At 59.6% G+C, this 57,061-nt stretch carries 54 protein-coding genes and 1 tRNA gene (2 of these 55 cut by a window edge); 34 read left to right on the top strand and 21 right to left on the bottom strand.

Annotation, left to right across the window (positions count from 1 at the left end; translation table 11 throughout):
• Positions 1–98, bottom strand: the 5' end (the start) of a protein-coding gene (locus J8G15_RS21215) for an HNH endonuclease (protein WP_210545000.1). The gene continues 460 nt to the left of window position 1, outside the view; only the first 98 of its 558 coding nucleotides appear in the window; it begins with the start codon at positions 96–98; its stop codon lies beyond the left edge, outside the window.
• 227 nt (positions 99–325) lie between these two features.
• Here J8G15_RS21215 and J8G15_RS21210 point away from each other — a divergent pair, with 227 nt between their 5' ends.
• The 4 genes from J8G15_RS21210 (at position 326) to J8G15_RS21195 (ending at position 6,499) form a co-directional block, all read left to right on the top strand.
• Positions 326–1,336, top strand: coding sequence for a bifunctional riboflavin kinase/FAD synthetase (locus tag J8G15_RS21210; RefSeq protein ID WP_210544999.1), 1,011 nt, complete (start codon positions 326–328; stop codon positions 1,334–1,336).
• Between the two features lie 81 nt (positions 1,337–1,417).
• Positions 1,418–4,297: an isoleucine--tRNA ligase gene (gene ileS / locus J8G15_RS21205; RefSeq protein WP_210544997.1), complete on the top strand. Its 2,880-nt coding sequence runs from the start codon at positions 1,418–1,420 to the stop codon at positions 4,295–4,297.
• The gene (lspA, locus tag J8G15_RS21200; protein ID WP_210544995.1) at positions 4,297–4,794 is read left to right on the top strand and encodes a signal peptidase II; all 498 of its coding nucleotides are present in this window, start codon (positions 4,297–4,299) and stop codon (positions 4,792–4,794) included. The genes ileS and lspA overlap by 1 nt, the downstream gene beginning before the upstream one ends.
• A 28-nt stretch (positions 4,795–4,822) precedes the next feature.
• On the top strand, positions 4,823–6,499 hold the full coding sequence (locus J8G15_RS21195) for a Na/Pi cotransporter family protein (RefSeq protein ID WP_210544993.1): 1,677 nt from the start codon (positions 4,823–4,825) through the stop codon (positions 6,497–6,499).
• Here the strand turns inward: J8G15_RS21195 and J8G15_RS21190 are convergent.
• The gene (locus J8G15_RS21190) at positions 6,483–7,478 is read right to left on the bottom strand and encodes a quinone oxidoreductase (protein ID WP_210544991.1); all 996 of its coding nucleotides are present in this window, start codon (positions 7,476–7,478) and stop codon (positions 6,483–6,485) included. The genes J8G15_RS21195 and J8G15_RS21190 overlap by 17 nt on opposite strands.
• A gap of 129 nt (positions 7,479–7,607) precedes the next feature.
• Between J8G15_RS21190 and J8G15_RS21185 the strand changes: the two genes are divergently transcribed.
• From J8G15_RS21185 to J8G15_RS21175, 3 genes are read left to right on the top strand one after another with little or no spacing between them, the layout of a single operon-like run.
• A complete protein-coding gene (locus J8G15_RS21185; RefSeq protein WP_210544990.1) occupies positions 7,608–8,705 on the top strand; it encodes a TRAP transporter substrate-binding protein in 1,098 nt (365 codons plus the stop codon).
• Complete coding sequence (locus tag J8G15_RS21180; protein ID WP_210544988.1) at positions 8,702–11,005, top strand: bifunctional diguanylate cyclase/phosphodiesterase; 2,304 nt, start codon at positions 8,702–8,704, stop codon at positions 11,003–11,005. Before J8G15_RS21185 ends, J8G15_RS21180 begins: the two co-directional genes overlap by 4 nt.
• The gene (locus J8G15_RS21175) at positions 10,990–11,892 is read left to right on the top strand and encodes a DMT family transporter (protein ID WP_210544986.1); all 903 of its coding nucleotides are present in this window, start codon (positions 10,990–10,992) and stop codon (positions 11,890–11,892) included. The genes J8G15_RS21180 and J8G15_RS21175 overlap by 16 nt, the downstream gene beginning before the upstream one ends.
• A 6-nt stretch (positions 11,893–11,898) precedes the next feature.
• On the opposite strand, the gene J8G15_RS21170 is transcribed toward J8G15_RS21175, so the two are convergent.
• The 7 genes from J8G15_RS21170 to J8G15_RS21140 all read right to left on the bottom strand — a co-directional run bounded on the left by J8G15_RS21170 (position 11,899) and on the right by J8G15_RS21140 (position 17,845).
• Positions 11,899–12,693, bottom strand: coding sequence for an SDR family oxidoreductase (locus tag J8G15_RS21170; protein WP_210544984.1), 795 nt, complete (start codon positions 12,691–12,693; stop codon positions 11,899–11,901).
• Positions 12,694–12,763: 70 nt separating this feature from the next.
• Positions 12,764–13,696, bottom strand: coding sequence for a DMT family transporter (locus tag J8G15_RS21165; protein WP_210544982.1), 933 nt, complete (start codon positions 13,694–13,696; stop codon positions 12,764–12,766).
• 72 nt (positions 13,697–13,768) lie between these two features.
• Positions 13,769–15,559 carry a GspE/PulE family protein gene (locus tag J8G15_RS21160; protein ID WP_210544980.1) on the bottom strand — a complete coding sequence of 597 codons (1,791 nt, stop codon included), beginning with the start codon at positions 15,557–15,559 and terminating at the stop codon, positions 13,769–13,771.
• On the bottom strand, positions 15,556–16,311 hold the full coding sequence (locus J8G15_RS21155) for a spermidine synthase (protein WP_370627452.1): 756 nt from the start codon (positions 16,309–16,311) through the stop codon (positions 15,556–15,558). Before J8G15_RS21155 ends, J8G15_RS21160 begins: the two co-directional genes overlap by 4 nt.
• Before the next feature lie 39 nt (positions 16,312–16,350).
• On the bottom strand, positions 16,351–16,893 hold the full coding sequence (locus tag J8G15_RS21150) for a DNA-deoxyinosine glycosylase (RefSeq protein WP_210544978.1): 543 nt from the start codon (positions 16,891–16,893) through the stop codon (positions 16,351–16,353).
• A complete protein-coding gene (locus tag J8G15_RS21145) occupies positions 16,880–17,311 on the bottom strand; it encodes a VOC family protein (protein WP_210544976.1) in 432 nt (143 codons plus the stop codon). Before J8G15_RS21145 ends, J8G15_RS21150 begins: the two co-directional genes overlap by 14 nt.
• Positions 17,312–17,329: 18 nt before the next feature.
• Complete coding sequence (locus J8G15_RS21140; protein ID WP_210544974.1) at positions 17,330–17,845, bottom strand: anti-sigma factor; 516 nt, start codon at positions 17,843–17,845, stop codon at positions 17,330–17,332.
• Between J8G15_RS21140 and J8G15_RS21135 the strand changes: the two genes are divergently transcribed.
• Together J8G15_RS21135 and J8G15_RS21130 are read left to right on the top strand one after the other, a co-directional pair.
• Positions 17,845–18,168: a hypothetical protein gene (locus J8G15_RS21135; RefSeq protein ID WP_210544972.1), complete on the top strand. Its 324-nt coding sequence runs from the start codon at positions 17,845–17,847 to the stop codon at positions 18,166–18,168. The genes J8G15_RS21140 and J8G15_RS21135 overlap by 1 nt on opposite strands.
• A gap of 334 nt (positions 18,169–18,502) precedes the next feature.
• Entirely contained in the window at positions 18,503–19,129 is a 627-nt protein-coding gene (locus J8G15_RS21130) for a histidine phosphatase family protein (RefSeq protein WP_210544970.1), read from the top strand.
• 40 nt (positions 19,130–19,169) lie between these two features.
• Here the strand turns inward: J8G15_RS21130 and J8G15_RS21125 are convergent, their stop codons facing one another.
• The 3 genes from J8G15_RS21125 to J8G15_RS21115 all read right to left on the bottom strand — a co-directional run bounded on the left by J8G15_RS21125 (position 19,170) and on the right by J8G15_RS21115 (position 22,484).
• Complete coding sequence (locus J8G15_RS21125) at positions 19,170–20,516, bottom strand: dicarboxylate/amino acid:cation symporter (protein ID WP_210544968.1); 1,347 nt, start codon at positions 20,514–20,516, stop codon at positions 19,170–19,172.
• A gap of 72 nt (positions 20,517–20,588) precedes the next feature.
• Positions 20,589–21,440, bottom strand: coding sequence for a TatD family hydrolase (locus J8G15_RS21120; RefSeq protein ID WP_210544966.1), 852 nt, complete (start codon positions 21,438–21,440; stop codon positions 20,589–20,591).
• 39 nt (positions 21,441–21,479) lie between these two features.
• Positions 21,480–22,484, bottom strand: coding sequence for a helix-turn-helix domain-containing protein (locus tag J8G15_RS21115; protein ID WP_210544964.1), 1,005 nt, complete (start codon positions 22,482–22,484; stop codon positions 21,480–21,482).
• 185 nt (positions 22,485–22,669) lie between these two features.
• On the opposite strand from J8G15_RS21115, the gene J8G15_RS21110 reads away from it, so the two are divergent.
• The 8 genes from J8G15_RS21110 (at position 22,670) to J8G15_RS21075 (ending at position 32,308) form a co-directional block, all read left to right on the top strand.
• Positions 22,670–24,169 carry an amino acid permease gene (locus J8G15_RS21110; RefSeq protein ID WP_210544962.1) on the top strand — a complete coding sequence of 500 codons (1,500 nt, stop codon included), beginning with the start codon at positions 22,670–22,672 and terminating at the stop codon, positions 24,167–24,169.
• 19 nt (positions 24,170–24,188) lie between these two features.
• A complete protein-coding gene (locus tag J8G15_RS21105; RefSeq protein WP_210544961.1) occupies positions 24,189–25,577 on the top strand; it encodes a glutamine synthetase family protein in 1,389 nt (462 codons plus the stop codon).
• Positions 25,578–25,583: 6 nt separating this feature from the next.
• Positions 25,584–26,717 carry an iron-containing alcohol dehydrogenase gene (locus tag J8G15_RS21100; RefSeq protein WP_210544959.1) on the top strand — a complete coding sequence of 378 codons (1,134 nt, stop codon included), beginning with the start codon at positions 25,584–25,586 and terminating at the stop codon, positions 26,715–26,717.
• Positions 26,718–26,734: 17 nt separating this feature from the next.
• Positions 26,735–28,108: an aldehyde dehydrogenase family protein gene (locus J8G15_RS21095; RefSeq protein ID WP_210544957.1), complete on the top strand. Its 1,374-nt coding sequence runs from the start codon at positions 26,735–26,737 to the stop codon at positions 28,106–28,108.
• A gap of 218 nt (positions 28,109–28,326) precedes the next feature.
• Positions 28,327–29,394: an extracellular solute-binding protein gene (locus tag J8G15_RS21090; protein WP_210544955.1), complete on the top strand. Its 1,068-nt coding sequence runs from the start codon at positions 28,327–28,329 to the stop codon at positions 29,392–29,394.
• 11 nt (positions 29,395–29,405) lie between these two features.
• Positions 29,406–30,551, top strand: a complete 1,146-nt coding sequence (locus tag J8G15_RS21085) for an ABC transporter ATP-binding protein (RefSeq protein WP_210544953.1) — start codon at positions 29,406–29,408, stop codon at positions 30,549–30,551.
• Between the two features lie 3 nt (positions 30,552–30,554).
• Complete coding sequence (locus J8G15_RS21080; protein WP_210544951.1) at positions 30,555–31,442, top strand: ABC transporter permease; 888 nt, start codon at positions 30,555–30,557, stop codon at positions 31,440–31,442.
• Positions 31,439–32,308 carry an ABC transporter permease gene (locus J8G15_RS21075; protein WP_210544949.1) on the top strand — a complete coding sequence of 290 codons (870 nt, stop codon included), beginning with the start codon at positions 31,439–31,441 and terminating at the stop codon, positions 32,306–32,308. The genes J8G15_RS21080 and J8G15_RS21075 overlap by 4 nt, the downstream gene beginning before the upstream one ends.
• A 5-nt stretch (positions 32,309–32,313) precedes the next feature.
• On the opposite strand, the gene J8G15_RS21070 is transcribed toward J8G15_RS21075, so the two are convergent.
• From J8G15_RS21070 to J8G15_RS21055, 4 genes are all read right to left on the bottom strand, one after another.
• Positions 32,314–33,516 carry an ABC transporter substrate-binding protein gene (locus J8G15_RS21070; RefSeq protein ID WP_210544947.1) on the bottom strand — a complete coding sequence of 401 codons (1,203 nt, stop codon included), beginning with the start codon at positions 33,514–33,516 and terminating at the stop codon, positions 32,314–32,316.
• A 129-nt stretch (positions 33,517–33,645) separates the two neighbouring features.
• Complete coding sequence (locus tag J8G15_RS21065; RefSeq protein ID WP_210544946.1) at positions 33,646–34,881, bottom strand: cystathionine gamma-synthase family protein; 1,236 nt, start codon at positions 34,879–34,881, stop codon at positions 33,646–33,648.
• Between the two features lie 31 nt (positions 34,882–34,912).
• Entirely contained in the window at positions 34,913–35,653 is a 741-nt protein-coding gene (gene lolD / locus J8G15_RS21060) for a lipoprotein-releasing ABC transporter ATP-binding protein LolD (protein WP_210544943.1), read from the bottom strand.
• A complete protein-coding gene (locus J8G15_RS21055; RefSeq protein WP_210544941.1) occupies positions 35,646–36,902 on the bottom strand; it encodes a lipoprotein-releasing ABC transporter permease subunit in 1,257 nt (418 codons plus the stop codon). The genes lolD and J8G15_RS21055 overlap by 8 nt, the downstream gene beginning before the upstream one ends.
• Positions 36,903–37,068: 166 nt before the next feature.
• On the opposite strand from J8G15_RS21055, the gene J8G15_RS21050 reads away from it, so the two are divergent.
• A complete protein-coding gene (locus J8G15_RS21050) occupies positions 37,069–38,757 on the top strand; it encodes an isovaleryl-CoA dehydrogenase (RefSeq protein WP_210544939.1) in 1,689 nt (562 codons plus the stop codon).
• A 256-nt stretch (positions 38,758–39,013) separates the two neighbouring features.
• Here J8G15_RS21050 and J8G15_RS21045 read toward each other — a convergent pair whose 3' ends face one another.
• Complete coding sequence (locus J8G15_RS21045) at positions 39,014–39,826, bottom strand: sulfite exporter TauE/SafE family protein (protein ID WP_210544937.1); 813 nt, start codon at positions 39,824–39,826, stop codon at positions 39,014–39,016.
• A 201-nt stretch (positions 39,827–40,027) separates the two neighbouring features.
• Here J8G15_RS21045 and J8G15_RS21040 point away from each other — a divergent pair, with 201 nt between their 5' ends.
• From J8G15_RS21040 to J8G15_RS21005, 8 genes are all read left to right on the top strand, one after another.
• Complete coding sequence (locus J8G15_RS21040) at positions 40,028–40,951, top strand: phosphoglycerate mutase (RefSeq protein WP_210544935.1); 924 nt, start codon at positions 40,028–40,030, stop codon at positions 40,949–40,951.
• Positions 40,948–42,672, top strand: a complete 1,725-nt coding sequence (gene recJ, locus J8G15_RS21035; protein WP_210544933.1) for a single-stranded-DNA-specific exonuclease RecJ — start codon at positions 40,948–40,950, stop codon at positions 42,670–42,672. Before J8G15_RS21040 ends, recJ begins: the two co-directional genes overlap by 4 nt.
• 55 nt (positions 42,673–42,727) lie before the next feature.
• Positions 42,728–43,600 (top strand): 3',5'-nucleoside bisphosphate phosphatase, encoded by an 873-nt coding sequence (locus J8G15_RS21030; protein WP_210544931.1) that lies wholly within the window; start codon positions 42,728–42,730, stop codon positions 43,598–43,600.
• On the top strand, positions 43,597–44,523 hold the full coding sequence (locus J8G15_RS21025) for a DMT family transporter (protein WP_240538396.1): 927 nt from the start codon (positions 43,597–43,599) through the stop codon (positions 44,521–44,523). Before J8G15_RS21030 ends, J8G15_RS21025 begins: the two co-directional genes overlap by 4 nt.
• A 15-nt stretch (positions 44,524–44,538) precedes the next feature.
• Complete coding sequence (locus tag J8G15_RS21020) at positions 44,539–45,162, top strand: L-threonylcarbamoyladenylate synthase (RefSeq protein ID WP_210544929.1); 624 nt, start codon at positions 44,539–44,541, stop codon at positions 45,160–45,162.
• Positions 45,163–45,188: 26 nt separating this feature from the next.
• Positions 45,189–45,857: a site-2 protease family protein gene (locus J8G15_RS21015; protein ID WP_210544927.1), complete on the top strand. Its 669-nt coding sequence runs from the start codon at positions 45,189–45,191 to the stop codon at positions 45,855–45,857.
• Between the two features lie 61 nt (positions 45,858–45,918).
• Positions 45,919–47,214 carry a tryptophan--tRNA ligase gene (locus tag J8G15_RS21010; protein ID WP_210544926.1) on the top strand — a complete coding sequence of 432 codons (1,296 nt, stop codon included), beginning with the start codon at positions 45,919–45,921 and terminating at the stop codon, positions 47,212–47,214.
• A 62-nt stretch (positions 47,215–47,276) separates the two neighbouring features.
• Positions 47,277–47,364: transfer RNA gene (locus tag J8G15_RS21005), tRNA-Ser, on the top strand.
• 129 nt (positions 47,365–47,493) lie between these two features.
• Here J8G15_RS21005 and J8G15_RS21000 read toward each other — a convergent pair.
• From J8G15_RS21000 to J8G15_RS20990, 3 genes are all read right to left on the bottom strand, one after another.
• Entirely contained in the window at positions 47,494–47,787 is a 294-nt protein-coding gene (locus J8G15_RS21000) for a hypothetical protein (protein ID WP_210544924.1), read from the bottom strand.
• Positions 47,788–47,899: 112 nt separating this feature from the next.
• On the bottom strand, positions 47,900–48,343 hold the full coding sequence (locus J8G15_RS20995) for an Hsp20/alpha crystallin family protein (RefSeq protein ID WP_210544922.1): 444 nt from the start codon (positions 48,341–48,343) through the stop codon (positions 47,900–47,902).
• Positions 48,344–48,551: 208 nt separating this feature from the next.
• Positions 48,552–49,391: a Crp/Fnr family transcriptional regulator gene (locus J8G15_RS20990; RefSeq protein ID WP_210544920.1), complete on the bottom strand. Its 840-nt coding sequence runs from the start codon at positions 49,389–49,391 to the stop codon at positions 48,552–48,554.
• Positions 49,392–49,702: 311 nt separating this feature from the next.
• On the opposite strand from J8G15_RS20990, the gene J8G15_RS20985 reads away from it, so the two are divergent.
• The 7 genes from J8G15_RS20985 to J8G15_RS20955 are packed head-to-tail and all read left to right on the top strand — an operon-like array spanning position 49,703 to position 56,149.
• Positions 49,703–50,155 (top strand): CBS domain-containing protein, encoded by a 453-nt coding sequence (locus tag J8G15_RS20985; protein ID WP_210544918.1) that lies wholly within the window; start codon positions 49,703–49,705, stop codon positions 50,153–50,155.
• Between the two features lie 39 nt (positions 50,156–50,194).
• Positions 50,195–51,973 (top strand): acetate--CoA ligase, encoded by a 1,779-nt coding sequence (acsA, locus tag J8G15_RS20980; protein ID WP_210544916.1) that lies wholly within the window; start codon positions 50,195–50,197, stop codon positions 51,971–51,973.
• A complete protein-coding gene (gene pdhA / locus J8G15_RS20975; RefSeq protein WP_210544914.1) occupies positions 51,970–52,983 on the top strand; it encodes a pyruvate dehydrogenase (acetyl-transferring) E1 component subunit alpha in 1,014 nt (337 codons plus the stop codon). Before acsA ends, pdhA begins: the two co-directional genes overlap by 4 nt.
• Positions 52,983–53,975: an alpha-ketoacid dehydrogenase subunit beta gene (locus J8G15_RS20970; protein WP_210544912.1), complete on the top strand. Its 993-nt coding sequence runs from the start codon at positions 52,983–52,985 to the stop codon at positions 53,973–53,975. Before pdhA ends, J8G15_RS20970 begins: the two co-directional genes overlap by 1 nt.
• Positions 53,972–55,246, top strand: a complete 1,275-nt coding sequence (locus J8G15_RS20965; RefSeq protein ID WP_210544910.1) for a dihydrolipoamide acetyltransferase family protein — start codon at positions 53,972–53,974, stop codon at positions 55,244–55,246. The genes J8G15_RS20970 and J8G15_RS20965 overlap by 4 nt, the downstream gene beginning before the upstream one ends.
• The gene (locus J8G15_RS20960) at positions 55,243–55,494 is read left to right on the top strand and encodes an acyl carrier protein (protein WP_210544907.1); all 252 of its coding nucleotides are present in this window, start codon (positions 55,243–55,245) and stop codon (positions 55,492–55,494) included. The genes J8G15_RS20965 and J8G15_RS20960 overlap by 4 nt, the downstream gene beginning before the upstream one ends.
• A gap of 43 nt (positions 55,495–55,537) precedes the next feature.
• Entirely contained in the window at positions 55,538–56,149 is a 612-nt protein-coding gene (locus J8G15_RS20955; protein WP_210544905.1) for a hypothetical protein, read from the top strand.
• 3 nt (positions 56,150–56,152) lie between these two features.
• On the opposite strand, the gene J8G15_RS20950 is transcribed toward J8G15_RS20955, so the two are convergent.
• Positions 56,153–56,392, bottom strand: coding sequence for a BON domain-containing protein (locus J8G15_RS20950; protein ID WP_210544903.1), 240 nt, complete (start codon positions 56,390–56,392; stop codon positions 56,153–56,155).
• 358 nt (positions 56,393–56,750) lie between these two features.
• On the opposite strand from J8G15_RS20950, the gene J8G15_RS20945 reads away from it, so the two are divergent.
• Positions 56,751–57,061, top strand: partial view of a host attachment protein gene (locus J8G15_RS20945; protein ID WP_210544901.1) — the 5' portion only. 151 nt of this gene lie beyond the right edge of the window; 311 of the gene's 462 nt are visible here — the first part of the coding sequence; the start codon lies at positions 56,751–56,753; the stop codon falls past the right edge of the window.

Genomic DNA, 57,061 nt, shown 5'->3' with positions numbered 1-57,061 from the left:
TCCCAGCGGACTTCCTCCGCTGCGTAGTGGATCACCGCTTGCTCCAGTGAAATCCATGACTGGGGCAACCCTTGGGCTGACAATTTCAAGACCTTCAAAACACGCCTCCTGCTACTTCTGACGCTTCAAAGACGTGGACGGCTGGCTCAACCACCGACCTCATCTTTGCACTTCAAACACGCACTGACACGAAATGCTATTCCCGGCACAGCCCGCTCAAACAGATTGAAAGGCTGCTAGGACACAATATACGCTCTTTCCATGACAAATTGGCTTCAATCGCTTGAATGAAAAGCGCAGCCTGCTATCAAAAAGATACCAACGAATGAAGGTTTTCCGAGGATTTCATCACCCGGGCATCGCCCAAGCCTGCGCGTTGACCATTGGCAACTTTGACGGTGTTCACCGGGGCCACCAAGCCATGCTTGCCTTGCTGCGCAGCGAGGCCCAGCAGCGGGGTGTGCCAAGTTGCGTCATGACCTTTGAGCCGCACCCCCGGGATTACTTTGCAGCGGCCCTGCAAAAGCCCGAGCTGGCCCCGGCTCGGGTAGGCACACTGCGCGACAAACTCACGGATCTGGCGCAGGCCGGCGTGGACCAATCCATTGTGTTGCCCTTTGACGCCAAATTGGCGTCACAAGCGGCGCAATCCTTCATTGACGAGGTGTTGGTCAAGGGCTTGGGCACGCAGTACATATTGGTCGGAGACGATTTTCGCTTTGGCGCCAAACGCGCGGGCGACTACGCCATGCTCGATGCCGCCGGCCTGACGCAAGGCTTTGACGTGGCCCGCATGAACAGCTACGAGGTCCATGGGCTTCGGGTGTCCAGTTCAGCAGTGCGCGAGGCCTTGGGCGAGGGTCGCATGGAAGACGCCGCAGCGCTACTGGGGCGCCCCTACCGAATTTCAGGGCACGTTGTGCATGGCCGCAAACTGGGCCGCGAGCTGGGATTTAGAACCCTGAACCTGCGCTTTTCTCATTGGAATCCGGCGGCCAGCGGCATTTTTGTGGTGCTGGTGCACGGTTTGGGCGACAACCCGCTGCCAGGCGTCGCCAACCTGGGCATTCGACCCTCGCTGGACCCGAGCGACGTGAACGGCGGGCGTGTTCTGCTGGAGACGCATTGCCTAGAGTGGCCCGCCAGCCTGGCTGGCCAAGAGGCGTACGGTAAAATCATCCGCGTGGAACTGCTACACAAACTGCACGGCGAACTCAAATACGACGGCCTGGATGCCCTGACAAAGGGCATTGCAAAAGACTGCGATGACGCACGTGCCTACCTGGCGTCACTGCACGGGCAAACGCAACGCCAAACCACGCGCGACCGAATTTAGCGCCGCCCAGCTTCTGCCCTCCCTACGGGTCCTCAGACTCCAACCTGCGCTGCACTGCGGCGCCCCAGTTCCCTCAGAATCATGACCGACGACACCAACAGCGCCCCCAAAACCGATTACCGCAGCACGTTGAATCTGCCGGACACGCCCTTTCCCATGCGCGGCGACTTGCCCAAGCGTGAGCCGGGCTGGGTCAAGGCCTGGGAAGACCTAGGCATCTACAAAAAACTGCGTGCGTCCCGCGCTGGTGCGCCCAAATTTGTGCTGCATGACGGTCCACCGTATGCCAATGGCCAGATCCACATGGGTCACGCCGTCAACAAAATCCTGAAGGACATGATCGTCAAGGCCCGCCAGCTGAAGGGCATGGACGCCGCCTACATTCCGGGTTGGGATTGCCACGGTCTGCCGATCGAGAACGCGATTGAAAAGAAATTTGGCCGCAAGCTGCCGCGCGACGAGATGCAGGCCAAGAGCCGCTCCTTTGCCACCGAGCAGATTGACCTGCAGCGCGCTGATTTCAAGCGCCTGGGCGTGCTGGCCGACTGGGACCACCCCTACCGCACCATGGACTTCAAAAACGAATCCGAAGAAATCCGCGCTTTCAAACGCGTGGTGGAGCGCGGCTTTGTGTACCGTGGCCTGAAGCCCGTTTACTGGTGTTTTGACTGCGGCTCGTCCCTGGCAGAGTTCGAGATCGAATATGCCGACAAGAAGTCACAGACGCTGGACGTCGGCTTCATGTGCGCGGAGCCGGCCAAGCTGGCCAGCGCGTTCGGCCTGACCGCTATCGACAAAGACGCGTTTGTCGTCATCTGGACGACCACCGCCTGGACCATTCCCGCCAACCAGGCGCTCAACCTGAACCCCGAAATTATCTACGCGCTGGTGGACACCGAGCGCGGCCTGCTGGTGCTCGCCGAAGGACTGGTCGAGAAGTGCATGGAGCGCTTCCAGCTGACCGGCTCGGTGCTGGCCACCACAGAAGGCAAAAATCTGGCCGGCCTGAACTTCAAGCACCCGCTCGCCCACGTGGACGCCGGTTATGACCGTTTGAGCCCGATTTATCTGGCCGACTACGCCACGGCCGATGACGGCACCGGCATCGTGCACTCGGCGCCCGCTTACGGCGTAGAAGACTTTAATAGCTGCGTCGCCCACGGCATGGCCTATGACGACATCCTGAACCCGGTGCAGGGCAACGGCGCCTACGCGCCTGAGTTGCCCCTGTTTGGCGGCCAGCACATCTGGAAGGCCTGCCCGGTCATCATCGACGCGCTGCGCGACGCCGGCCGCCTGTTCTGCACTACTGACATTGTTCACAGCTACCCGCATTGCTGGCGCCACAAGACGCCAGTGATCTACCGCGCGGCGGCCCAGTGGTTCATTCGCATGGACGAAGGCGAAGGCGTGTTCACCAAAGACAAGGCCCCGAAATCCCTGCGCCAAACCGCACTGGACGCAATTGAGCAAACGAAGTTTTACCCAGAGAACGGAAAAACACGCCTGCGCGACATGATTGCCGGCCGCCCTGACTGGTGCATCAGCCGTCAGCGCAGCTGGGGCGTGCCTCTGCCCTTCTTCTTGCACAAAGACAGCGGTGAACTGCACCCACTGACCATGGAGATTCTGGACCTCGCCGCCGACATGGTCGAGCAAGGCGGCATTGAGGCGTGGAGCGTGGCCACTACCGAAGCCATCTTCGCCAAAGTGGGCGCACAAGAGGCGGATCAGTACACCAAAAGTACCGACATTCTGGAAGTCTGGTTTGACTCCGGCACCACCCACACCACCGTGCTCAAAGGCTCTCACGCCGGCAGCGGGCACGAGCAAGGCCCAGAGACCGACTTGTACCTGGAAGGCCATGACCAACACCGCGGCTGGTTCCACTCGTCATTGCTCACCGCCTGTGCCATGAACGGCCGCGCGCCCTACAAAGGCATCTTGACCCACGGCTTCACCGTGGACAGCAAGGGCCACAAGATGAGCAAAAGCCAGGGCAACGGCGTAGACCCGCAGGAAACCAGTAAAAAACTGGGTGCGGAGATCATCCGCTTGTGGGTGGCCGCCAGCGATTACTCTGGTGACATTGCCGGCGACGAAAAAATTCTGGCCCGCGTGGTGGACACCTACCGCCGGGTGCGCAACACGCTGAAGTTTTTGCTCGCCAACGTGAGCGACTTTGACCCGGCCACCGATGCCGTGCCACTGGACCAGATGCTGGAAATTGACCGTTACGCCCTGAGCCGTTCGGCCCAGTTGCAAGCTGACATCCTGGCGCACTTTGAGGTGTATGAATTTCACCCCGTGGTGGCCAAGCTGCAAATCTACTGCTCGGAAGACCTGGGCTCGTTCTACCTGGACGTGCTGAAAGACCGGCTCTACACCTCGGCACCCGGCTCGCTGGCACGGCGCAGCGCGCAAACCGCGCTGTGGCAAATCACACAGTCCATGCTGCGCTGGATGGCACCGTTCTTGAGCTTCACGGCTGAAGAGGCCTGGGCGGTATTGGGTGGGGCCGGCAAAACGCCCACCGCCACGCAAGAATCCATTTTCATGGATACCTACCTGCAGCAAGACGCGCCCAACGCCGCGCTGCTGGCCAAGTGGGCGCGTATTCGCGAACTGCGAGATGCCGTGAACAAAGATATCGAAACCCTGCGAGCCGAGGGCCAGGTGGGCTCTTCCTTGCAGGCGCATGTTGCCCTTACCGTGAACGCCGCTGACTTCGAGTTGTTAAATAGCCTGGGCGATGACTTGAAGTTTGTCTTCATTACATCCACTATTGATTTGATAGCAGACTCCACTCTATCCATAGCGGCCAGTGCCACAAAAGGCATCAAATGTGAACGCTGCTGGCATTACCGGGATGACGTTGGCATTGACGCCGCTCACCCCGGTATTTGCGGCCGTTGCACCAGCAATCTGTATGGCTCAGGTGAAGATCGGAAGTTCGCGTGATGGCAAAAGGTTTCTCTTCATCCTCAAGCAGTATGTTGCCCTGGCTGGGCTTGGCGCTGATTCTGCTGATTGCAGACCAGTTCACCAAGATCCTGATTCTGGGCTACTACCAGCTCGGAGACAGAACACTGGTCACTTCCTTTTTTAACATTGTTCGGGTGCACAACACCGGCGCGGCATTCTCCTTTCTCGCCGACGCATCCGGTTGGCAGCGATGGTTTTTCACCGGCATCGGGGCGGTGGCGATCGCCGTGATTCTGTGGATGCTCAAAGCCCATCCCGGCCAAAAATTGTTTTCATTTGCCTTGGCTTGCATTCTGGGCGGCGCCATTGGCAATGTGATCGACCGGGTGCGTTATGGCTACGTGGTTGACTTTCTTGATTTTCATTGGGGAACTTGGCATTTCCCCGCGTTCAACATCGCTGACAGCGCCATCTCCATTGGCGCCGCCTGCCTGATTCTCGACGAGTTGCTTCGGGTCAGAAAAACGAAGTAAGCTCAAGACTTTTTTCAGAGGAAAAGCCTTGATCCAACTGCTGAACCTGCTGGCCGCCATTGCCCTGTTGATTTGGGGCACGCACATGGTTCGAACGGGGATGCTGAGGGTGCTTGGCGCCAATCTGCGCGCCGTGCTGGCCCACAGCGTTCGCAACCGCTTCACCGCCGCCCTGTCTGGCGTGGGTGTCACTGCCATCCTCCAGTCCAGCACCGCCACCTCGCTCATCGTCTCATCTTTTGTAGGCCAGGGGCTGATTGCGCTGCCATCGGCCCTGGCCGTGATGCTAGGCGCCGACATTGGCACCAGCGTGATGGCTGTGGTCTTCTCGCGTGATCTGTCCTGGCTGTCGCCCCTGTTCATTCTGGTCGGCGTCGTCCTATTCATCGCGCGCCAATCCACCACCGTGGGCCGAGTCGGGCGGGTGCTGATTGGGTTGGGTCTAATGCTGCTGGCGCTGCAACTGGTGTCTGCGTCCGCCACGGTGCTGACGCAGTCGGCCACCGTCAAGGCCTTGCTCGCGTCGGTGAGCAGTGACATTCTGAGCGAAATTCTGGTGGGCGCATTTTTGGCGGTGCTGAGCTACTCCAGCCTGGCCATCGTGCTGCTCACCGCCGCGCTGGCAAGTACCGGGGTCATTCCACTGCCAGTGGCGCTTGGACTGGTCTTGGGTGCGAATCTGGGAAGCGGATTGCTGGGCGTGCTGACCACCCTCAAGTCAAATATTCAAACCCGGCAAGTGCCGCTGGGCAACCTCTTCTTCAAGATACTGGGCATCGGCATTGCCACGCCCTTACTCGGTTTGTGGCTGACGCATGTTCGCCCCTATCTGGGTGACACGGCCACGGTGGTCGTGCTGTTTCACCTGTCCTTTAATGTGATGGTCGGGGCCATTTTCCTCGGTTTGACGGGCACCATTGGCCGCTGGGTCGAGCTGGGGCTGCCGGTCCCCCGAAAGAATACGGTCGCGGGACGGCAACGACATCTGGACGTGTCGGCACTGGCCACACCGTCAGTGGCCATTTCCTGTGCCGTGCGTGAATCCATGCATCAGGCGGACGTGGTGGAGACCATGCTGCGGGGCCTACTGCAGGTAATCAAGACAGACGACGAGGCCCTGGCTCAGGAACTCGAGAAAATGGATGACACGGTTGACGAACTTTACTCGGACATCAAGTACTACCTGACCAAAATCTCCCGCGAAGCATTGAGCGAGTCCGAAGGTCGCCGCTGGACCGACATCATCAGCTTCACCATCAACATGGAGCAAATTGGCGACATCATCGAGCGCGTGCTGATCGACATTGAAGACAAAAAAATCAAACCCGGCCGGGCCTTCTCGGAAGCCGGCATGAACGAGATCAGCGACCTGCACGCCCGCCTCGTCAACAACCTGCGTCTGGGCATGAGCGTTTTCCTTAACGGCAACGTGCGCGATGCACAAAAGTTGCTGGAAGAAAAAACCCGGTTCAGGGATCTGGAGCACGCCTACGCCGCAGCCCACCTGGAGCGTCTGGCCGTCAACACCCTGCAGAGTATTGAAACCAGCTCGCTCCATCTGGATTTGATCAGCGACCTCAAACGCATCAACTCTCACATTTGCTCAATCGCCTACCCCATCCTGGACTCGGCCGGGGCACTGGCCCCGAACCGCTTGCGTCATTCGGTTCTGGACGCGGGCCCCGAGTTCACAGCGTCAAAATAGTACAGCCGGTGGTCTTGCGGGCCTCCAGATCACGGTGGGCCTGCTGCACGTCTTCCAACTTGTAGCGCTGGTCGATGCGAATCGTCACCTTTCCGCTGGTCACCGCCTCAAACAGGTCATCGGCCATGGCTTGGGTGCTTTCCCGGGTGGCGATGTGATTGAACAGGGTTTGACGGGTGACATACAGCGACCCTTTTGCCCCCAAAATGCCAGGGGCAAACGGGGCCACTGGACCCGAGGCATTGCCAAAACTGGCCATCAGCCCAAACGGAGCCAGGCAATCCAGTGATTTCTCCCAAGTGTCCTTGCCGACGCTGTCATAAACCGCCTTGACGCCCTTGCCTCCTGTGATCTCCTTCACCCGTGCGAGGAAATCTTCTGTCGCGTAGTTGATCACGTGGGCAGCACCATGGGCCTTGGCCAGGGCGCACTTGGCGTCCGAGCCAGCCGTTCCAATTAGCTGCAAGCCCATGGCTTTGGCCCATTGGGAGGCAATCAGACCCACACCACCGGCAGCAGCGTGAAAGAGAATAAAGTCGCCGGGCTGCAAACCACCCTGAGGCTGCGTGCGTTTGAGCAGGTACTGGGCAGTGAGGCCCTTGAGCATCATGGCCGCGCCGGTCTCAAAGGAAATGGCGTCCGGCAGCTTGCAGACGCATTTGGCAGGCATCACCCGCAGATCGCAGTAACTGCCAGGTGGCTGACTGGCATAAGCGGCCCGGTCGCCCACCTGGAGGTGGGTCACGCCTTCTCCTACGGCCTCAATCACACCAGCGGCCTCCATGCCCAGTTGCAAAGGCAAAGGCAAGGCATACAGCCCGCTGCGCTGATACACGTCGATGAAGTTCAGCCCGATGGCATGGTGGCGAATGCGGATTTCCCCGGGTCCCGGGTCGCCAACGGTCACGTTGACCAATTGAAGTTGCTCTGGCCCTCCAGTTTGTTCAATGTGTATGGCGCGAGAAGAAATAGAAGTCATGTCTCAAAACCCTTCATAATTGAATCATCCGTCATCGTGCCACGAATAAACGCGGTGCTACGCAGTGGGGTCGCCATAACCCTGCGTCTCGACTCAGCTTTCTGCGAAAATGACCGAGATCAATTGACCATGCCCCAATTCCCTTTGCCTCACGTCCATCGCCTGACCCCCTGCTTGCGCCAGATCATGGCAACCCTGCTCGCCTTGAGTCTTTGGGGTAGCGCATTCGCGCAAGATAAGGAGCCCAGCCCCTATTCACTGCGCATCATCGGCGGGCTGGCCGGACTGAACCAATACACCAAGAATGAAGAACCTTTCTGGACCAAGGATTTACCGCGCCTGAGTGGTGGGCGCTTTACTGCCGACATCGTCCCCTTTGACCGAACCGGTGTTCCCGGCAAAGACATTCTTCGCTTGATTCAACTGGGTGTCATTCCCTTTGGCACCATCTTGTTGAGCTCCGTGGCCGCCTACTACCCTCAATTTGCTGCACCCGACTTGGCGGGTCTGAATCCCGACATGCCCACGCTGAAGCGCAATCTGGCGGCGTTCAGACCTTTTCTGGAGTCGGAATTGCGCTCGCGTTACAAAATCGAGATGCTGGCGATCTATGTCTACCCGGCACAGGTGGTGTATTGCAAACAACCAATGACCAAACTGAGCGATCTGTCGGGGCGTCGCGTTCGGGTGTCGTCGATCACCCAGTCCGATTTCATGGCGGCCCTGGGCGCAACACCTGTGTTAACGGGATTCGTCCAAATCAAAAGCAGCCTGATCGCCAACCAGCTTGACTGTGCCATCACCGGCACCATGTCCGGCAATACCGTGGGCTTGCATGAAGTGACCTCTCACATCTACGCCATGCCCATCAATTGGGGACTTGCCTTTTTTGGAACCAACTCTGACGCGTGGGATGGCATGCCACCGGATCTGAGAGCCCTGTTGCGCAACGAACTCCCCAAACTGGAACAAAAAATCTGGGCGGAAAGCGAGCGCGAAACGGCAGACGGACTGGCCTGCAACAGAGGAGCTCCCAGTTGTAGCAAAGGGCGACGTGGCGCGATGATTGAGGTACGCCCATCCGCGCAAGATGACAAGAAAAGCCTGGAGATCCTCTCGACAGCCGTGCTGCCTCGATGGATCAAGCGCTGTGGTGTGACTTGCGCTGACATCTGGAACCGAACCATTGGCCCCCTGAATAACATTGTGGCTGCGTCACCGCCATGAAATGGCAAAAACCAGGCCGGGTTACGGCCATCATTCTGGGATCAACCGCGGTTTTCGTACTGATGATCGTCGTCACCGCGACCAGCTTGTTTGTAAGCACCCGCCGCGACGACTTGTCCAGCAACGAGTCCCAAGTGGTTCGATTCACCAATGGCGCCAGCATGACGCTGAACCGCAGTTTGTTGGGCGTAGATGTTTTGCTGGCCAGCCTCGATGAAATACTGGGCTTATCCGGTTCCATGGTGGACTGGATTGACCTGACCACAGCGTCGGTGTCCATGACACGAACAGCCCAGCAAAATATGCTGCTGAGAAGCATGTCACTGCTGGACGCCAAAGGAAAGATTCTGGCCACTTCTGATCCGAGCGGCAAGCTGTTGCAACTTAATTTGCCCGCCGGATTTCTAGACGACGTGGTCGCCCAGCCCGTATCCACCCTGCGGATTAGCGCACCGTCGGTCAGTTTTTCAAGCGCTGAATCGGTGTTCTACCTGGCCCGCTACATCCACCTCGCCGACACCTCCTTGGTGGTTGCCGTCGCTGAAGTTCCTTTGTCGCTGTTGACCAACATCATCGTCCAGGGCGTCGACATGCCAGGCCTGGAGGTGACGTTGGAGAGAACCAGCGGAGAGTTGCTGGTCAGCATGCCGGTTCAAACCAGCGGCACCCGCCCTGTGAAGTCATCACCACTGGCACGACCCGAACCAGACGGGCAACCCATGCGCATGGCCGCCCGTTTGAGCGGTAAACCTGCCATCGTGGTGACTCGCCCTATTTTGTACCGAGGCATCGCCGTAGCCGCCAGCCTGCCAATTGAGGCCGCGCTGCAAAGCTGGCGCATCCAGCGCAATTTCATTTTGGGCACCGCATTGATTTTTGTGCTGATGACTTTGGCGGCCTGCGCCTTCGCCATCAACTACCTGGCCCGACTGGGAGAGGCCCGCCGGCGACTGGCGGAATCCAAAGCGGAGGTGGAGCAGCTTGCGTTCTTTGACCACCTCACCGGCTTGCCCAACCGGCGCCTGCTGATGGACCGGCTGCAGAAGACCTTTGATGCCAATGCCCGGAGCGGTCAATTGGGCGCCCTCCTGTTTTTGGACCTGGACCGTTTCAAAACCCTCAATGACACGTTGGGCCATGACGTGGGCGATGAACTGCTGCGACAGGTTGCACAGCGCCTGTCCGCCACCGTACGCAACAAAGACACTGTGGCCCGACTGGGCGGCGACGAATTTGTGGTGATGTTGAGCGACCTCAAAAGTGACGATCACCGCGCGGTGGCCGTAGCGCGCCGGGTAGGCAACAAACTGCTGGCCTGCCTGAATGAGCCTTACCAGCTTCAAGGACATAATTACCTGAGCACGCCCAGCATTGGCGCCACAGTTTTTGGCAGCGAAGCGCAAACTCCCACTGAAGTGCTCAAGCAAGCCGACATTGCGATGTACCAGGTCAAGGCCAAAGGCCGCAACGCGCTGTGCTTTTTCGACCCCAAAATGCAGGCGGACATCAACGCGCGCGCCGACATGGAGAGTGATTTGCGCGTGGCCTTGGCAGACGGTCAATTTCAGTTGTACTACCAGTCCCAGCACCAGTTGTTTGGACATGTGGTGGGTGCCGAGGTGTTGATTCGCTGGCATCACCCTCAAAGGGGCTTGGTATCCCCCGGCGAGTTCATTCCTGTGGCCGAAGAGAGTGAGCTGATTCTGCCCATCGGGCACTGGGTGCTTCGCATGGCCTGCCAACAACTTGCGGTGTGGCATAACGACCCCGAACGCCAGCACTTGTTGCTGTCGGTCAACGTCAGCGCGCGCCAGTTCATGCAACCGTCATTTGTAGAAGAGGTGAGCGCCATTCTTCAGGAAACCGGCGTGTCCCCGCAGGCGCTCAAGCTGGAGTTGACCGAGTCGCTGGTATTGGAAAACATTGAGGGCACCATTTTGAAGATGACCGAACTCAAGGCGCTCGGCGTGCAGTTTTCGGTGGATGACTTCGGCACTGGCCACTCCTCGCTGGCCTACCTCACCCGCTTGCCCCTGGACCAACTGAAAATTGACCAGTCTTTTGTACGCAACATCGGCATCAAGGACACTGATGGCGTGATCGTGCAAACCATCATCGGAATGGCCCGCAATCTGGGGTTGGAGGTGATTGCCGAGGGCGTCGAAACCCAAGCCCAGCAGGAATTTTTGGCACTGCACGGTTGCAATATGTACCAAGGCTATTTGTTCGGAAAACCCACCCCATTGGCGGCGTTTGAGACCATGTTGAGTGAGTTACCCCCGGTTTGCAAGCCAGATTAACCCCCACCGCCGCCCTGTTGTTGAGCATTCCGCCCCTGATGTGGGCGGGCAATGCCGTAGTTGGCCGACTGATCAGCGAGATGGTGTCGCCCATGACACTGAACCTGCTGCGCTGGGCGCTGGCCTTTGCGATTCTGCTGCCTCTGGCAGGCAACGTGCTGCGGCGCGACAGCCTGTTGTGGCCGAATTGGCGGCGCTTTGCCATGCTGGGTTTGCTCAGCGTGGGCGCGTACAACGCCCTGCTCTACCTGGCTCTGAATACCTCGGCCCCCATCAATGTGACGCTGGTGGGCTCCAGCACCCCCATCTGGATGCTGCTGATCGGGCGGCTGTTCTATGGTGTCAAAGTGTCGCGACGACAACTCGTTGGTGCGGCCATGTCCATCATCGGCGTGTTGCTGGTCTTGAGCCGGGGCGAGCTTCAAGTATTGCAGCAAGTGCGCTTGGTACCTGGAGACGTTTACGTGCTCATGGCCTCTGCCGCCTGGGCCACCTACAGCTGGATGCTGGCTCGACCCACCACCGAGCCCGCCTCACTGCGGCAAAACTGGTCTGCTTTTTTGTTGGGCCAGATTGCCTTTGGACTGGTCTGGTCGGCCTTGAGTTCCGGGGGGGAATGGGCGCTGGGCAAAGGGCATTTTCAGTGGAGCTGGCCACTGGGCGCCGCCCTGGTGTTCATCGCCGTGGGCCCCGCTGTGATTGCCTACCGCGCCTGGGGCGCCGGTGTGGGGCGGGCAGGCCCCGCTGCAGCCGGGTTTTTCATCAACCTCACCCCCTTGTTCACGGCGTTGCTTTCAACGGTCTTTCTGGGGGAAACACCGCAGACCTACCACGTGCTCGCCTTCATCATGATCGCAGGCGGCATCGTGGTGTCTTCTCGCCGTTAAGCGGGGTTAAAAGGTGCCTGCGAAGGCGCCGCCGTCGGCCAACACGTTTTGGCCGTTGATGTACGCGGCCTGCTGGCTGCACAAGAATGCACAGATAGCACCGAACTCTTCCACCGTGCCAAAGCGGCGCGCCGGAATGGTCTGGCGCCGGGCGTCCATGACCGCGTCCAATGACTTGCCCGTTTTTTGAGCCGCGCCTTGCAGCGTGCCTTTGAGCCGGTCGGTGTCAAAGGCGCCCGGCAACAAATTGTTCATCGTCACACCCTTGGCCGCCAGCGGGCTGCGGGCCACGCCGGCCACAAAGCCGGTCAGACCACTGCGGGCACCATTGGAGAGGCCCAAAATGTCAATCGGCGCTTTGACCGCACTGGAGGTGATGTTGATGATGCGCCCGAACCCCCGCTCGGCCATGCCGTCCACGGTTGCCTTGATCAGTTCAATCGGGGTCAGCATGTTGGCGTCCACCGCTTTGATCCAGGCCTCCCGGTCCCAGTCACGAAAATCTCCCGTGGGCGGGCCGCCGGCATTGGTCACCACGATGTCAAATTCACGCCGAATCGCAAACACGGCCGCGCGACCTTCAACCGTGGTGATGTCTGCGACAACAAATTGAACGCTCGCGCCCGTTGTTCCTTCACCAGATGCTATCAATTGCGCAGCAGCTGCTTCCAGCACCTCAGCCCCCCGGGCAACGATGAGCACGTTCACGCCTTCGCGTACCAGCGCCTGGGCGCAGCCAAATCCGAGTCCCTTGCTGGCGCCACACACCAACGCCCACTTGCCTGCAATACCTAAATCCATTCTGATGACCTTGCTCGTTAAAAAGTGATGCCCATGATAGTGGTGAAGACAAGCCCTCGCTGCCAACAGGTCAGCGGGAGCGACCGCTGCGTGAGAACACAAAAATACCGGTAATCACCAGCGCAGAACCTGCCGCCACCCACGCGGTGAAGGGCTCACCCAGCAACACCACGCCAAGCAGGATGGTGGACATGGGGCCAATCATTCCGGTCTGGGCCGCCAGGCTGGCGCCAATGCGCTCAATCGCCATCATGACTGCCAGCACCGGCACGGCAGTGCACAAGGTGGCGTTCAACACCGAGAGCCAGATCACCTCGGGCGCGACCATTGCCGCGCTCAAAGGCCGCAGAAATAAAAACTGCCCGATACAAAGCAGACAAGCCACGCTGGTCGCCAGCCCGACCAGGCGCAACGAGCCCAGTCGCTTCACCATCTCGCCACTGAAACTGAGGTAAACCGCGTAACTGATCGCGCTTAAAAACACCAACAAGGCGCCCAGCGCAGCGTCCGCGCCCTGCAAATTGATCTCATGCCCAAACACCAGCATCACCCCGCCATAGCTGATGCCCATGCCCAGCGCCTGCAGCCGGGTAATTTTTCGTTTGTAAAGCACCAGCCCCAGCAGGAGCACCAGTGTGGGGTTCAGGTACAGAATGAGCCGCTCCAGCGAAGCGCTAATGTAGGCCAAGCCCACAAAATCCAGAAAACTCGCTAGGTAATAGCCGGTTAGCCCCAGCCCCAGCACGCCCCACCAATCCCGCCGGGTGAGCGGCGGCTTGCCGCGACTGGACCACCAAGCCATGACGGTGAAGATGGGCAAGGCAAACAGCATGCGGTACATGATGAGCGTGACCGCATCCACCCCATAGCGGTAGGCCAGCTTGACGATGATCGCCTTGCCACTGAACGCAATGGCACCAAAGCTGGCCAGCAGCAAGCCAACCACTACACTTTTAGGAGCATTCTGCGCAGATTGAACGGGGGCTGGCGTCTTATTTTCCATATTATTTCTTCTCTGGCACCAGCCGTGACTTAGCGCGGCACCGAAGCATTGCCCGATGAGCGCCCAGCCGACTCAAGACAAGCCAGGTGTGGAAGCCAGCACCTCGTCGACCAAGGTGAGGCCCTCGGCCACCCGCAAGGCCCCCGCCAATCGAAGCGGACGCATGCCATCGCTCACGGCCTGGCGCCGGAGCACGTCCATGCTCGGCTCCTTGTTGATCCTTTCCTTGAACCCTTCAGTCACCACCAGCAACTCGTACAAGCCCATGCGGCCCATGAAACCGGTCATGCGGCAGTCCACGCAACCCACGGCCTTGTAGGGTTTGTAAGAGCCGCTCAGCTGCCAGGGTTTGACCAGGTCGGCCAACGCATCACGCGAGGCGGTCTCATCCACCACCTTGCAGTGTTTGCACAGCGTGCGCACCAAACGCTGGGCCAGCACGCCCAGCAGCGTGGCGTTGATCAAATAGGCAGGCACCCCCAACTCCATCAGCCGGGTCACCGCGCTGGGCGCATCGTTGGTATGCAAGGTAGAGAACACCAGGTGCCCGGTGAGCGCGGCCTGCACCGCCATCTCGGCGGTTTGCTGGTCGCGAATCTCACCCACCATGATGATGTCCGGGTCCTGGCGCATCAAGGCGCGTAAGCCCTCGGTGAAGCCAAAGTCGAGCTGTGTTTGCACCTGCGTCTGGTTGAAGGCGGGTTCGATCATCTCGATCGGGTCTTCCACCGTGCTCACGTTCACCTCCTCGGTGGCGACACGCTTCAGCGTGGAATACAGCGTGGTGGTTTTCCCCGAGCCTGTGGGTCCGGTGACCAGAATGATGCCGTGCGGGCGCTTCACCAGCGCCTCCCATCGCTGGGCGTCATGAGCGGAGAAACCCAGCGCATCCAGGTCTTTGACCGTGGTGTCCGGGTCAAAAATTCGCATCACCATCTTTTCGCCAAACGCCGTGGGCAAGGTGGAAATTCGCATCTCCACCTCGTCGCCACGCGGGTTGCGGGTCTTGATGCGGCCATCTTGTGGCCGGCGCCGCTCCACCACGTCCATGCGGCCGAGCAGTTTGATACGTGCCGTCATTGCCGTCATCACGCCGGGGGGCATCTGGTACACCGGGTGCAACACCCCGTCAATGCGAAAGCGAATCACGCCCTGCTCGCGCCGGGGCTCCAGGTGAATGTCGCTGGCCCGTTGGTCAAAGGCGTATTGCCACAACCAGTCCACCACCTGCACGACACCCTGGTCATTGGCATCAAGCTGCTTGTTGCCCTTGCCCAGTTCCACCAGCTGCTCAAAACTGGCGCTGGCCGCGTTACCCCCCGCTTTGTTGGCGGCGCGCACCGATTTGGCCAGCGCGTAAAACTCGGCCGTGTAGCGTTGAATCTCCTGCGGGCTGGCCAGCACGCGGCGCACGCTTCGCCGGGCCTGACGCTCCACCTCGCCGACCCAGTCGGTCAAAAACGGCTCGGCCGTGGCCACCACCACCTCGCTGGCGGTGACCTGAACCGGCAAAATTTTGTGTCGCTCGGCATACATGGCGCCCATGGTGTCAGCCACCTTGCCCACCTCCACTTTGAGCGGGTCAATGCGCAAATACGCCAAACCCGTGCGCTCGGCCAGCCATTGGGTGAGCAACTCAATGTCCATGGCTTTGTCATCTGATGCGCGGCGAACTGACACACTGGCCAGACGCACCAATGGGTGCTGCACGCTCTCCGCTTGCGCGCATCGGGCGGTGATGCGTTTGGCCTCTTCCAGGCTAATCACTTTGTCCTGGTGCAACCAGGTAACCAGGCTGCGCCAGTCCACCGGCCCTCTGTGAGCAGATCCGACCGAAGGAGAAGGCGCAGTAGGTGAGGTCATTTCGGCATCGGTTTAAAAACGCGCACCCATTTGGTGGCGGGGAGGCCCCATTGGGCTTCAATCGCTTCGGCGCGGGCCATCATCACCTCGCGCTTGGGGCGAATCGGGGTGCGCTGCGCCAGCACCACGGTGTTGCCTTCGCGGGTCGCCTTGAACGCCCAAACGGCGTCAGCGCCAAAGGCGGCGGAGATTTTCTCCACACTGCGGTCAAAACTGGAGGCGCGGCCAAACAGGTTCACCGTCATGCAGCCCTCTGGCGTCAACAGGCGGTGGCAGTGGTTGTAAAACGGCAGACTGTCCAGCACCGGGGCGGCGGCTTCGTGGTCGTACAGGTCCACCTGCAGTGCGTCCACCGTGCCCCACCATTTGGGGTTTTGAATCTCTTGTGCCGCGTCGGCCAGCACCACCTGAATGCGGCTGTTTTCAGCCGGCAGTTTGAACCAGCCCCGGCAGGCGGCCAGCACCTGCGGGTTGAGCTCAATGGCGGTGGTCTTCATGCGCAGTTCTTTGTGGCAGAACTTGGTGAGGGACCCCGCGCCCAGCCCCAGCTGCACAGCTTGGCGGGATTTAACCGTGTCTGGCTCCACAAACAGCAGCCAGGCCATCATGCGCTGGATGTACTCGTGAAACAGCGCAGTGGGGGCGTCCATTCGCATGGTGCCCTGAATCCACTCGGTGCCCAGATGCAGGTGACGGAGGTCGCCCTCGTCAGAGAAATTGACTTCGGGGAGTTTGAGGGTGCGTTTTTTCAAGATAAAGCCATTATCGCCATCGTGGGGGCGCACGCGGTGTCAGACCAAACCGGCGCCCACCATCACCTCGCGCCAAACGGCCAACTTGCGCTCAAAACTCCAGCTGGCGTTGGCCGGACTGGTGGACGGCAGCTTGTACACAGCCAGTCCCAGCGCCGCCGTGTGTTTGGCATGGCGAAAGCTCTCACCGCCGTTGTGCGCCACTGAGGCCAGTTGCGGGCAGCGCTGCAGCAGGGCTGCAAAGTCGTTCACCTGCGGGTTTCGAATGGCCGTGTCCAGACTGCCCTGGCGCTCGCAACTGGCGTACACATCCCACACACCCAGGCCTCGCGCCAACAACCAATCGCTCCGTTTTTCATAGCTGCATGCGCTTATTCCACCAAGGCTATCGGGCCAAATAGCTTGCAATATCCGCCAAAACTGGTTTTGCGGGTGCCCGTAGTACTGCTGTTTGGCCAAAGACACCGCACCGGGAAAACTGCCCAATATCAGCAAGCGGGTGTTGCTGGAAACAATGGGCAGCAACCCGGCCAAACGTGGTAGCACCGCCTGATCAATTGCAGTCACGCTACCAGTTGGCATGGCGGTCCCGGCGCTCTTGGCGGTAATTGGTCACCTCAAGACGCAGGCCGTCAGGGTCTTCAAAAAACGTGGCCATGTAGTCGGGTGCGTACTCGGGGTAAAGCCGCGTCGCTGTCGCGTCAATGCCCACGCCCTGCAGCGCCTGGGCCACCTCATGCACTTCGGCGGCCGTGTGCACCCGCAGGCAAAAGTGATGCAAGCCGGGCGCGTAGGCATCGTGCGGCGTGGCCGCCCGGGCCGGGCGCAACACATAGCCGAACAATCGGTTGAAGTACTGAATGTGCGGGTCACCGCCCAGGGTGAACTTGCTTTTGCGAAACCCCAAGGCCAGCATCAAGACTTGGTCATAAAACAGTTCGGACCGCGCCAAGTCAGACACGGTGATGTAAATATGGTCAATCCCCGTCACTTCAGCCATCGCCATGCTCCCAAAAAATTACAGGGCCTTTTGAATCAAGGTGCCTTCAAAGAGGTAAGGCAAGCGGGGGGCCACCCCGGGCTCAACGCCGCCCTTCTCTTCCACGCTGATCGCCAGGCGGGGGACATCGTCCAAAGCACCATCAGCCACAGGAACACTCAGCGTTTTGTTGCCCCGGGTCAAAACACCCAGCGACCGCGGCTCGCCCGCCACGGGCACGGCCCACAACTGCATGGTGTCCTCACGCCCTTCTGCCACACTGTTCAAACGCTGCACCTGCAAGGCCGCCTCCAGCGGATCCAAGGTGACCAGCAGCGCAGGCGCCTTGGCCTCGTCCAGCAACACGGCCACGTATTTAATTTGATGCACCGTTTCCAGCTTGGTTTGCAGGTGGCTAAGTTGGGCCTTGAACTGCTCAAACATGCTCATGCCCGTGGCCAGCGCAATGGCCATCACCAGCAAGCAAAACACGGTGGCAGCCCGCCAGCGCCCCGCATGACAGGGAGGACGGGCGGAGGAATCGGATTCAGTCATTGAGAGCACTCATCAAATCAGGGTTGTCGGGCAGCTTCAGGGGGGGAGCACAACGCGCTGCGCTGTTCACGCAACCAGTCATCGGCTTCAGGATTATCGAGTTTCAGGAAAAAGCCGCTCTGTATACACAAGTTGCCACCAATGCAGGTGCAATCCGAACCGGTGGAACCGCCTTCCAGGCGATCAAGGGGAAACTTCGCCACGCCCACATTTTGGTCCTGACATCCATCAACCATCTTGCCGGTGTGCTGCACAAAGCGGGGGTTGCAGGTATCGGCCGGATCTGGCGCTCCAGGCTGGCGAGCTTGCTCCTTCTGCGCTGAATCGGCTGTTTCCCCGGCCCCAAACCCGCACCCCAAAAGATGTGCAATCAGACCCGGGTCGACGGTCAACACGATATTTGTCTTCATGGACACCTATTGTTTGCCGGTTTGGATGGACAAACTTTTGCAGCCAATTTGCTGCCGGTCGTTGACGCGAATCAAGTGGCTTTTGTCTTGTGCCCCCCCCTGGCGGTGAGTTTTTCATCAGCAACGTGTGGCCTTATTTGGAACTTTTCCGGCGGGTGCACATCATTCTTTAGCCATCAATAAAACGATGGCCATTCGAAACACATTTCGCCTACTACTGACATCAATGGAAAAGGAGGGATGAATCATGCGCTGGTGCGAACCACTTTATGAACCCCAGGCACAGGCCAGCCCCGGTTCTCGTAGCCGCCAGTGGCGCTGGCCGGCCTGGCTGACGGTCTTACTCCTGGCATTGTTCGCACTGGGCCTGCCGCGCGCTGGCTGGGCGCAGTCCGATTGGGCGGCGGTCCAAAGCGGCAGCATTGTGCTGTTTCGCCACGCCAATGCGCCCGGCTTCAGCGACCCGCCCGGCTTCACGCTCAGTGACTGCAGCAGCCAGCGCAACCTTGACGCCACAGGCCGGGCCCAGGCTCGCCGGATCGATGAGCAATTCCGCAGCTGGGGTATCCCCGTCGGCGAGGTGCTGAGTTCGCAATGGTGTCGCACCCGAGAGACTGCCCAGCTGGCTTTCCCTGGGCTGAGTCACGATGCCGCCCCGTTCAACTCATTTTTTGAAACATCGGAGCGCCAGACTGCGCAAACGGCTGCCGCACTGGCCATTCTGAAACAGTGGCAAGGCCCCGGCGTCCTCGTGGTAGTGACGCATCAGGTCAACATCACGGCGCTAACGGGCGTCTCCCCGGCTTCGGGACAAGGCGTGATCGTCAAAACCGGAGAAGGCGGGTTGGCTGTGCTGGGCCGGGTTCAGCCTTGAATTGCAGCGCCCAGCCAGCGCGACCCACGAGAATTTTGACTCAAGCCTGGCGACCAACCTCTTCTGGCACACGCAGCGTGTGCTCGTCAATCACACTTGCCGCCACCAGATCACCGGCCACATTGAGTGTGGTGCGACTCATGTCAAGAATGCGGTCCACGCCGATGATGAGCGCAATGCCTTCAGCCGGGATACCCACCGTGCCCAGCATCATCGACAAAATCACAATAACAACGCCCGGCGTGCCTGGCGAGCCAATGGAGGCGCCGACTGCGAGCACCACCACCAGCAAAAGCCCGGGCAAGCCCACGTCCACCTGATAGACCTGCGCCAGAAACAAGGTGGCAATCACCTGATAAAGCGCGGTGCCCGCCATGTTGATGGTCGTCCCCAGCGGAATCACGAAGCGCGACACGCCTTGCTGCACACCCAGTGCTTCCTCGGCGGTACGAATGGTCAGCGGCATCACCGCAGCCGAGCTGGAGGTGGAGAACGCGAGCAACAACACATCGCGGCTGCCACGCAGAAAGGTCAATGGCGAGCGGCGCCGTCCCACGGCATAGACCACCATCAAAAACGCAAAGGTCAGCAGCAGCGCCCCCAGCACGGTCAGCACGGTCAGCACATACACACCCATGCCCAGCAGCGCGTCCAGCCCCATGCGGGCGGTGAGCTGCGTCATGAGGCCAAACACCGCCAGTGGCACCAGGTACATGGCCCAGCGCACCACGACCATGCTGACCTCTTGCACGGCACCCAACAAATCCACCAGCGGTTTGGCCAGCTTGCCGTCCATCGTCACGAGTGCCACGCCCATGAAGATGGCAAACACCACCACCTGCAGCATGTTCTGCTCTACGCTGGCCTGCAATGGGTTGGTCGGCACGATGCGCACAATCTGGGAAGGCAAGGTGGCGAGTGAAGGGGCCGCGCTCGTCGCCGAGGCAGTGACCGCCGTGGCGCTCGGCAACTGGTCCACCTGCAGGTAGCTGCCGGGCTGCACCGCCAGCGCAATGACCAAGCCAATGACTGCGGCAACTAGGGTGGTGAAGAGAAAGAACAGCCCCGTGCGCAAGCCCATGCTGCGCAACTGCTGCATGTCGCGCGAACTGGTCATGCCCAAAATGATGGAGGCAACCACCAGCGGGATGACGATCATCTGCACCATCGCCAAAAACAAGTAGCCCGGCATGGCCAGCCAATTGCTCACCAGCAGCGCCATCTTGGGTGTCAACCAGCCGCCTGTGGGCCCAATGGCCATACCGGTGGCAATGCCAATGGCCATGGCCACCAGCACCTGCAGCCACAGCCGCCCCTGCACAAACCCGCTCAGCCGCAAGACCAGGCGGCCAATGGATTGTTCAGTGGTGATGGGCAGTGGAAACACAGGCGACTCCTAGGGTAAACAAGTGTTTGTGAGCATAGCGCAGCGGTTTTTGAGGCTTGCGGCCTCCCAAGTTCAGAAAGACGCCAGCAAGGCGCGCAACCGGGGCAAAGCGTCCAAAGCGTTGCGTGTGGTGGCTTCAGCCAGTTCCTCGACACAAATCCCGCGCAAGGCGGCCAGTTCAGCGCCAATACGGGGCAGCTCGCCGGGGGTATTGCGCCCCTGGGGTTCACCCGCTTCTCGCTGCGCGGCAGTTTTGTAGATCCAGTGCGGGGGCATGTCGGGCGAGTCCGTTTCCAGCACGATGGACTCCAACGGCAGGGTTGTCGCCAGGCGACGCAGCTGCTGGGCGCGCTCATACGTCATCGCCCCTCCAAAACCCAGTTTGAAGCCGAGTGCAATAAATGCTTGCGCCTGCTGGTTACTGCCATTGAAAGCATGGGCAATGCCTAGCCAGGGGCGCCCACCGCCCACCGCGCGCAGGCCTTTGAGAAGGAGGTCGGCGGAACGGCGCACATGAAGAATCACCGGCATGTCATGCTGCTTGGCCAATTTCAATTGCGCCAGATAAAAGTTCGTCTGCCGCTCTCGCCAGGGGCTTTGCGTCAATTCGGGCACCCACAAGTCCAGCCCAATTTCGCCCACCGCCACCAAGCGGGGGTCGTCGCGGTGCAGCGTCAACTGAGCGTCCAGTTGCTGCAGATCAGAGTCCTTTGCCTGTTTGACATAGAGGGGGTGAATGCCCAACGCGTAGCTGCCGCCGCTGGCATGGGCCAAATGGCGCACCCTGTCAAAGTTGGCGGCCAATACGGCGGGAATGACGCAGTGCTTCACGCCTTGTTGTGCGGCGTGTGCCCGCACTGCAAGGGCCTCCGAGCCGAATTCGGCGGCGTCAAGGTGGCAATGGGTGTCGATCCAGGTCGTCATGCCGGTGAAACTACCACATGACGAAGTTGGCGAGCGGGGTTAGTCGCTTTGGTGGCGCCTCAAGGTGTCTGAGGGGCGCTCGCCAAACATGGTCAGGTAGTCTTGTGAGAAGTGACCAAAGTGCCAGAAGCCAAAGGCCGTTGCGGCCTCGGTCACGGAGCGCACCTGCTTGAGTGCCCGGCGCGCTTGGCCCAGGCGCACGGCTTTGAGGTAGTTCAGCGGGCTGACATTCAGGGTGCGCTGAAAACCGTTTTGAAGGGTGCGCCGGCTCACGCCCAAGTCGATGCAGAGTTGCGCCACGGTGGGGGCCTGCTCCAGCGTTTCATGGACCAAAGCGCAGGCCCGTTGCACCAGCTTTTGGTGAACCGGTAACTCATCAGTCAAGCCAGCGCCCACCGAGTTTCGGGCCATGTGGTCCAGCAAAAAATCGGCCACGGTGTTGACCACGGCCGGGCTGGACAACACATCAGGTGCGGTTTGCGCGGACTGGAGCAAGGCCAGCAAATAGGTTTTGAGTTCGGCCAGCGCAGCAGGGCCCATTGGCAAGGCGCCGGCCTGTGCGGGTAAGTCCCGGTGATTACCGGACTCAACGCCTGGCCCTACGTCGCTCAGCCACCCATCGCCCAACTGCAATTCAATGCCAAGCATGGTGTGCTGCTGAGAGGTTCTGAACTCGAATCCGGACGAGCCGGAAAACACATGAAACGCGTCAGACGCACAAGCCTGGCCGCAGAACATGCCAGCACCACTGGCGCTTAACGGAATGCCAACCGCCAGCACGTTGCGCGGTAGAACGCCAGTTTGAAACAGCGACTGCTGCACACGCTCAATAAAGAGCTTGATACAGGCGCCTTCAACCTGACAGATTTCGCCCTGAAACGCACCCGCGCTGAGTTGCAAATAGTCTTGATTCCAGCCTGTCAATGCGCAGGCTTGCTCTTCGACGTCTGCAAAGGTGGCGCTGGCCAACGCAGACACGCCTCGCCCACCCAGTCCAAGGTACTGGGCACCCAAGGACATCGCGTTCGCGGATTGAGCAGGCATTTATTAATTCTGACCGGATTGCCAGCTTCAGCACACCCCGGGTTTACCCCGTACTCTACCGCATTTGAAAAAAACATTGATGCTACTCAAAGTAAACCTGCCGATTTTGGATAGTCAGCCGGTTAGCCACTTCCTAGGATGCACTCGGTCTTTCCCTGATCTCCAACAACATCCAGGAGCCCCACATGAGCGATTCGTCCGGTGTGCAATACACCAAAGTTGACCAGAGTTACTTTGACAAACGAGGGCTGCGTCGGTACGCCGGGGTTTGGTCCCTGTGGGCGTTGGGCGTAGGGGCGGTGATTTCCGGCCACTTCTCCGGCTGGAACCTGGGACTGGCCAATGGCTGGGGCAGCATGTTTTTGGCGACCATCATCATCGCCATCATGTACCTGGGGCTGACCTTTTCGTTGGCTGAAATGTCTCCGGCGTTGCCCCACACCGGCGGCGCCTATTCCTTCGCCCGCACGGCCATGGGTCAGTGGGGTGGCTTTGTCACCGGGCTGGCTGAAAACGTGGAGTATGTGCTGACGCCGGCGGTCATCGTTTATTTCATCAGCAGCTATATGGCGGGTATTTTTGGCACATCGCCAGAGACGCTGCCGCTGTGGTGGATCGGGTTTTACATTTTGTTTGTGAGTCTCAATATCGTGGGCGTGGAGTTGTCGTTCAAGGTGACCTTGATCGTGACGCTGCTGGCGCTGTCTTGCCTGGTGGTGTTCTGGTTCAGCGCCCTGCCCTCTATTGATTTCGCCAAGTGGGCGATGAACGTGGGCGAAGGCGGGATCGCCTTGCCCGAAGGCCACGGCCCGTTCCTGCCGATGGGACTGGCGGGTGTACTGGCATGCCTGCCGTTTGCGGTGTGGTTGTTTTTGGCGATTGAGCAGTTGCCACTGGCGGCGGAAGAGTCGGTGGACCCCAAGCGGGACATGCCACGCGGCATTCTGGCCGGCATATTTACCCTGATTTTGTCGGCCTTCATGATTTTGTGGCTCAACCCCTCGGTGGCCGGCGTGGGTTCGCACAAACTGGGCACCTCAGGCGAGCCCTTGCTGGACGGTTTCAAAGCCATTTATGGTGACGGTATTGCAAAAACTCTGGCAACAGTGGCAGTACTCGGGCTGGTCGCCAGCTTTCACACCATCATCTTCGCCAAGGGGCGCCAAATCTACTCGCTCAGCCGGGCAGGCTACTTTCCGTCGGCCTTGTCAGTGACCCACGGTAGCCGTAAGACGCCTCACATTGCCATGATCACCGGCGCCGTTCTGGCCCTGGTGGTGATGTTCATTCTGTGGTTCAGCCTGGGGGCGGACAAGGGCGCAGCCGTCATTGGCGGTACGCTGCTGAACATGGCCGTGTTTGGCGCTATGTTTTCTTACATCATGCAAGCGCTGTCGTTCATTTTGCTGCGCAAGAACTTTCCCGCGCTGGCACGGCCTTACCGCAGCCCGTTTGGGGTGGTGGGCGCGGTGTTGACGATTTTGATTGCGTCTGTCACCCTTTACTTTCAGTTGACGGACCCGGTTTATCAGCAAGGCGTGATGTGGGTGGCCATCTGGTTCAGCGTGGGCATCGCCTACTTTGCACTGGTGGGCCGCAAGCGCCTGATTCTTTCTCCGGAAGAAGAGTTCGCCCTTGACCACGCCAAGGCCCAACGCGTTGCCAGCGGCGCGCCCGTCCTCTAACCGTCACTGGAAAGGCTCTATGGCGACCTCAAAGAAAAAAACAGCGGGCGAACACCCCGCACTGACCCAGTTCAAACAATCCGACGCCAAAAAAGTCAAGGTGGCGGTCAGCGACATTGATGGCATTCTGCGCGGCAAGTACCTGCACCGCGACAAGTTTCTGGGCGCCGCCGAGCCGGCACCCGGCGGTGGCTTTGGCTTTTGTGATGTCGTTTTGGGCTGGGACATGATGGATGTCACCTATGACAACACCACGGCCACCGGCTGGCAGCACGGCTTTCCGGACGCACTGGCCCGGCTTGATCTGAACACCGCACGCCATGTGCCTTGGGACGACGATGTGCCCTTCTTTTTGAGCGAATTCGTCAACGCCGATGGTTCGGCCCACGCCCAGTGCCCCCGCCAGACCCTGAAACGGGTACTCAAGCGTGCCGAAAAAATGGGTTTCAAGGTCATGACCGGCATGGAGTTTGAGTGGTTCAACTTTCTGGAAACCCCTCAAAGCTGGGCGGCCAAGAAGGGAGTGGGACCCGAGGTGCTCACACCGGGCATGTTTGGCTATTCGCTGCTGCGCATGAACCAGAACCGGGATTTTCTGAATGCCATCATGGACGACATGCTGGCATTTGGCGTGCCGATTGAGGGGCTGCATACCGAGACCGGCCCGGGCGTCTATGAAGCGGCATTGGGCTTTAGCGAAGCACTGGAGCAGGCCGACCGTGCCATTCTTTTCAAAACGGGCACCAAAGAGATTGGGGCGGGCTTTGGCATCATGCCCAGCTTCATGGCCAAGCCGCATCAGCAGCTGCCAGGCTGCAGCGGGCACATTCACCAAAGTCTGTCTGACGGCAAGAACAATCTGTTTTTTGACGCCAAGAACCCGCGCAAGATGAGCCCGCTGTTTGAAAGCTACCTTGCGGGGCAGGTGGCCTGCCTGATGGAGTTTGCACCGATGATGTGGCCCACCATCAACAGCTACAAGCGGCTGGTGGACGGCTATTGGGCCCCGGTCAAACCCACTTGGGGCGTGGACAACCGCACCGCCAGTTTTCGGGTCATTGCCGGAAGCCCCAAGGCCACCCGGCTGGAGACACGCTGCCCCGGCGCTGACGTGAATCCCTACCTGGCCATGGCGGCGGTGATTGCCGCCGGTTTGGACGGTGTGGAGAAGGGGTTGAAGCTGACAGCCCCCCCGATTACTGGGACCAATGTGGGCGGCGAGCACATTGCACGGGCGCCGCGCACCTTGATTGAGACCACCCGAATTTTCGAGAAATCCACCATTGCCAGAGACTGGCTGGGTGACGGTTTTGTCGACCATTTCGCGGCGACCCGCGACTGGGAATGGCGGCAGTGGCTGGACGCTGTGACAGACTATGAAATGAAACGTTACTTTGAAATCATCTGAACGACCATGACTATTACCAACTTCTCCTTCCCTACCCCCATCAAATTTGGCGCAGGCGCTCGCAAATTAGTAGCAAAACATTTGATCGAAGCCGGCTGCAAGCGCCCCTTGATCGTGACCGACCGGGCGCTGGGTGCCTTGCCGGTGTTGACCGAGTTTGTTTCACATCTTGACGGACTGGACGTGGCGGTATTTACCGGCGTCTTTGGCAACCCCACCTGCAGCCAGGTCATGGATGGCGCCGCTGCCTACAAGGCGCATCAGGCCGATTGCGTGATTGGTTTTGGGGGTGGCGCAGCGCTGGATGTGGCCAAAGTGGTGGGCGTAGCCGCTACGCACGAAGGCGATATTCTGGAATACGTATGGGACCACCCACAAATGCGGCCCATTACCCACGAGCTGCCCTACTTCATCGCCTTGCCTACCACCTCGGGCACCGGCTCCGAGGTGGGGCGCTCTAGCGTGGTCAGCGAGAACGACACCCATTTGAAGCGGGTGGTGTTCAGCGCCAAAATTCTCGCCAAAACCGTCTTTGCCGACCCGGAACTGACAGTAGGCCTGCCGTCCCACGTGACGGCCGCCACCGGCATGGATGCGCTGACCCACAACATTGAGAGCTACCTGTCACCCGCCTACCACCCCTTGTGCGACGGCATCGCTTTGGAGGGCACACGTATTGCCGCTGCGGCGCTGTTAACTGCCGTTCAAAACCCGGGCGACTTGAAGGCTCGCTCCGACATGATGATGGCCTCCATGATGGGCGCCATTGCGTTCCAGAAAGACCTGGGCGCGGTGCACTCCTGCGCCCACGCCTTGGGCGCTGTCTGCGACTTGCACCACGGCTTGGCCAACGCCTTGATGATTGACACGGTACTGGCGTGGAACATGGAGTCCGCACCCGAGAAGTTCGATGAACTCGCCCACGTCTGCAAGGTGCCCGGCGGTGGTGCGGCCTTTGTGCCTTGGTTGAAGCAACTCAAACAAAGCATTGGCATCACCGGCGGTTTGGCGGCCCATGGCGTGAAACCTGAGCATTTTCCCCGCTTGATTGAAATTGCCACCGCCGACATTTGTCATCAGACAAATCCACGCCCCTGTACTGCGGCCGATTTCGACGCCCTCTTCAAAGCGGCCCTGTGAGCCAGAAAGACCCTGCCATGAATCAACTTGCCATTCACAACCCTGCCACGGGCGCATTGATCGCCGAACTTCCTGCGGACGACGCAACTTCAGTCGCCGCAAAAGCAACGCTCGCCCGGGCAGCCCAAAAGCCGTGGGCCGCCACGCCCATGGCCAAACGCCAAGCTTGTATCGAACGCTTCAAAGCCGGTGTGCTGGCCGAGCTGGATGAACTGGCCGCCACAATGACACGTGAGACCGGCAAGCCGATCCAGATGTCGCGAAACGAGCTTAACGGCCTCATTGCCCGAATCGATTTCTTTATCGAAGAGGCGGATGACGAACAGGCCACGGAAACCGTCTTCATTGACGGCAGCATGACTGAGCAAATTGAACACACGCCATTGGGCGTGATTGCCAACATCTCGGCCTGGAATTACCCTTGGTTTGTGGGTGGAAACGTATTCATTCCCGCCCTGCTCACGGGCAACGCGGTGCTTTACAAGCCGTCAGAGTACGCGGCGCAAACCGGCTTGGCGATTGCCCGCCTGCTGCACGCGGCGGGTGTGCCAGAGCACGCCTTCATCACCTTGATTGGCGGTGGCGATGTGGGCGCTGCCCTGCTCGCACAGAAAATTGACGGCTTGTTCTTCACCGGCTCACACGCCACCGGCGCCCGCATCATGGAAGCACTGGGGCCGCGCATGGTCAAGGTGCAACTGGAGTTGGGGGGCAAAGACCCCACGTATGTCTGCGAAGATGCCAACCCCAAAACAGCCGCCGAATCGCTGGCAGACGGCGCCATGTACAACACGGGCCAGAGCTGCTGCTCGGTGGAGCGCATTTATGTGCACGAGTCCATTCACGACGACTTTGTTTCGGCGTTTGTGGCCACGGTAAAGACCTTCAAAGCGGGCGACCCCATGAGCGCAGACACTTACATTGGCGCCATCACCCGCGCGCCGCAGCTTGACGTGCTGGAAGCACAAGTGGCCGATGCCAAAGCCAAAGGCGCCCGCCTGCTCACCGGCGGCAAGCGGCTACCTGGGCCCGGCAACTGGTTTGAGCCCACCGTGTTTGCCGACGTCAGTCATGACATGGCCCTCATGCGTGAAGAGAGTTTTGGTCCCATCATCGGGATTCAAAAGGTCACGGGCGACGCCCAAGCGGTGGAGCTGATGAACGATACCCGTTACGGCTTGACGGCAGGCATCTTCACCCGCGACGAGGCGCGTGCGAAAAACCTGTTGGACCAGGTGAACGCGGGCACCGTGTACTGGAACTGCTGTGACCGCGTCAGCCCACGTCTGCCCTGGAGCGGCCATGGTGACTCCGGCGTAGGGCTGACCTTGTCCACCTATGGCATTCAAGCCTTTACCCGACCCAAGGCCTGGCATTTGCGTCAACCGTGAACCAGGGCCTAGGGTAAATCCTGCCTATTTCTACCAGTCATGTGCCGATTTGGGATAGGCAAGAAGAACAGGTGTTCCTAGGATTGTTTCCGGTTGACCGTAGACACATTCCAGCCACAGCAGTGACACTTAACTGTCACATGGCTGCAGTAATCTTTAGCGTCCACCAGCCTTGCTGGTCGTCATTCATCTCTGTCACACTTTTCAAGGAAACAAGCATGAAAACTCAACTCACCCTTATCGCCGCAGGCGTGGTCGCGCTCGCCATGGCGGGCTCCGCCATGGCGCAGGAAAAAACACTCCGATTGCTAACCTGGGGCGGCTACGCCCCGGCAGACATCGTGGCCGAGTTCGAAAAGGAAAGCGGCTACACCGTCGAGGTGACACTGTCTGATAACGAGAAGATGATTTCCAAGTTGCGCGCCACTGGTGGTGCAGGTTTTGACCTAGCGCAGCCGTCCCAAGACCGCATCACTGGCCCTCAACAGGAGTTCGGCATTTACAAGCCGATGGACTTGAGCAAACTCAAAGCCGAGTTATTCATCCCATCCATGCTGGAAGCCACCAAGAAAAACACGACTTTGGCAGGCAAAGTCTATGGCCTGCCACACATCTGGGGCACTGATGGCTTGGTGGTGAACACCAAACTCACCAAAATGGCTGACTACCCTGACTTGTGCCGTGCCGACGTCAAGGGAAAGACCGCCATGCGGTTGAAACGGCCAACCCTGCTGGCCTTCGCCTTTGCCGCCGGCAAAGACCCGTTTGCGTTGTACGGTGACCCTAAAGCCTATGGCGCCTTGATGGATGAAGTCGGCAAGGCCATGATTGCTTGCAAAGGCAACATCAAGTTTTACTGGGACAACAAGGATCAGTTGCTCAACGGCATGCGGGCCGGTGAAATTGTGGGTGCCATGATGTGGGACACGGGTGGCTGGAAGCTCAACTCTGAAAAGCCTGAGTTTCAGTACATTGCGCCAAAGTCCGGCGCTCTGGGCTGGATTGACACCTTTGCGCTGCCTGCCAAAGGCAAAAACGACGCTGGCGCCTACGCCTGGATCAACTTCAACATGCGCCCCGAGATCGCTGCCCGCGTGGCCTCGGCGGCCGGCAACTTCACCGCCTCCAAGGGTGCTGACCAGTTGATGGATGCCAAGCTCAAAGCCCAGTTTGCGGAAAGCTTCCCCGAAGCCGCCTTGAAAAACGTGAAGTGGTACCCCGCTGTGCCAGCTGGCATTGAGGAAATTGAAGGTCGCGTGCTGGACCGCATCAAGGCCGCCAACTAAGGCGACCCGGCTTGAGTTCCGACATTGCTGCCCCCCCCCCATTGAGTGGGGGGACTCAGCCTGACCTGGAAGCCGTGCGCGTGGGCAAGCGCTACGGCGGATTTCTGGCGGTAGATGAACTATCTTTTAGCGTAGCGCGCGGCAGTTTTTTCTCCATTCTTGGCCCTTCTGGATGTGGCAAAACGACCTTGTTGCGCATGATTGCGGGCTTTTTAAGCCCGGACTCTGGCGAGATTCGCATTGGCGGCAAGCCCATGAAAGGCGTGCCACCCAACCGGCGCCCGGTGAACATGGTGTTTCAGCACCTGGCGCTCTTTCCCATGATGTCAGTCGGCGAGAACGTGGGCTATGGCTTGGCTCGCCGGGGCGTCGCACCAGACGAGATCAAGCGGCGTGTGGGTGAGATGCTGGAACGGGTCAGCCTGCCCGGCGCGCAGAACAAGCGCGTGGAGCAACTTTCAGGCGGTCAAAAACAACGGGTGGCCATCGCTCGCAGTCTGGTACTGGAGCCCACGCTTTTGCTATTGGATGAACCGCTGGGTGCCCTGGACTTGAAGCTGCGCGAGCACATGAAGATTGAGCTCAAACAGTTGCAGGCAGCCTTCGGCACCACCTTTGTTTACATCACCCACGACCAATCAGAGGCGCTGGTGCTGTCTGACCATGTGGCAGTCATGAACCATGGCCGGTTCGAGCAAGTGGGAACGCCTCAGGCGCTTTACTACCAACCCGATACCCCGTTCGTCGCCGGCTTTGTGGGTGCCAACAACCAGGTGAAAGGCCGCGCTACGGCCGTGAACGGGGACCTGGTCACCGTCACTGGCGACGACGGCATGGTGCTCACCACGCGGGCATCAGGCAAGGTTCAAACAGGTGATCAAGTTGAAGCCTTTGTGCGCCCGGAGGTTGCCAGCCTGGCACGCGACACCCAGGTGTTTGCCGACGCCGGCCTGCCGCATTACCGGGCGCAGGTGGACAGCTTGCTGTTTGACGGCGCCAACTCGGCGGTACTCTTGCATGAAGAGAAATCTCGCACTGAATTTCGCATTGCTTTGCCCCAGACCGGCCACCTGTCTGACTTGCGGGTGGGTGAGACCGTGAGCTTTGGATTTGATCCTCAGCGGGCCGTTTGTTTTGCGTCCAAGGCTTCGGCATAAACCATGAGCACTGAGGTGACGAACCAGAACCAACTTCAGGCGCGCTTGATCCTGATGTTGCTGTTGGCCCCAGCAGTGGTTTGGCTGGCAGGCCTGGTTCTGCTGCCCCATGTCGAGTTGGCGATTCTGTCGCTGCGGGCCCGCGTGGCCCCTCGCGTCTACGAACCCAGCTTTGCGCAGTACCTGACCTTTATTGAAGAACCTTTGTACTGGCACACCTTTGTGCGCACCGCCGTCATGTCGATATTGGCGACCGCCATTACTCTGCTGATGGCCTTCCCCATTGCCTGGACCATTGCCAAACTGGTGCGGGGCCGCAGCAAAGCGCTATTGTTTGTGCTGTGCCTGATTCCATTCTGGGTGAGTGAGACCGTGCGGACCCTGGGTTGGATGATTTTGCTGCGCGAGTCCGGTGTTTTGCCTGACTTGCTGGTCACCTTGGGCGTGACCCCGGCACCGGTGGAAATGCTGTACCACGATGCCACCATTCTGGTCGGGCTGGTCTACACCTCCATGTTGTTCATGGTGATCCCGCTGATCAGCGCGCTGGAGAGTCTGGATGACTCACTGATCGAGGCGGCGTATGACCTGGGCGGCAATGGCTGGTCAATTTTGCGGCAGATTGTGATTCCGCATGCAGCGCCCGGCATCGTGGCGGGCTGCATTGTGGTCTTCATGCTGACGCTGGGAAATTACCTGACGCCCACGCTCTTGGGCGGCAAAAATTCGCAGTGGTTCACCGAGCAAATCTACACCCAGTTCATCACCCGCTTTAACTGGGAGCAAGGCGCCGCGTTTGGTTTCTTGCTGCTGGGACTCAGCACCGCCATTGTCTGGTTGGGATTGAGGCTGAGCGGCCAAAAGTTTGGCGAAGTGATGCAGCGATCATGATCCTCTCCCTGCCCCGCCCCCCTTGGCTACGCGCCAGCACGGTGATTTACGGCGTCATCTTTTTTGCCTTCCTGTTCCTGCCGCTCGTGGTGGTGGCGGTCTTTGCGTTCAACGATGCGCCCTATCCTGCGCCGCCTTGGCGCGGCTTCACCTTGGCGTGGTTTCTGGGCACAACACCCGGTCAAGAGGGTCTGTTTGCCGACACGGCACTATTGGGCAGTTTGTGGACCAGCGTGGTGGTGGCCTGCTGGGTCACCGTGCTCTCCGTTCTGGTCGGAACGGCAAATGCCTTTTTGATTGAACGAACGCAGTTTCGGGGTAAGCAGGCACTGTCCCTCCTAATGCTCGCGCCCTTAGTGATTCCCGGTGTGATTCTGGGCATTTCGATTCTGGCCTTTGCCAGCCGCATTGCGAACTTGGCCGACGACCTGTGGGGATGGGAGCTGGAATTTTTGAGACCTGGGCTGCCGCTGGTGGTGCTGGGGCAGTTTGCCTACATCGTGTCCATTGCCACGTTGACCATCACCGCACGGCTGAAGCGCTTTGATATCACGCTGGAAGAGGCTGCCTACAACCTGGGCGCATCCCGCGCGGCGGTGTTGACCACCGTGACCCTGCCCTATCTCCAGCCCGCGCTCATTGGCGCCGCCGCCATTTCGTTCCTGATGTCTTTCGAGAACTTCAACACCACCTTAATGCTGGTCGGCTCGGACTCGCCGCTTACGGTGATGATGTATGGCCGCATGCGAGAAGGCGCCACACCGGTTCTGAACGCCGTCAGTCTGTTTTTGATGGTGGCGTCTGCCCTGCTGGCGCTCACCCTGTTGCGCGGCGCCAAGCCATCGGACGCACCGCCCTCAAGCTGACCGGCCTATTTCTTGCGCTGGACAAACAGGTTGCGCGTACGGTCTTCCGGGTAGGCAAAAGTCACTGCGCCGTTTTTGACCATGCCCATGACCAGCATATTGGGGGTCACTGCGTCTTTGTCGTCTTTGCTGAAGGGATTCTCGTGGGTCGCGGTGACGCCGTAATACACCTTGGACATGTTCTCCAGCGCATTTTTGACGTTGGGCCCGGACAAATCGCCGCTGCGAATGCCCAGAATGGCGTAGGTCAGCAAATAGACCGAATCGTAGGCTTGCGCTGCGGCCATGGGCACCCCCATGTTTTTGGTTTTGTACTTGCGGGCGTAGGCGCTGATGAAAGAGCTACGGCGCTCGTTGCTGGGCTCGGCAATAAAGGTTTGCGAGGTCAAGGCGCCCTCTGCCGCGCCCTTGGCACCGTCAATGAAAGACGGGAAGGAAAGCGGCCAAGGTCCCACCTGGGGAACTGACCACTTCAAGTCCGCCCGACCCCGGGCAATGGTGGCCAACTCAGGGCCCACGGTGTAGCTGAACACCACATTGGCGTTGGCCGCCTGAGCCTCTTTCAACTCAGCCTGTAAATCCTTCACACCAAGGTCAAATCGACTGATGTAAACCGGCTTGAGATTTTTGGCCGCCAATGCTTTCACGACATCTTGCAGGCCGGCCTCGCCATACCCTGTCTTGTCGGCAAAAACAGCCACTCGGGTCCAGCCTCGGGCGACGATATCGTCCACCACAAAAGGCGCCTGTATGGCGTCGCGGGCTGAGGTTCTGAAAATGTAGCTTTCAGGCGCCGGGTATTTGGTGGTGATGGGTGTGCCGGTGGCACAGGGCACGATCAAAGGCGTTTTGGCGGTTTGATAAACCTCCAGCGACTTCAAAGCAACACCGGTATTGCAAAACCCCACGGTGGCTATGACCTGCTCCTTGACAAGCTCCTGGGACATTTTCAAACCCATATCGGGATTGGCCGTGTCGTCTCGGATGACCAACTCAATCGGACGCCCCAGGTAACCGCCAGCCGCATTGATTTCGTCCACCGCCAGCTTGGCGCCATTCGCCATGGGGATGCCGAAATCAGCCGAGGGACCAGTCAAGGGGCCAATCAAACCCACTTTGACAGTTTGGGTGGGTTGGGCGATGGCCAAGCCAAGAGTACCGAGCAAACCGGTCAGGCAAGCCAAGCGTTTGAACTGGCGAAATTTCATGATCACATCCTGCTGCTATGGAAGTGGGGCAGCTTAGGTCACCCGAGGGCGATCAAGGCCCCCTGCAAACCCTCGAAAGCCATCCCTTTCAGGCCAGGGCGTGAGCTAAACGACAGAAAGCCTGGCATCTCAGCCGTGCAAGGCCTGTTCGAAATCAGCCACCAAATCGGCGCTGTCCTCCAGCCCCACAGATACGCGGATCAGACCGTCTGCAATGCCCATCTCAGCCCGCACCTGTGCGCCGGCTTCCCAAAAAATGGTGTGCGCCACGGGAATGATCAGCGTGCGCGTGTCGCCCAGCCCAGTGGCCTTGATGGGCAATTGCAGTCGGTTGATGAAAGCAAAGCAGTCAGATGCGTCGCGCAGCTCAAAGGACAACAACCACGATCCCGCACTGAAGTGTTTTTTGGCAATGGCATGTTGCGGATGAGATGACAGCATGGGGTAGTACACCCGTCCAATCGCGGGGTGTTTTTCCAAGTACTGCGCCAAAGCCAGAGCCGTCGTGCTGCTCCGCTCCACGCGCAACGCCAATGTTTCAGCACCAAGGCTGATTTGATGGGCGTGCTCCGATGACAAGGACGCGCCCATGTCTCGCAAGCCCTTTTTCTTGATTTGCAACAAGCCCCATTGCGCCGCATCGCCTTTGCGATAGCTGTCCAGAATATTGGGGTAGGTTTGCCAGTCAAAGCAACCCGTGTCAGTGACCGAGCCGCCCAAGGCGCTGCCGTGGCCCGCCACGGTTTTGGTCAATGAATTGATAACCAAGCCCGCACCCACACTTTTGGGGCGGAACAGCGCGGGGGAGCTCACCGTGTTGTCCACGACATAGAGAAGTCCACGCGCTTTGCAAAGCTCACCAATGGCGGAAAGGTCAGGAATCTGGGTGCCGGGGTTGGCGATGGTCTCAACAAACACCAACCGGGTATTGGGCTGAATGGCCGCCGCCACTTGGGCGCTGTCCGACGCGTCCACCATGGACACAGTGATACCCAAGCGTACCAATGTGCTCAGCACACTGTTGGTGTTGCCAAACACAAAGCGGCTGGTGATGATGTGGTCACCCGACTGAAGCAGGGTCAAAAACGTGGCGGTGATGGCCGCCATGCCGGTGGCAAAGCAGACACTGCCAACGCCCTGTTCCAAGCCAGTGATCAGCGTTTCCAGCGCTGCGGTGGTGGGCGTGCCCTGACGGGCGTAGTTGAACCCGCCTTTGATGCTGCCCTGAAACACCCCCACCAGGTCTTCAACGCGGTCAAACCCGTATTGCACCGAGGTGTGGATCGGCTTGTGTATGGCCCCGTGCTCTGCGCCTGCTTGGCGGTTTGAGTGAACAATGGCGGTGGTAAATCCAACTTCTTTCATGCGCGCTCCATCGCTTTACTGATATTTCAAATCACAAAGTGCCGGCCAGTTGGCCCTGCACCAACCGCAGTTGACGCCCACAACGCGCCGCCAGGGCCTCGTCGTGCGTCACCACAATAAACGCCGTGCCCTGCGTGCGAGCCAGCCCCATCATCAATTCAAAAACACCGTTGGCGGTACTGCGGTCCAGGTTGCCCGTGGGCTCGTCGGCCAAGACACAGGCCGGGCGCGTCACCAGTGCCCGGGCAATGGCCACCCGCTGACGCTCTCCACCCGACAGCTCGGCAGGGCGATGGTGCAACCGGTCTTGAAGCCCAACACTTTCCAACATTTTGCTGGCCTGCTGGGCGGCTTCTTCGGGAGCCATGCGCCGAATCCACAGCGGCATCGCCACGTTGTCCAGCGCGCTGAATTCCGGTAGCAGATGGTGAAACTGGTACACAAACCCCAGGTACTGATTGCGCAAGCGCCCCTGTTCGGTGGCGCTTTGGTGGGCCAGGTCGGCACCATTCAGAAGCACACTGCCGGTTGTCGGCGCCTCCAGCCCGCCCATCAGGTGCAACAAGGTGCTTTTGCCAGAGCCCGAGGCGCCCACGATGGCCAGAGTTTCGCCCGCATGCACATCGAGGTCGACACCCTGCAGGACCGTGACATCCAGCCGTCCTTCAGTGAAGCGTTTGGTCAAACCTCGCGCGCTCAAGACGACGCCTGGCTTGGGCAGCGCAGACCGCACCGCAGAAGATGCGTCCGGGGTGGGGACACGATTATTCATAACGCAAGGCCTCCGCCGGGTTCACCCGGCTGGCGCGCCAGCTCGGGTACAAGGTGGCCAGAAAAGCCAATACCAAAGAAATGATGGCCACCGGCAATATGTCGGACTGCTGGGGGTCGCTGGGCATGCTGCTGATGAGGTAAACATCTTTGGGCAGAAACGTCGCCCCCAGGAAGTGCTCCAGCGCGGGCACCAGCACATCAATGTTGAAGGCCACACCCAAGCCCAGCACCAAGCCAGCCAGTGTGCCAATCACACCCACCATGGCGCCTTGCACCACAAAGATACCCATGATGCTCTGGGGGCTAGCGCCCAAGGTGCGCAAAATGGCAATGTCGGCCCGTTTGTCCGTCACCGTCATCACCAGGGTGGAGACCAAATTGAACGCGGCCACGGCCACGATCAGCGTCAGGATGATGAACATCATGCGTTTTTCCAGCTGAACTGCGGCAAACCAGGTGCGGTTCTGGCGCGTCCAGTCGCGAATCAGCAGGTCACCAGTCAAGGTCTTGGCCAACTCCGCTGCCACCGCGCGGGCCTGATGCAGGTCTTGCAGCTTGAGTCGCACGCCGCTGGGCCCTTCCAGGCGGAAGATGCGGGCAGCATCGTCCACATGCATCAGCACCAGTGCAGAGTCGTATTCATAGTGGCCAGAGTCAAACGTGCCCACCACCGTCATTTGCTTGAGGCGGGGCACCACACCCGCCGGCGTAACCTGGCCGCTGGGCGCCACCAGCGTGACCTTGTCGCCTTCACGCACGCCGAGCGAGCGGGCCAGCTCGCCGCCCAGCACCACACCGAATTCGCCCGGAATCAAGCGGGTTAGCGCGGTGTTTTTCAACTCACCCGCCAGGTCGGTCACCTCAGGCTCCAAGGCCGGGTCAATGCCCCGAACAATGGTGCCTTTCATGTCCTCACCCCTCGCCAGCAGTGCCTGAGCCGCTATAAAAGGTGCAGCACCAATAACCTGGGGGTTTGACCGCGTTTCAGCCAGGGTACGCGCCAGATCGGGCAAGGCCGCACCATAAGGGGCGTAGATCTCGATGTGCGACACCACGCTGAGCATGCGGTCCCGCACCTCTTTCTGAAACCCGTTCATCACGCTCAACACGATGATGAGCGCGGCCACGCCCAAGGCAATGCCCAGCATGGACACCCCGGAGATAAAGGAAATAAAACCATTGCGCCGGGTAGCGCGACCGGCCCGCGTGTAACGCCAGCCAAGGATAAGCTCGTAGGGAATTTGCATCAAATTACCGTTATTTTGAACAGGCGCCATTGTGGCACCGAGGGGTAACCCTGAGATTTTCTGCCCCACTTACCCTGAGTTCCAGATGCACTGTCACTCTGCCCCTGTGTGACTTGACCACGCCAGCACGCAAGGGACAATCCCGAATCAATCTGGAGACACCACCATGACCCCTGAAAATTCACCCATTCAAACGGGGGCCTCCCAGGCCGACACCCATGAACTCAGCAACCTTGCAACCGAGCTGTGTGACTACAACCTCTACACACAAGATGTCGCCTTGTCCGAAGCGGTTGTTCGCGAAGGCGCCAGCTGGGCACAAGTCGAGCTGAACAATTTTGGACAAATGATCGGGACTGCCGAGTACATGGAGCAGGGCCAGCTGGCCAACAAATACACGCCAGAGCTAGACACACATGACCGTTTTGGCACACGCGTTGATCTGGTCAAATTTCACCCGGCCTATCACCGACTGATGACCACCAGCATTGAGCAGGGGCTGCACGCGTCCCCGTGGACCGAACCACGGACCGGCGCCCATGTGGCCCGCGCCGCCAAAACCTATATGCACACGCAGGTCGAGGCCGGGCACGGTTGCCCCATCACCATGACCTTTGCCGCCGTACCCAGCCTGCGCCTGCAAGCCGATCTGGCCGCCACCTGGGTGCCCAAAGTCACCGCACGCGTTTATGACCCACGCAACATCCCGGCTGAACAGAAACTAGGCGTCACCATCGGCATGGCCATGACGGAGAAACAGGGTGGATCGGATGTCAGGGCCAACACCACCCGTGCCATCCCCATGGGCGGCGGCGGCCCCGGCCAGATGTACGAACTGGTAGGACACAAGTACTTTGTGTCCGCCCCCATGTGCGACGCCTTTTTGGTGCTGGCGCAAGCACCCGGTGGCTTGTCCTGCTTTTTGCTACCCCGATGGCGCCCGGACGGCAGCAAAAACCCGATGCAGGTACTGCGGCTCAAGAAGAAGATGGGCAATGCGTCCAACGCGTCCAGCGAAACAAAACTTCGCGGTGCGATGGCCTGGATGGTGGGTGACGAAGGCCGTGGCGTGCGCACCATCATCGAAATGGTCAGCATGACCCGTTTCGACTGCATGATTGGCTCCAGTGCCGGCATGCGCATGGCCGCGTCACAGGCGCTGCACCACTGCTCGGTGCGATCAGCCTTTGGAAAGGTGCTCAACCAACAACCCCTGATGCAAAACGTGTTGGCCGACCTGGCGCTGGAGAGCGAAGCCGCCATGACACTCACCCTGCGCATCGCCCGCGCCATGGACCACCGCACCGACCAGCACGAAGACCTTTTGGTGCGACTGGTCACTGCGGTGGGCAAGTACTGGATATGCAAGCGAACCCCCAACCATGCTTATGAAGCCATGGAATGCATTGGTGGCAGCGGCTTCATGGAAGACAGCATGATGCCGCGCCTGTACCGGGAAGCGCCCGTCAATGCCATTTGGGAAGGCAGTGGCAATGTGGAGTGTCTGGATGTGCTACGCGCCCTGTCTAAAACACCTGAGGTGGCCGAGGCGTTTTTCGCCGAAGTCAACCAGGCTCGAGGGGGGAACGCTACGTTGGATCAATACGTGAACGCCCTCGTTAAAGATTTCAAAGAGGTCCAGGCGCTTGAATACCGCGCCCGCGACATCGTGGACCGCATGGCCCTGGCCTTGCAGGGCGCCCTGCTGGTGCGACACAGCCCGGCGTTCATCAGTGATACGTTTTGCAACTCCCGCCTGACCCAAATGGGGCACCACAACTACGGCACCCTGCCCCGCGGCATCAATGTGGCCGCCATCATCGACCGGACGACCCCAATTTCAGGCCGTCGCTGAATGTGTGGTGGGCGCTTGAACGGTGTCTGGTCCACCTCGCCGACAGCCGCTGCTTTGCCGACAGGTGGGGTGGAGAGGGGATTTTCTAGTGAACTGGCTCGACGTGTGCGCTACAGCAACGCCTTGTACAAATTGAACGCGGAAACCAGACTGATCAAGACCCCCACCAACAGCAAAAGACTGCGAGCGGAGAGGCGTGAGGTCACCTGGGCCGCCAAAGGCGCCGCCCCCAGTCCTCCCAGCACCAAGCCTGCAATCAGGTACTCAGGTACCAGTCCGTGATCCCCACAAACAAGGTAAATACTCCGGCGCCAGCCACTGAAAAAAAGAACTCGGCGGAGTTGACGGTGCCAATGGTGGTGCGGGGGTCTTGACCCGTGCCAATCAGATTCGTGGTGACCACGGGCACCCAGCCGCCGCCGCCCACAGCGTCCAGAAAACCACCGGTGATGGCCAATGCCGCCACCGGGGGGTTCTTCGCGGGAACGATGACCTTCTTGCGCCGGTAAAGGACGAAAGCGCGGTACAAAATCCACCCGCCCATGCCCAGCAAATAGGCGGAGATATAGGGTTTGATCATGGCGCCATCGATGTGGAACAACAGCAATGCGCCCGCAGTGACGCCAACCAAGCCCGGTGCGAGTAAGCGCCAAAACAGCTTCTTGCTGACATTGCCCAAGGAGTAATGAGACCAGCCGGACGCACCGGTGGTGAACACCTCGGCAATGTGAACGCTGGCGCTGGCAGCCGCAGGAGAAGCGCCGTTGGCAATCAAAAATGTGGTCGCCGTCACGCCGTAAGCCATGCCCAGCGCGCCGTCAACCAATTGGGCCGCCATGCCCACCAACATGGCGCTCAACAAACCAGACACCCAGGCCGGCGTCTCGCCCGAATAGCCCGTCAAGGCGGGAAGGTGATGACTCGTGCTCAGCCAGAGCACGGCCAGCGTGACCCAGCTAACCTGGAAATACAACCAATAGCGGAAAAGGCGGGAACTAAATACCGCATTTCGCGGCGCTTCGCTGGTGGTGAATCCAACAGGTTCAGGACGATTGGGGTGGGGATGCATGATGGCCGCTTTGATAGAAGTTGAACGAATTGGCGCATGGTAGAGGTCACTCGTTATTTCCAAAAAAAATATTAAATAATATGTTTATCTGTTTTTTTGAATAACGAAGTACTTGACGTGCAGGCCCTGATTCACCGACCTTGTTTCGAGGGGAAGTGACTCTCGGAGCCCTGCCCCATCGGTTTCCCGGACAATCGCCCCATGCACCTTTTGATTCCGTTTGCCTATTGCCTCGCCGAAGGCTGCGCGTCCGCCCTGCCGAAACTGAAACTCCCTCAGCTGGAGAAACTGCTGGCCCGGCTGACGGCCGATGCACCAGACCAAGGCGACGAGTTCAGCCTCTCAACCCCACATGAACGGGCGCTGGCCCGAGCCTTGGGTTTGCCAACGACAGACGGCCTCATCCCCTGGGCCGCTCACCATGCGCAGGCTGAAAGCGGCGCGGCCTTCATCACGCCATGCCACTGGCAAGCAGGCTCGCACCAGATCGCCATGGGCGAGTGGCCTCTGGCAGACTTTTCTGAAGATGAATCACGCGCCCTGATGGCGGCCATGCAACCCTATTTTGAAGAAGACGGCATCACGCTGCAGTTTGATGACGCCACCCGATGGCTGGCCCACAGCCCCGTGTTTGACGACATTGCCACTGCCTCACTGGACCGGGTGGCCGGGCGCAACCTGGAAAACTGGATGCCCCGCGACGCCAACGCTGCGCCTCTGCGCCGCTTGCAAAACGAGATGCAGATGCTGCTCTACACCCATCCCGTGAACGAGGCCCGGTCTTCCCGGCGCGCACCCGTGGTCAATTCGTTTTGGCTGAGCGGCACCGGGCGCTTGAACACAACTACACCTGCGGCGAGTGCGTCACCGCCCATCGTCATCGACACCCTGCGCCAAGCGGCGTTGAAAGAAGATTGGAGCAGCTGGACGCAAGCCTGGCAGCAGGTCGACGCCAACGAATGCACAAAACTGCGGGCCGCGCTGGATCAAGGGGAGGCCGTTCAAGTCACACTCTGCGGCGAACGCCACGCCCAAACCTTCCAGAGCCGCCCCCGCACACTGATAAGCCAATTTAAGAGAATTTTTGGCCCCCAGCCCGCGTCTAACCTGCTGAACCAGCTATGAAAATAATAGTAAGAGACATACCTCCCCGCTCGGCCTGGGCCTTGGAGCAGGCCGGCATTCACCCTCTGCTGGCGCAGCTTTACGCCGCGCGCGGTGTGCAAAGCCCTCAGGAACTCGATGACGGCCTGGCCCGGCTCATTCCGCCCACCGACATGTTGGGCACCGCCGCCGCTGCCGTGTTGCTGGCTGACGCCATTGCCGCCAACAAGAAACTCTGCATCGTGGCCGACTACGACTGTGACGGCGCCACCGCCTGCGCCGTCGGCGTGCGCGGCCTGCGCCTGCTGGGCGCCCAGCACGTGGACTACATCGTGCCGGACCGCGTGGTGGACGGCTATGGCCTCACGCCACCGATTTCGCAGCGCGTCAGAGACAGTGGCGCCGATGTGTTGATCACCGTGGACAACGGCATTGCCAGTTTCGACGGCGTGGCCACGGCGCGGGCGCTCGGCTTGCAAGTGCTGGTCACCGACCACCACCTGCCCGCCAGCCGCAACGGCCAAATCGAACTGCCCGAGGCCGATGTCATCGTCAACCCCAACCAGCCTGGCTGCACGTTTGTCAGCAAGTCCATCGCCGGTGTGGGCGTGATGTTTTACGTGCTGCTGGCGTTGCGCGCCGAGTTGCGCCAACGCGGCGTGTTTGACGCGCAAAACCAACCCAAGCTCGACACCCTTTTGCCGCTGGTGGCGCTGGGCACGGTGGCAGACGTCGTCAAGCTCGACGCCAATAACCGCCGCCTTGTCGCTCAAGGGCTAAAACGCATCCGGGCACTCGCCCTGCCTGCGGGACTAGCTTCTCTTTTTGTAGCAGCCGGGCGCCAAGCCGCGACGGCCACCACCTTTGATTTCGGTTTTGCCCTGGGGCCACGCATCAACGCCGCCGGGCGACTGTCCGACATGACGCTCGGCATTGAATGTTTGTTGACCGATGACCCCGCGCACGGTGATGAACTCGCCAAAACGCTGGATGGCATTAACCGCCAGCGCCGCGAAATTGAGGGCGATATGCGCGAGCAGGCCTTTGCCATTGCCGAGTCGCTGTTTGACGAATCCGAAGAGCCGCCACCCGCCATTTGTGTGTTTGACCCCGACTTTCACGAAGGCGTGGTCGGCATCGTGGCCTCACGCATCAAAGACAAGCTGCACCGCCCCACCTTTGTGTTCGCTGCCAGCGCTGCGCCCGGCAAAGAACATGAGATGAAAGGGTCTGGGCGCTCCATCCCCGGTTTTCATTTGCGCGACGCGCTCGATCTGGTGGCCAAACGCTACCCGGGCGTGCTGCTGCGCTTTGGCGGTCACGCCATGGCGGCGGGCTGCACCATTGCCGAAGAACACTTTGACCAATTCGAGCAAGGCCTCAACGAAGTTGCCCAAGAGTGGTTGGACGCCGCCACGCTGACCCGCCGCCTGGAGACCGATGGCCCCTTGAAGCCCGAGTTTCGCCGCGTGGAACTGGTTGACGCCCTGCACAAAGAGGTCTGGGGGCAGGGGTTTGCCGCACCGACCTTCAGTGAAGAAGTCGAAGTGGTCTCACAGCGCCTGGTGGGTGAAAAACACCTGGCCCTCAAACTCAAGCACCAAGGGCAACCAGTCGACGGCATCTGGTTTGGCCGAACCGAGTCACTGCCCGCCCGCGTCAAGCTCGCGTTTCGCCTCGACGCGGACGCCTGGAACGGCGTGCGCCGGGTGCGCTTTCTGGTCGAAGGCGCGGAAACTTGAGCGCCCGCCCATCAAGCAAAATCCAAGGGTTATCCCGAAAGCCTAAAATCAAATCGTGACTACCCTACTCAACGCCGACCTTCATTGCCATTCCGTTGTTTCTGACGGCACCCTCAACCCCGAAGCCCTCGCGCAGCGCGCCAAGGCCAACGGGGTTGAACTGTGGGCTCTCACTGACCACGACGAGATCGGTGGCTTGACCCGCGCTGCGGCAGCTGCCAAGGCGGAAGGGTTGAACTTTCTGACAGGCGTTGAGATTTCCGTTACCTTCATTGGCCACACGGTGCACATCGTCGGCTTGGGCTTTGATGCCACAAACGAAGCCCTGATCGCCGGCCTGCAACAAACCCGCGGCGGACGGGGACAGCGTGCCAAGGACATGGCCGACGGATTGGCGAAAGCTGGCATCATGGGCGCCTATGAAGGCGCGTTGCAATTTGCCGGCAACCACGATTTGATCTCGCGCACTCACTTTGCCCGCTTTTTGGTGGAAACCAAGGTCTGCAAAGACACCTACGAGGTGTTTCGCAAGTACCTGACCGAAGGCAAGCCCGGCTTTGTGGAGCACCGCTGGGCCACTTTGAAAGATGCGGTGACCTGGATCACCCAGGCTGGCGGCGTCGCGATCATTGCCCACCCTGCGCGCTACAAGTTTTCAACCAACGAGGAATATGCGCTGTTCACCGAGTTCAAAACACACGGCGGCCAGGGCGTCGAAGTGATCACCGGCAGTCACACCCCTGCCGAATTTTTGAGCTATGCCGACACCGCCCGCGAGTTTGATCTGGCAGCGTCCCGTGGCAGTGACTTCCACAGCCCGGATGAGAGTCACACCGAACTGGGGACTCTGCCCCTATTGCCGAGCACCCTCAAGCCAGTGTGGGAATTGATCAAGGATCGCATCCAATACGCCGGCGATCCCACTTGACCGAGTCAGCTCAACGCGACCGGCGCGCGCAGACCGGCGGTGCCTTGCTCATTGTCCTGGCCACACTGATCTTCTCAATCCTAGACACCAGCACCAAATACGCATCAACGCTGGCGCCGGTGTTGATGCTGCTCTGGTTTCGGTACGCCTTTCAGGCGGTTGCCACCTTTGCCTTGCGCTTTCCCGTGCAAAAAATGGGCTTGTTCCGTACCAAAAACCCCCGCTTTCAAGCTCTGCGGGGAGCGTTGTTGCTGGTCACCAGCTTTTGTTCATTTTTTGGCCTGCAGTATTTGCCCGTAGGTGAATTTACCGCCATGGTCATGCTGTCACCTTTGGCAGCCACCGGCATGGCCGCCTGGCTGCTGAAAGACCGGGTGTCGCCCCAGCGCTGGGTGTTGATGGGCGTCGGTTTGGTCGGGGTCTTGCTGGTGGTTCGCCCAGGCGGGCAAGTCTTCACTTGGGCACTCTTGTTTCCCATTGCGCTGGTCACCACCTTTGCCTGGTTTCAAGTCCTTACCAGCCGCTTGAGCGGGCATGAAAACCCCTACACCACCCATTTCTACACAGGTCTGGTGGGCACTATGGTGACGACCCCCATCGTGGTGTTCAACTGGGAATCATCTGCCCTTATTGCCCATTGGCCGCTCTTTGTTTTGATCGGTCTGTGCGGCACCGTTGGCCACCTGTTCCTGATTCGAGCCTACATGCGCGCTTCGGCCCCAGTTCTGACACCGTTCCTCTATTCACAAATTGCATTTGCCACACTGGGTGGATGGCTGGTGTTTGACCACACCCCAGACGGCTTTGCATGGATGGGCATTGCGGTGATCACGCTCAGCGGCATTGGCAACGCCTTGCTGTCGGCGCGGGAACTCGCCAAACGCCAAAAAGCGGCCGCAGCCTGCACCACTCCATCGGTTTGACAGAAAATACCCCCCATGGCCCAACTATTTGAAGTACATCCCGACAACCCGCAAGCTCGCTTGCTGAAACAAGCGGTCGCCCTGCTCGAAAAAGGCGAAGTGCTGGCGGTCCCCACCGACTCCAGCTATGCATTAGTCTGCCACGTGGACGACAAGGCCGCCGCCGACAAACTGCGCCGAATCCGGGGCGTAGACGACAAGCACCATCTCACCCTTTTGTGCCGTGACCTGTCCGAGTTGGCCAACTACGCCCGCGTGGACAACCAGCAGTTTCGACTCATCAAATCGGCCACACCGGGGCCCTACACTTTTATTCTGGAAGCCAGCAAAGAAGTCCCCCGTCGCCTGAGCCATCCGGCCCGAAAAACCATAGGTCTGCGTGTGCCCGACCACAAGGTGCTGCAGGAGCTGCTGGAGCTTCACCACGCACCACTGCTGGCCACCACATTGATCCCGCAGGGTGAAACCGAAGCCCTGAACGATGCGCAAGAGATTCTGGAGCGTTATAAAAACCTGATTGCCGGCGTCATTGACGCAGGCGCCTGCGCCTTGGAGCCCACCACAGTGGTGGACCTGAGCTCGGGCGAACCCGAAATCGTCCGAGAGGGACGCGGCTCTTTCGCGGCTCTGGGCCTGTAACCCCGACCGCCTGAGACCATTGCCCCATGGACATCGCCCACCTTATTCAAACCATTGCCACCTACGCACTCCCCGTGCTGTTCGCCATCACGGTACACGAGGCCGCGCATGGTTATGCCGCACGCCACTTTGGCGACAACACGGCCTACATGCTGGGGCGCATCACACTGAATCCGCTCAAGCACATTGACCTCGTAGGCACCATTCTGATGCCGCTGTTTTTGTACTTTGCCACCTCAGGCGCCTTTTTGTTTGGCTACGCCAAACCTGTGCCAGTGCGTTTTGGCAACCTGCGCAACCCCAAAAAGCACATGATCTGGGTCGCTCTAGCCGGGCCTGGCGCCAACTTCATTCAGGCCATTCTGTGGGGCGCGGTTTTCTATACGCTGCACGGCACCGGAGTGACTGAGCCCTTTTTCATCAAAATGGCCCAAGGCGGCATTTTGGTCAACTTGGTTATGTTTGCGTTCAACCTGTTCCCGCTGCCTCCACTGGACGGCGGGCGGATTCTGGTGGGTTTGCTGCCCTACCGCCAAGCCGAGTTGGTCTCGCGGGTGGAGCCATGGGGCTTTTTCATCGTCATGGGCCTGGTGCTCACCGGCGTGGTCACCACCTTTTGGCTGCAGCCTTTGATGGGACTCAGCTACGGCCTGCTTGACTTGCTGCTGAGCCCGCTGGCCTTGCTTTTTAGCTGATCATTCCGTTCCCATCTCCCTGGCAGCATTGGCAGCCGCTCTTTCACTGATTGAATCCACCATGAGCTCCACGCGCTTTCTAACTGGCATCACCACCTCCGGCACCCCCCACTTGGGCAACTATGTGGGCTCTATCCGCCCGTCGGTGCGCGCCAGTTTGCGCGCTGACGTGGAAAGCTTTTACTTTCTGGCCGACTACCACGCTCTGATCAAGATCGACGAGCCCGCTCGTATTCAGCGCTCCACACTGGAAATTGCCGCAAGCTGGCTGGCCGCCGGGTTGGATCCAGAGCGCGTGGTGTTCTACCGGCAGTCTGATGTGCCCGAGATTCCCGAGCTCACCTGGTTTCTCACCTGCGTCACGGGTAAAGGCGTTTTGAACCGAGCGCACGCCTACAAGGCATCGGTCGACAAAAACACCAACGCTGGCGCCGACCCTGACTCAGATGTGACCGCTGGCCTGTTCATGTACCCCGTGCTGATGGGCGCTGACATTTTGATGTTCAACGCCCACAAAGTGCCTGTGGGGCGCGACCAGATTCAGCACATCGAAATGGCGCGCGACATGGCGCACAGCTTCAACCACCGCTACGGTGATCACTTTGTGCCCCCTGAAGCAGCCATTGAAGACGACGTGGCAACGCTCCCCGGCTTGGATGGCCGCAAGATGAGCAAAAGCTACGACAACACCATTCCACTCTTCACCCCGCGTGATCAGCTCAAAAAGCTCATCGCAGGCATCGTCACCGACTCCGCCGCACCGGGCGAACCCAAAACCACCGAAGGCTCGGCCCTGTTTCAGATTTACCAGGCCTTTGCCACCGCCGAAGAGACTGCGGCCCTGCGCCAAGCCTATGCCGACGGCATTGCCTGGGGTGACGCCAAACAGATTTTGTTTGAGCGCATTGACCGGGAAATAGCACCCATGCGCGAGACCTACCTCGCCCTGATGGCCGACCCCGGCAAGATTGAAACCATACTGATGGCCGGCGCCGCCAAGGCCCGACACATCGCCACTCCCTTCATGGGACGCCTACGCGAAGCCGTGGGCCTGCGCGATTTGCGCTCCACGGTGGGCCAAAAGACCAAAAAAGTAGCCAAGGTGGCCAAACCCGTGTTCAAGCAGTACCGCGAAAAAGACGGCAAGTTCTACTTCAAGCTTGTCGACACCAACGAGCGCGTGCTGCTACAAAGCCTGGGTTTTGACTCGCCAAAGGAAGCGGGCCAGTCCATTGCGCTGCTCAAAACCCAAGCTCCCAACGCCTTGGCCGACTTGGCCGACCAACTGCAACCCGTTGCCGACGTGACCCCACAGGACGTGACTACTGCGCTGGCGCAGATGGCAGAGGCTGAATAGCCACACAAAACGCCCCGAACGCCCGAAAATCGGGTCAACGGCGCTGATACAATGCGAGCCACGGAGAAGTGGCAGAGTGGCCGAATGTACCTGACTCGAAATCAGGCGTACCGCAAGGTACCGTGGGTTCGAATCCCACCTTCTCCTCCAAATGAAACCCCAAGCAAGAAATTGCTTGGGGTTTTTCTTTGCCCCTCTGTAATCACAACCTGACAGAAAGGGTGAATCTCCACGGCCAAGGCCTCGATTCAACTCGCGGCCACGCCAGCACCTGCCCCGTCAATCCTTCAATTGGGGTTTAAAGTAGTTGTAGGAGTGGACCAGAGCGTCACGCACCTTTTCCATCTCCTCGGTCAGGCTTTCCCACTTGTCTTCGGCAGAATTTTTGATGTCTTCCAGACGTGTTTTGGCGGCGGCAGATTGCTGACGCAGTTCGGTCAACTCCTTGTCATAGGTTTTGCTGGCCTCTTGTTTGAACTTTTTGGCGTGGGCTTCGACAGAATCGATCTGGGCGTTCAACTCATCGAGTTGATGCTTTGTTTTAGCGACGTACTGGTCTCGTTTAGCGGACATGGTGTGAGGACTCCCTGAATTGATGGCTGGATAGAACCCGGCGTCCTTTTGGGCCGCCGGATCGCGAGTCGGACGCGCCAGCACCGGGCACACCCGGCCCTGGCACGGGTGGCTATTTGATGGCCAGGCGCTTCGCAGAGCTTGTTTCCTTTTTGGGCAGCTCCAGGGTCAACACGCCGTCTTCGTACAAAGCACTGGCTTTGCTCTCGTCCACGTCCTGCGCCAAGGTGAAGGAGCGGGACACGGCACCGCGCCAACGTTCGCTGCGCAGCACACGTCCACCAACGTCTTTGGTCTCTGACTCTTTGGCCGCTTCAGCGTCGATCTGGACAAGGTTGCCGTCAATGCGAACATTAATGTCGCTTTTTTTGACGCCCGGAATGTCGGCCCGCACTTTGTATTTTCCGTCGATTTCGGTGACGTCCAGGCGCATGTCCAGCGAGCCGTTGTCCACATCAAGGCGCATGGGCGACATGAGCCGTCTGAACATCGATTCAAACGGCGTTGACAGCGCAGGGTCAAACAGGCTGGGTTCACTCAAACGGAGATTGCTCATGGTAGGTACCTCATAGGTTAAGTAGGGATGAAAGTGGCAGGCAGATTGCAACCCTGCAGGTCTTTAACCAATAACCGACCACCCAATTGACAGCGTATGACCTAGGGTCAAAACCTGATTGAGAAATTTCAACTTGCCAACACCCACCACGGCGGACGTGCCGGGCCATGAGATGACGCAAAAGACGATGCACTGAGCCAGACCACCTTCACTGCAATGCGCGCTTGTGCTCGGTGCTTTCCATAATAAATTCTTGCAGCGCTTTCAAACAGGGAATGCTGATGTCACGGCGCCCTTTTTCATTGAACTCAATGACGCCGCAGCGCGCCATGCGCGACAAAGCCCGGCTGACCGACTCGAGCGTGAGTCCCAAGTAACGACCAATGTCGGCACGGGTCATGTGCACATTGAATTGGTCAGTTCTCAGGCCGCGCTCCTCAAGCGCATGTGCCCATTTCAGCAAGAAGTCTGCCACGCGTGCGTCGGCCGTCAGGGTGCCCATGGCCAGCATGGCATCTCGGTTTCTCGCCAATTGGCCGCTCATGGCGGCCAGCAGAAGTCGCATCACTATGGGTTCCTGGGTGCTGGCTTGTAGCAAGGTGTCATATCGAATGCTCCAGACCTCTCCCCGGTCCATCGCGATGGCGGAGCAGCTATGGTGGCCATTGGGAATGCCATCAAACCCCAGCCAGTCGCCTTTGAAATACATGCCGGCGGGTTGCTCGCGCCCATCTTGCGTCAGGTTCACGACTTTGAACAGTCCCGCGCTGATGAGGTACAGAGTGTCAAATGTCTCGCCACAGGCGTAAACGGCATCGTTGACGTTGAGCTTTCTGCGGGTGAACGGCAGGTATTTTTCTGCCAGAGCCAGTGACTCCTTCCAGAAAGACGCGTCAGGCGCATGCCCCCGGTGCCCCGGGCGCCCGTGTTCAGCAAAGGGAGTTAGCGAGCCGAAATCGCAAACACGGGTGTCAAAGCGTTGCTCACGCCCCAAACTGGGCAAGGACGCCGTGGATATGGGCATGAAAGGATTCAGGGAAGTACTCATTTTTTTCGCTCCGTTGGTGAACCAGCCCGGTCGTTGGGGGCACTGGCTTTGCGCCGACTGGTGATTCAAGCGTACGTGGCGCTGTCACTTCCACGAATACACGGTATCCATGAAAGGGACTACCTAAAAATAGGTAATTGACAGTTTTTTACGGAAGTGCGCCTCACTTCAGGAATGGTCTCTTGCTTTGCGATTTCGCAAATGCCTTGGAACACCAAGGTCTAAGGTGAATGCATCAATTGGCCGTCAAAACGAGGTATTGGCATGAAATTCACACTGAATCGCGGGACCCTGTGGAAAGTAGCTAGCACATGACCGCTTTGCTTAAAGACTTTGCCACTGCCGCGGTTGCCGTGGTGGAGCCAGAAACCACTGCCCTGGTCGTGGCTCAACTCATGCGCCAGCACCACATTGGCGCGCTGGTGGTGGTGGACGCACTTGAAAAGACGCGCCCGATTGGCATCGTTACCGACCGGGATTTGGTGCTGGAGCTGATGGCCGAAGGGCTGGACTCAGCCGTGTTCACCGCCGGGGACATCATGTCGGTAGATTTGGTTATGGCCACACCGGAGATGGACGCGGCAGACGCCGTGGAGCTGATGAAGATCAACCGGGTTCGCCGGCTGGTAATTGCCAATGACGAGGGTCAACTGGTGGGTATCGTCACGATGGAGGACGTGCTGTCGGTCTTCACGCGGGAACTGGCAAGCCTGACCGCAGGCATGGCGGGCGCGAGAGACCGGGAGGCCAGGGAGAGGGCTTAAACCGACTTAGGTCATCAGCGACCCAACACAGGAGGATGCATGGAAAAACCGACGGTCATTCACAAGGCGTCCCCAAGCGAGGGGCCACAACCGCACTGGAGCGACTACGAGGGCGAGCGTCAATTGGATGTCTGGAAGCAAGCCAGAGCAGCGCTGTCGGGTTTGCCCAATGGTGGCTTGAACATGGCCTTTGAAGCGGTGGACCGACATGCACAAAGTGCATTGCGGGACAAAGCGGCATTCCGCTTTGTAGCCAGAAACGCCGATGCCGTGGAGGTGAGGTATGGCGAACTGGCCCAGCAGACCAATCGGTTTGCCAACGTGCTGCAAAGCTTGGGGGTAGGGCAAGGTGCGCACTTGTTCGTTCTCGCGGGGCGGATTCCGGCACTATATGTCTCCATTCTGGGCGCCTTGAAGAACGGCACGGTGGTGACCCCGCTGTTTTCGGCGTTTGGCCCAGAACCGATTGCGACCCGAATAAACTTGGGAAAAGGGCAGGTATTGGTGACTACCGACGCGCTCTACCAACGAAAAATAAAGCAAATTCGGGCGAAGATGCCTTCCCTGATCCACGTGTTGCTGGTGAGTGAGGACGGCGGCACCACCAACGAGCCCGACACGCTGGACTGGGCCACTCTGATGGCCAAGGCGCCAGACACCTTGGGCCCCATCAAAACGCAAGCCGAAGATCCGGCCTTGCTGCACTTCACCAGTGGCACCACAGGCACACCCAAAGGCGCGCTGCACGTGCATGAGGCGGTGGTCACCCACTACGCCACGGGGCGCTACGCGCTTGATTTGCACGCCGAAGATCGCTATTGGTGCACAGCCGACCCAGGCTGGGTGACAGGCACCTCTTACGGCATTCTTGCGCCGCTACTGCATGGTGTGACTTCGCTCATTGACCGAGAGGAGTTTGACGCGGTGCGCTGGTATCAATTGCTGCAGGACGAGGCCATCAGCGTCTGGTACACCGCACCTACCGCTATTAGGATGTTGATGAAAACAGGCTCTGAATTGGCACGCCAGCACAGCTTCCCCGCTCTGCGCTTTGTGGCCAGCGTGGGCGAGCCACTCAACCCCGAAGCCGTGTGGTGGGGTCAGGAGGCGCTGGGACTGCCAATCCACGACAACTGGTGGCAAACCGAGACAGGCGGCATCATGATTGCAAACACACCCGCGTTTGACATCAAGCCTGGCTCGATGGGCAGGCCCCTGCCAGGTATTGAGGCCTTCATTGTTCAACACACTGAAGCAGAAGGCGAGCCGCCTCAGGTGCGTATTGTGGACACGCCAGATGTCGAGGGTGAACTGGCCCTGCGCTCAGGCTGGCCGTCGATGTTTCGGGGCTATCTTGACAATGAAGCCCGCTACAAAAAATGTTTTTCCAACGGGTTCTACCTGACCGGCGACTTGGCCCGGCGCGATGCAGACGGCTACTTTTGGTTCGTGGGCCGCGCAGACGATGTCATCAAGTCTGCCGGCCACTTGATCGGTCCGTTTGAAGTGGAAAGCGCCTTGATGGAGCACCCTGCCGTGGCGGAGGCTGGCGTAATTGGCAAGCCTGACCCTATGGTGGGCGAGGTGGTGAAGGCCTTTGTATCGCTCAAAGACGGCTTCACGCCTGACGAGACCTTGCGCATGGCCATCATGGCCCACGCCCGCAAGCGGTTGGGGGCGGCGGTGGCGCCCAAGGAAATCGACTTTTTGCCCGTGCTGCCGCGCACGCGCAGCGGCAAGATCATGCGGCGTTTGCTCAAGGCGCGTGAACTGGGTCTACCCGAAGGCGACACATCCACACTGGAGGCTGGCGCATGACTGACCTGAACGTCCCTGCTCCACCAAGCGGCCCAGTCCCATGGGACAAGGCGTTTTCGCGAATTGTGCTGTCTGACATGCTGCGCATTCGCCGCATGGAGGAGAAAGCCGCCGAGTTGTATGGTGAGCAGAAGATTCGCGGATTTTTGCACCTCTACATTGGCGAAGAGGCAGTGGCCACCGGGGCGCTTCGGGCTTTGCAAATGGAAGACAACATCGTCGCCACCTATCGAGAACACGGGCACGCGCTGCTCAGCGGGGTCAGCATGAATGCCATCATGGCGGAGATGTTTGGCAAACAGCAGGGGTGTTCGGGCGGACGGGGCGGCTCCATGCACCTGTTTGATCGCGCCACCCGCTTCTATGGCGGCAATGCCATTGTGGGCGGTGGCCTGCCGCTGGCGGCGGGTCTGGCGCTGGCCGACAAAATGACCGGCCGCCAGGCGCTCACAGCCTGTTTTTTTGGCGAAGGGGCAGTCGCCGAGGGCGCCTTTCACGAAGCCATGAACCTGGCCACCCTATGGGCGCTGCCGGTGCTCTATTGCTGTGAAAACAACTTGTACGCCATGGGCACAGCGCTGGCACGCGCCGAGTCCCAAACCGACCTGTGCGTGAAGGCAGCGTCCTATGGCATGCCGACGCTGCGGGTGGATGGCATGGATGTGGTCGAGGTGCATGACACGGTTCAGCGTGCCGCCCAGCATGTTCGAGCCGGCGAGGGTCCCATGTTTGTTGAATTGCAAACCTACCGTTTTCGCGCCCACTCCATGTTCGACCCCGACCTTTACCGGCACAAGGAAGAGATTGAGGCGTGGAAAACGCGTGGCCCCTTGCACACCTTCAGCGCACGCCTCAAGGCGCAGAGCCATTTGACCGAAGAAGAATTTTTAGCCTTGGACGCGCAAGCGCAGGCAGAGGTGGATGCTGCGGTGGCCTTTGCTGAAGCCGGCACTTGGGAGTCCACAGACACCCTGCTGCGCGATGTACACACCCCACCGGAGACCGCTTGATGGCCGCCACGACGCTCACTTACCGCGACGCCTTGCGAGAGGCCTTGCGCGAGGCGCTGATTGCCGATCAACGCGTGCTGTTGATGGGCGAAGACGTTGGCTCCTATGGGGGCACCTACGCCGTCTCCAAAGGGCTACTGGAAGAGTTTGGCCCGAATCGAATTCGTGACACCCCGTTGTCAGAGCTAGGGTTTGTCGGTGCGGGCATTGGCGCAGCGCTGGGCGGCTTGCGGCCCATTGTCGAGGTGATGACCGTCAATTTCAGCCTCCTGGCGCTGGACCCAATTGTCAATACGGCGGCGATGCTGCGCCACATGTCTGGCGGGCAATTTTCAGTGCCTGTGGTTATTCGCATGGCAACCGGCGCGGGCCGGCAACTCGCGGCCCAGCACTCCAACAGCTTTGAGGGCTGGTACGCCCATGTGCCGGGCTTGCGAGTGCTGGCACCCGCCACAGTGGAAGATGCTAGGGGCATGCTGGGCCCTGCGCTGGCCGACCCCGACCCGGTACTGATGTTTGAACACGCGCAGTTGTACAACCTCGAGGCGGAATTGCCCAAGGGAGGATTCCCGGCGGTGGACATTCAGAGCGCCAGCGTGCGGCGCACCGGAACCGATGTGAGCTTGATTACCTATGGCGGCTGCCTCGCCAAAGTGCTAATGGCAGCCGAGGAATTGGAGTCCCAGGGCATTTCCGCCGAGGTGATTGACCTGCGGGTGTTGCGCCCGCTGGATGACGCAACCATCATGACCTCAGTGCGCAAGTGCCGCCGCGCTGTGGTGGTGGACGAAGCCTGGCGATCGGGCAGCCTGGCCGCTGAAGTCATGGCGCGCATCATGGAGCAGGCCTTCTTTGACTTGGACGCGCCGCTGGCTCGGGTCTGCAGCGAAGAGGTGCCGATTCCCTATGCCAAGCACCTAGAAGAAGCTGCCCTGCCCCAAACGCCCAAGATTGTGGCCGCCGTGTTGACGCTGATGGGCAAATCGCCGTGATCGAATTCCGCCTGCCCTCTCTCGGGGCTGACATGGATGAAGGCACCTTGCTCACTTGGCATGTGAAAGCAGGCGACACGGTCCAACGGGGCCAGGTGGTGGCTGTGGTTGACACCTCCAAGGCTGCGGTGGATGTGGAAATATGGCACGACGGGGTGGTGGGTCAACTGCTGATCGAACCCGGCACAAAAGTACCGGTCGGTACGGCACTTGCGACCATTCTGGCACCCGGCGAAGCGGCCGATCCAATGGCAACCGCGACGGCACCGCCACCGCCCATCCAGAAACCCACCGTCCCCACCTCGCCGTCCCCCACCCCCAAACTTGCTCCGGAGACTGCAGAAAAAGCGATTACCCCAACCCGCCGCCCGGTGACGCCAGCGGCGCGCCGACGTGCGCAGGAATTGGGTATTGATAGCGACTCCGTGAAGGGCACTGGCGCGCAGTCGTCTGTCACCGTGGCCGATATTGAAGCGGCGGCCAGCACACAAAAATCCGGGATGCCTGCAATTGCCCTAGCGTCGTCCACACCGGCGCCATCGGCCCCAACCAGCCCAGCCGACCGAGCCAAGGAAATGCGCAAGGCCATCGCCGCAGCCATGGGGCGCTCCAAACGGGAGATTCCGCACTATTACCTCAGCGAGACCATTCCCATGGCATTGGCCCTGGACTGGTTGGCGAAATACAACGCCAGCCACACGATTGCTGAGCGCTTGCTGCCAGCTGTGCTGATGCTGAAGGCGGTGGCCGTGGCGCTCAAGCGCACGCCGCAGCTTCATGGCTTTTATGTGGATGGGGCGTTTCAGCCCGCCACAGCTATTCACGCCGGCGTCGCCATTTCGTTGCGGGGCGGCGGCTTGGTGGCACCCGCCATTCATGACGTCGGCAGCAAACCACTTGACCAGCTGATGCGTGACCTGACCGACCTCGTCAAACGGGCACGCGCCGGCTCACTGCGCAGCTCCGAAATGAGTGACCCCACCATCACCGTGACCAACCTGGGAGACCAGGGGGTGGAAGCGGTTTTCGGCGTAATCTACCCGCCCCAGGTGGCCTTGGTAGGTTTTGGCAGCGTCCAGACTCGCCCCTGGGTGCAAGACGGTGTCTTGTGCGCCCTGCCCCTGGTCACGGCTTCGCTCGCGGCAGACCATCGCGCCTCGGACGGCCATCAAGGTGCCTTGTTTCTGGCAGAACTGCGCGCCGTTTTGCAGCAACCGGACACACTGGCCGAAGCCGTTCATAAAACCCCGCCCCAAGGAGACCCCACATGAAAGCTGACCGCGCCACATTGACCGAAGGGGCCTTGACCGTATTAAGCACCATTGCGCCCGAGGTGGAGCCCCAAGACATCGACCCCGCCCGTGCCTTGCGCCACCAGGTGGATCTGGACTCCATGGACTGGCTCAACTTTCTGGTTGGCCTGCATGAGCGCTTTGGGGTGGAGATTGCCGAATCCGACTATGCGGGATTGATCACGCTCAATGACGTACTGGACTATGTGCAAGCCAGGCTGAAGTAGCGCGTTGCTCGGGCCACCGTGGCGGTGCTCTAATGGAAAGACAATGAATGAAAATATTCGCCGCCTTTTGGATCAGATGGCCACGCTGGATGACGATTTGCGCAAAGCCATCCAGGAGCAAGAGGCCAGCGCTTCCGCCCAATTCAGGGGAAAACGGGCAGAGTTTGAGACCTCCATTCGCGATACGCACCGGCGACTCAAGCGAGGCTTCTTCCATTGGCTGGTAACCAACCGGCCCCAAAACCTGATTACCGGCCCCATCATTTACAGCATGATTATTCCGATGCTGATTTTGGACTTGTGCGTGAGCTTTTACCAGGCCACTTGTTTCCCGATTTACAAGATTGCCAAAGTGCGTCGCCGCGACTACATCGTGTATGACCGTCAGCAACTCCAGTACCTCAACTTCATTGAAAAGTTTCACTGCACCTACTGCGCCTATGGCAATGGGCTCATGGCCTATGTCACAGAGATCGTCGCGCGAACTGAGGAATATTTTTGCCCGATCAAGCATGCCAAAAAGGTGTTGGGCGTGCACGCCCGCTACAGCCGCTTCATGAGCTATGGTGAAGCCGAGGACTACGCCAATAAGCTGGAAAAAATCCGTCAACAAATGGCGGACCCCAAGGCCGACGACAAGCCACCATCGCACTGACCGTCAATGCATGCCCCGGCGGCCCTTGTCACGCCCAGGTGTCACATTGAGGGCCAAGCTTCGCAGACCCGTCACGCGCCTCGCGGCGCTTTCTATCTGAAAACGAGTCTGAGGCGTGTCCACCCGGCCGCTCAAGGTGACCCGGCCGTTGTCCACAAACACATCAATTTCGGCACCGCTGATGGTCGGAATGGCGTCCAGCCGTTCCAACAAATCTGCGCGCATATCGTCATCTGATCTCATTTGAAACTCCTTGAACAGGGTGCACGGCAGTGGCACTCCTGGGTGCCCTCGTGTCAGTAACATCACTCTACGATCGGCTTCAAAACGTCCATTGAGATTGCGCAAAAAATCATCATGAGCGCGTTCGACCTTCGCGGGTCACCCGCGTGGGCGGCGGCTCCCGAGCCAAGGCGAGGTGCCGCGCCTTTGATGATTCGCAAGTCGCCCAGACCATGCGCTGAGTAGAGTGACTCGATTGACCCCGTCACGTGAACAACGCGAGGAGAAGCGGCATGCCGCCAGTCGGATGACAGTTGGCAAGCCCGCAACTGACCCCACCCCTTTCGGACACATCACCCTTGTTAAAAGGAGCATGACCATGGAAAAAACCTGGATTCTGATCGCCAACGCCCACCGGGCTCGTGTGCTGGAGCAGCATGGAAGCCACAAATTATTGACCGAGTTGGACGGCTTTGTTTATCCCAAAGCCCGCGCAACGCCCAAGGGAGACATCAGCGGCGATGCTGGCAAAGGCCATGGCCGGACGGCGCACCACGGCACCCAATTTGAGCCGCACACCGAGCCGCAGGACAAGGAGCGACTGGAGTTCGCCCGGGAGTTGGCCGGCTACCTGAATGAAGCGGCCAATAGTCAAACTTTTAACGAATTGAACCTGATCGCCACCAGCCC

This window comes from Rhodoferax sp. PAMC 29310 (assembly GCF_017948265.1).
GTDB lineage: Bacteria > Pseudomonadota > Gammaproteobacteria > Burkholderiales > Burkholderiaceae_C > Rhodoferax.
This window is presented reverse-complemented; position numbering and strand designations above follow the sequence as displayed.

What these genes read in the sequence shown, in the direction of transcription:
- J8G15_RS21210 (WP_210544999.1), top strand. Translation starts at nt 326, where the DNA reads ATGAAGGTTTTCCGAGGATTTCATCACCCGGGCATCGCCCAAGCCTGC.
- ileS (WP_210544997.1), top strand. Translation starts at nt 1,418, where the DNA reads ATGACCGACGACACCAACAGCGCCCCCAAAACCGATTACCGCAGCACG.
- lspA (WP_210544995.1), top strand. Translation starts at nt 4,297, where the DNA reads ATGGCAAAAGGTTTCTCTTCATCCTCAAGCAGTATGTTGCCCTGGCTG.
- J8G15_RS21190 (WP_210544991.1), bottom strand. Translation starts at nt 7,478, where the DNA reads ATGACTTCTATTTCTTCTCGCGCCATACACATTGAACAAACTGGAGGG.
- J8G15_RS21185 (WP_210544990.1), top strand. Translation starts at nt 7,608, where the DNA reads ATGCCCCAATTCCCTTTGCCTCACGTCCATCGCCTGACCCCCTGCTTG.
- J8G15_RS21180 (WP_210544988.1), top strand. Translation starts at nt 8,702, where the DNA reads ATGAAATGGCAAAAACCAGGCCGGGTTACGGCCATCATTCTGGGATCA.
- J8G15_RS21170 (WP_210544984.1), bottom strand. Translation starts at nt 12,693, where the DNA reads ATGGATTTAGGTATTGCAGGCAAGTGGGCGTTGGTGTGTGGCGCCAGC.
- J8G15_RS21165 (WP_210544982.1), bottom strand. Translation starts at nt 13,696, where the DNA reads ATGGAAAATAAGACGCCAGCCCCCGTTCAATCTGCGCAGAATGCTCCT.
- J8G15_RS21160 (WP_210544980.1), bottom strand. Translation starts at nt 15,559, where the DNA reads ATGACCTCACCTACTGCGCCTTCTCCTTCGGTCGGATCTGCTCACAGA.
- J8G15_RS21150 (WP_210544978.1), bottom strand. Translation starts at nt 16,893, where the DNA reads ATGCCAACTGGTAGCGTGACTGCAATTGATCAGGCGGTGCTACCACGT.
- J8G15_RS21145 (WP_210544976.1), bottom strand. Translation starts at nt 17,311, where the DNA reads ATGGCTGAAGTGACGGGGATTGACCATATTTACATCACCGTGTCTGAC.
- J8G15_RS21140 (WP_210544974.1), bottom strand. Translation starts at nt 17,845, where the DNA reads ATGACTGAATCCGATTCCTCCGCCCGTCCTCCCTGTCATGCGGGGCGC.
- J8G15_RS21130 (WP_210544970.1), top strand. Translation starts at nt 18,503, where the DNA reads ATGCGCTGGTGCGAACCACTTTATGAACCCCAGGCACAGGCCAGCCCC.
- J8G15_RS21120 (WP_210544966.1), bottom strand. Translation starts at nt 21,440, where the DNA reads ATGACGACCTGGATCGACACCCATTGCCACCTTGACGCCGCCGAATTC.
- J8G15_RS21115 (WP_210544964.1), bottom strand. Translation starts at nt 22,484, where the DNA reads ATGCCTGCTCAATCCGCGAACGCGATGTCCTTGGGTGCCCAGTACCTT.
- J8G15_RS21110 (WP_210544962.1), top strand. Translation starts at nt 22,670, where the DNA reads ATGAGCGATTCGTCCGGTGTGCAATACACCAAAGTTGACCAGAGTTAC.
- J8G15_RS21105 (WP_210544961.1), top strand. Translation starts at nt 24,189, where the DNA reads ATGGCGACCTCAAAGAAAAAAACAGCGGGCGAACACCCCGCACTGACC.
- J8G15_RS21100 (WP_210544959.1), top strand. Translation starts at nt 25,584, where the DNA reads ATGACTATTACCAACTTCTCCTTCCCTACCCCCATCAAATTTGGCGCA.
- J8G15_RS21095 (WP_210544957.1), top strand. Translation starts at nt 26,735, where the DNA reads ATGAATCAACTTGCCATTCACAACCCTGCCACGGGCGCATTGATCGCC.
- J8G15_RS21090 (WP_210544955.1), top strand. Translation starts at nt 28,327, where the DNA reads ATGAAAACTCAACTCACCCTTATCGCCGCAGGCGTGGTCGCGCTCGCC.
- J8G15_RS21080 (WP_210544951.1), top strand. Translation starts at nt 30,555, where the DNA reads ATGAGCACTGAGGTGACGAACCAGAACCAACTTCAGGCGCGCTTGATC.
- J8G15_RS21075 (WP_210544949.1), top strand. Translation starts at nt 31,439, where the DNA reads ATGATCCTCTCCCTGCCCCGCCCCCCTTGGCTACGCGCCAGCACGGTG.
- J8G15_RS21070 (WP_210544947.1), bottom strand. Translation starts at nt 33,516, where the DNA reads ATGAAATTTCGCCAGTTCAAACGCTTGGCTTGCCTGACCGGTTTGCTC.
- J8G15_RS21065 (WP_210544946.1), bottom strand. Translation starts at nt 34,881, where the DNA reads ATGAAAGAAGTTGGATTTACCACCGCCATTGTTCACTCAAACCGCCAA.
- lolD (WP_210544943.1), bottom strand. Translation starts at nt 35,653, where the DNA reads ATGAATAATCGTGTCCCCACCCCGGACGCATCTTCTGCGGTGCGGTCT.
- J8G15_RS21055 (WP_210544941.1), bottom strand. Translation starts at nt 36,902, where the DNA reads ATGCAAATTCCCTACGAGCTTATCCTTGGCTGGCGTTACACGCGGGCC.
- J8G15_RS21050 (WP_210544939.1), top strand. Translation starts at nt 37,069, where the DNA reads ATGACCCCTGAAAATTCACCCATTCAAACGGGGGCCTCCCAGGCCGAC.
- J8G15_RS21045 (WP_210544937.1), bottom strand. Translation starts at nt 39,826, where the DNA reads ATGCATCCCCACCCCAATCGTCCTGAACCTGTTGGATTCACCACCAGC.
- J8G15_RS21040 (WP_210544935.1), top strand. Translation starts at nt 40,028, where the DNA reads ATGCACCTTTTGATTCCGTTTGCCTATTGCCTCGCCGAAGGCTGCGCG.
- recJ (WP_210544933.1), top strand. Translation starts at nt 40,948, where the DNA reads ATGAAAATAATAGTAAGAGACATACCTCCCCGCTCGGCCTGGGCCTTG.
- J8G15_RS21020 (WP_210544929.1), top strand. Translation starts at nt 44,539, where the DNA reads ATGGCCCAACTATTTGAAGTACATCCCGACAACCCGCAAGCTCGCTTG.
- J8G15_RS21015 (WP_210544927.1), top strand. Translation starts at nt 45,189, where the DNA reads ATGGACATCGCCCACCTTATTCAAACCATTGCCACCTACGCACTCCCC.
- J8G15_RS21010 (WP_210544926.1), top strand. Translation starts at nt 45,919, where the DNA reads ATGAGCTCCACGCGCTTTCTAACTGGCATCACCACCTCCGGCACCCCC.
- J8G15_RS21000 (WP_210544924.1), bottom strand. Translation starts at nt 47,787, where the DNA reads ATGTCCGCTAAACGAGACCAGTACGTCGCTAAAACAAAGCATCAACTC.
- J8G15_RS20995 (WP_210544922.1), bottom strand. Translation starts at nt 48,343, where the DNA reads ATGAGCAATCTCCGTTTGAGTGAACCCAGCCTGTTTGACCCTGCGCTG.
- J8G15_RS20990 (WP_210544920.1), bottom strand. Translation starts at nt 49,391, where the DNA reads ATGAGTACTTCCCTGAATCCTTTCATGCCCATATCCACGGCGTCCTTG.
- J8G15_RS20985 (WP_210544918.1), top strand. Translation starts at nt 49,703, where the DNA reads ATGACCGCTTTGCTTAAAGACTTTGCCACTGCCGCGGTTGCCGTGGTG.
- acsA (WP_210544916.1), top strand. Translation starts at nt 50,195, where the DNA reads ATGGAAAAACCGACGGTCATTCACAAGGCGTCCCCAAGCGAGGGGCCA.
- pdhA (WP_210544914.1), top strand. Translation starts at nt 51,970, where the DNA reads ATGACTGACCTGAACGTCCCTGCTCCACCAAGCGGCCCAGTCCCATGG.
- J8G15_RS20970 (WP_210544912.1), top strand. Translation starts at nt 52,983, where the DNA reads ATGGCCGCCACGACGCTCACTTACCGCGACGCCTTGCGAGAGGCCTTG.
- J8G15_RS20960 (WP_210544907.1), top strand. Translation starts at nt 55,243, where the DNA reads ATGAAAGCTGACCGCGCCACATTGACCGAAGGGGCCTTGACCGTATTA.
- J8G15_RS20955 (WP_210544905.1), top strand. Translation starts at nt 55,538, where the DNA reads ATGAATGAAAATATTCGCCGCCTTTTGGATCAGATGGCCACGCTGGAT.
- J8G15_RS20950 (WP_210544903.1), bottom strand. Translation starts at nt 56,392, where the DNA reads ATGAGATCAGATGACGATATGCGCGCAGATTTGTTGGAACGGCTGGAC.